General features: G+C 69.9%; 53 protein-coding genes (1 of these 53 running past the window's edge). 27 read left to right on the top strand and 26 right to left on the bottom strand.

What is annotated here, in order from left to right; all coding sequences use genetic code 11:
• Both KLK06_RS15105 and KLK06_RS15100 read right to left on the bottom strand, forming a co-directional pair.
• A protein-coding gene (locus tag KLK06_RS15105) for a tetratricopeptide repeat protein (protein WP_214636043.1) crosses the window boundary here: on the bottom strand, positions 1-790 show its 5' portion. 515 nt of this gene lie to the left of the window's left edge; only the first 790 of its 1,305 coding nucleotides appear in the window; it begins with the start codon at positions 788-790; its stop codon lies off the left edge, out of view.
• A gap of 132 nt (positions 791-922) precedes the next feature.
• Complete coding sequence (locus KLK06_RS15100) at positions 923-1,825, bottom strand: helix-turn-helix transcriptional regulator (protein ID WP_214636042.1); 903 nt, start codon at positions 1,823-1,825, stop codon at positions 923-925.
• Between the two features lie 146 nt (positions 1,826-1,971).
• On the opposite strand from KLK06_RS15100, the gene KLK06_RS15095 reads away from it, so the two are divergent.
• From KLK06_RS15095 to KLK06_RS15080, 4 genes are all read left to right on the top strand, one after another.
• A complete protein-coding gene (locus tag KLK06_RS15095) occupies positions 1,972-2,565 on the top strand; it encodes a short chain dehydrogenase (protein WP_214636041.1) in 594 nt (197 codons plus the stop codon).
• A 156-nt stretch (positions 2,566-2,721) separates the two neighbouring features.
• The gene (locus KLK06_RS15090; RefSeq protein WP_214636040.1) at positions 2,722-4,170 is read left to right on the top strand and encodes a glycoside-pentoside-hexuronide (GPH):cation symporter; all 1,449 of its coding nucleotides are present in this window, start codon (positions 2,722-2,724) and stop codon (positions 4,168-4,170) included.
• An 81-nt stretch (positions 4,171-4,251) separates the two neighbouring features.
• Positions 4,252-4,884 (top strand): PadR family transcriptional regulator, encoded by a 633-nt coding sequence (locus KLK06_RS15085; protein ID WP_214636039.1) that lies wholly within the window; start codon positions 4,252-4,254, stop codon positions 4,882-4,884.
• Positions 4,874-6,334, top strand: a complete 1,461-nt coding sequence (locus KLK06_RS15080; RefSeq protein WP_214636038.1) for a sulfatase — start codon at positions 4,874-4,876, stop codon at positions 6,332-6,334. Before KLK06_RS15085 ends, KLK06_RS15080 begins: the two co-directional genes overlap by 11 nt.
• A gap of 110 nt (positions 6,335-6,444) precedes the next feature.
• Here the strand turns inward: KLK06_RS15080 and KLK06_RS15075 are convergent, their stop codons facing one another.
• Complete coding sequence (locus tag KLK06_RS15075; protein WP_214636037.1) at positions 6,445-7,629, bottom strand: NAD(P)/FAD-dependent oxidoreductase; 1,185 nt, start codon at positions 7,627-7,629, stop codon at positions 6,445-6,447.
• An 81-nt stretch (positions 7,630-7,710) separates the two neighbouring features.
• A complete protein-coding gene (gene sigJ, locus KLK06_RS15070) occupies positions 7,711-8,652 on the bottom strand; it encodes an RNA polymerase sigma factor SigJ (RefSeq protein WP_214636036.1) in 942 nt (313 codons plus the stop codon).
• 115 nt (positions 8,653-8,767) lie between these two features.
• Here sigJ and KLK06_RS15065 point away from each other — a divergent pair, with 115 nt between their 5' ends.
• Positions 8,768-9,448, top strand: coding sequence for a hypothetical protein (locus KLK06_RS15065; RefSeq protein ID WP_308168258.1), 681 nt, complete (start codon positions 8,768-8,770; stop codon positions 9,446-9,448).
• Between the two features lie 371 nt (positions 9,449-9,819).
• Entirely contained in the window at positions 9,820-10,761 is a 942-nt protein-coding gene (locus KLK06_RS15060) for a hypothetical protein (RefSeq protein ID WP_214636034.1), read from the top strand.
• 192 nt (positions 10,762-10,953) lie between these two features.
• Here KLK06_RS15060 and KLK06_RS15055 read toward each other — a convergent pair whose 3' ends face one another.
• Complete coding sequence (locus KLK06_RS15055) at positions 10,954-11,979, bottom strand: LacI family DNA-binding transcriptional regulator (protein WP_214636033.1); 1,026 nt, start codon at positions 11,977-11,979, stop codon at positions 10,954-10,956.
• A gap of 135 nt (positions 11,980-12,114) precedes the next feature.
• Here KLK06_RS15055 and KLK06_RS15050 point away from each other — a divergent pair, with 135 nt between their 5' ends.
• From KLK06_RS15050 to KLK06_RS15025, 6 genes are read left to right on the top strand one after another with little or no spacing between them, the layout of a single operon-like run.
• On the top strand, positions 12,115-12,954 hold the full coding sequence (locus KLK06_RS15050; RefSeq protein ID WP_308168257.1) for an ABC transporter permease: 840 nt from the start codon (positions 12,115-12,117) through the stop codon (positions 12,952-12,954).
• A 7-nt stretch (positions 12,955-12,961) separates the two neighbouring features.
• Positions 12,962-13,984 carry an ABC transporter substrate-binding protein gene (locus tag KLK06_RS15045; RefSeq protein WP_214636032.1) on the top strand — a complete coding sequence of 341 codons (1,023 nt, stop codon included), beginning with the start codon at positions 12,962-12,964 and terminating at the stop codon, positions 13,982-13,984.
• Entirely contained in the window at positions 13,981-14,769 is a 789-nt protein-coding gene (locus tag KLK06_RS15040; RefSeq protein WP_214636031.1) for an ABC transporter ATP-binding protein, read from the top strand. The genes KLK06_RS15045 and KLK06_RS15040 overlap by 4 nt, the downstream gene beginning before the upstream one ends.
• Positions 14,770-14,817: 48 nt before the next feature.
• Positions 14,818-15,564, top strand: coding sequence for a hypothetical protein (locus KLK06_RS15035; RefSeq protein WP_214636030.1), 747 nt, complete (start codon positions 14,818-14,820; stop codon positions 15,562-15,564).
• Between the two features lie 34 nt (positions 15,565-15,598).
• Positions 15,599-17,050, top strand: a complete 1,452-nt coding sequence (locus KLK06_RS15030) for a sorbosone dehydrogenase family protein (protein WP_214636029.1) — start codon at positions 15,599-15,601, stop codon at positions 17,048-17,050.
• The gene (locus KLK06_RS15025) at positions 17,047-17,985 is read left to right on the top strand and encodes a LamG domain-containing protein (protein ID WP_214636028.1); all 939 of its coding nucleotides are present in this window, start codon (positions 17,047-17,049) and stop codon (positions 17,983-17,985) included. The genes KLK06_RS15030 and KLK06_RS15025 overlap by 4 nt, the downstream gene beginning before the upstream one ends.
• 44 nt (positions 17,986-18,029) lie before the next feature.
• Here KLK06_RS15025 and KLK06_RS15020 read toward each other — a convergent pair whose 3' ends face one another.
• The 9 genes from KLK06_RS15020 to KLK06_RS14980 all read right to left on the bottom strand — a co-directional run bounded on the left by KLK06_RS15020 (position 18,030) and on the right by KLK06_RS14980 (position 27,582).
• Positions 18,030-18,494 (bottom strand): hypothetical protein, encoded by a 465-nt coding sequence (locus tag KLK06_RS15020; protein ID WP_214636027.1) that lies wholly within the window; start codon positions 18,492-18,494, stop codon positions 18,030-18,032.
• A 59-nt stretch (positions 18,495-18,553) separates the two neighbouring features.
• Positions 18,554-19,603: a leucine-rich repeat domain-containing protein gene (locus KLK06_RS15015; protein ID WP_250905382.1), complete on the bottom strand. Its 1,050-nt coding sequence runs from the start codon at positions 19,601-19,603 to the stop codon at positions 18,554-18,556.
• On the bottom strand, positions 19,600-21,993 hold the full coding sequence (cutA, locus tag KLK06_RS15010) for an aerobic carbon-monoxide dehydrogenase large subunit (RefSeq protein WP_214636026.1): 2,394 nt from the start codon (positions 21,991-21,993) through the stop codon (positions 19,600-19,602). Before cutA ends, KLK06_RS15015 begins: the two co-directional genes overlap by 4 nt.
• A 2-nt stretch (positions 21,994-21,995) precedes the next feature.
• Positions 21,996-22,472 carry a (2Fe-2S)-binding protein gene (locus KLK06_RS15005; protein WP_214636025.1) on the bottom strand — a complete coding sequence of 159 codons (477 nt, stop codon included), beginning with the start codon at positions 22,470-22,472 and terminating at the stop codon, positions 21,996-21,998.
• A 13-nt stretch (positions 22,473-22,485) separates the two neighbouring features.
• A complete protein-coding gene (locus tag KLK06_RS62315; protein ID WP_214636024.1) occupies positions 22,486-23,367 on the bottom strand; it encodes a xanthine dehydrogenase family protein subunit M in 882 nt (293 codons plus the stop codon).
• On the bottom strand, positions 23,364-24,734 hold the full coding sequence (locus tag KLK06_RS14995; protein ID WP_214636023.1) for a uracil-xanthine permease family protein: 1,371 nt from the start codon (positions 24,732-24,734) through the stop codon (positions 23,364-23,366). The genes KLK06_RS62315 and KLK06_RS14995 overlap by 4 nt, the downstream gene beginning before the upstream one ends.
• Before the next feature lie 195 nt (positions 24,735-24,929).
• Positions 24,930-25,574, bottom strand: coding sequence for an NYN domain-containing protein (locus KLK06_RS14990; RefSeq protein WP_214636022.1), 645 nt, complete (start codon positions 25,572-25,574; stop codon positions 24,930-24,932).
• A gap of 146 nt (positions 25,575-25,720) precedes the next feature.
• Complete coding sequence (locus tag KLK06_RS14985; RefSeq protein ID WP_374197113.1) at positions 25,721-25,924, bottom strand: RNA-binding S4 domain-containing protein; 204 nt, start codon at positions 25,922-25,924, stop codon at positions 25,721-25,723.
• 11 nt (positions 25,925-25,935) lie between these two features.
• Positions 25,936-27,582 carry a PucR family transcriptional regulator gene (locus KLK06_RS14980; RefSeq protein ID WP_214636020.1) on the bottom strand — a complete coding sequence of 549 codons (1,647 nt, stop codon included), beginning with the start codon at positions 27,580-27,582 and terminating at the stop codon, positions 25,936-25,938.
• 131 nt (positions 27,583-27,713) lie between these two features.
• Here KLK06_RS14980 and KLK06_RS62310 point away from each other — a divergent pair, with 131 nt between their 5' ends.
• From KLK06_RS62310 to KLK06_RS14960, 4 genes are all read left to right on the top strand, one after another.
• Positions 27,714-28,610, top strand: coding sequence for a DUF2877 domain-containing protein (locus KLK06_RS62310; RefSeq protein ID WP_214636019.1), 897 nt, complete (start codon positions 27,714-27,716; stop codon positions 28,608-28,610).
• A complete protein-coding gene (locus KLK06_RS14970; RefSeq protein WP_214636018.1) occupies positions 28,607-29,992 on the top strand; it encodes an FdrA family protein in 1,386 nt (461 codons plus the stop codon). Before KLK06_RS62310 ends, KLK06_RS14970 begins: the two co-directional genes overlap by 4 nt.
• Positions 29,989-31,371, top strand: coding sequence for a DUF1116 domain-containing protein (locus KLK06_RS14965; protein WP_214636017.1), 1,383 nt, complete (start codon positions 29,989-29,991; stop codon positions 31,369-31,371). Before KLK06_RS14970 ends, KLK06_RS14965 begins: the two co-directional genes overlap by 4 nt.
• Before the next feature lie 160 nt (positions 31,372-31,531).
• On the top strand, positions 31,532-33,940 hold the full coding sequence (locus KLK06_RS14960) for a protein kinase (protein ID WP_308168255.1): 2,409 nt from the start codon (positions 31,532-31,534) through the stop codon (positions 33,938-33,940).
• Between the two features lie 60 nt (positions 33,941-34,000).
• Here KLK06_RS14960 and KLK06_RS14955 read toward each other — a convergent pair whose 3' ends face one another.
• Complete coding sequence (locus KLK06_RS14955) at positions 34,001-34,783, bottom strand: S9 family peptidase (RefSeq protein WP_214636015.1); 783 nt, start codon at positions 34,781-34,783, stop codon at positions 34,001-34,003.
• Positions 34,784-34,889: 106 nt separating this feature from the next.
• Between KLK06_RS14955 and KLK06_RS14950 the strand changes: the two genes are divergently transcribed.
• Complete coding sequence (locus KLK06_RS14950; RefSeq protein WP_214636014.1) at positions 34,890-35,705, top strand: MOSC domain-containing protein; 816 nt, start codon at positions 34,890-34,892, stop codon at positions 35,703-35,705.
• Positions 35,706-35,845: 140 nt separating this feature from the next.
• Entirely contained in the window at positions 35,846-37,147 is a 1,302-nt protein-coding gene (locus tag KLK06_RS14945) for an MFS transporter (protein ID WP_308168254.1), read from the top strand.
• Positions 37,148-37,179: 32 nt separating this feature from the next.
• Here KLK06_RS14945 and KLK06_RS14940 read toward each other — a convergent pair whose 3' ends face one another.
• Both KLK06_RS14940 and KLK06_RS14935 read right to left on the bottom strand, forming a co-directional pair.
• Complete coding sequence (locus KLK06_RS14940) at positions 37,180-38,745, bottom strand: bifunctional 3'-5' exonuclease/DNA polymerase (RefSeq protein ID WP_214636013.1); 1,566 nt, start codon at positions 38,743-38,745, stop codon at positions 37,180-37,182.
• A gap of 21 nt (positions 38,746-38,766) precedes the next feature.
• Positions 38,767-40,254, bottom strand: coding sequence for a metallophosphoesterase (locus KLK06_RS14935; protein WP_214636012.1), 1,488 nt, complete (start codon positions 40,252-40,254; stop codon positions 38,767-38,769).
• Between the two features lie 149 nt (positions 40,255-40,403).
• Between KLK06_RS14935 and KLK06_RS14930 the strand changes: the two genes are divergently transcribed.
• A complete protein-coding gene (locus KLK06_RS14930; protein ID WP_214636011.1) occupies positions 40,404-40,814 on the top strand; it encodes a hypothetical protein in 411 nt (136 codons plus the stop codon).
• Between the two features lie 15 nt (positions 40,815-40,829).
• Here the strand turns inward: KLK06_RS14930 and KLK06_RS14925 are convergent, their stop codons facing one another.
• Positions 40,830-42,422, bottom strand: a complete 1,593-nt coding sequence (locus KLK06_RS14925) for an FAD-binding oxidoreductase (RefSeq protein ID WP_214636193.1) — start codon at positions 42,420-42,422, stop codon at positions 40,830-40,832.
• Between the two features lie 31 nt (positions 42,423-42,453).
• Here KLK06_RS14925 and KLK06_RS14920 point away from each other — a divergent pair, with 31 nt between their 5' ends.
• From KLK06_RS14920 to KLK06_RS14905, 4 genes are all read left to right on the top strand, one after another.
• Positions 42,454-42,963 carry a TetR/AcrR family transcriptional regulator gene (locus KLK06_RS14920; protein ID WP_214636010.1) on the top strand — a complete coding sequence of 170 codons (510 nt, stop codon included), beginning with the start codon at positions 42,454-42,456 and terminating at the stop codon, positions 42,961-42,963.
• Entirely contained in the window at positions 42,956-44,467 is a 1,512-nt protein-coding gene (locus tag KLK06_RS14915; protein WP_214636009.1) for a glycerol-3-phosphate dehydrogenase/oxidase, read from the top strand. The genes KLK06_RS14920 and KLK06_RS14915 overlap by 8 nt, the downstream gene beginning before the upstream one ends.
• A 61-nt stretch (positions 44,468-44,528) precedes the next feature.
• Positions 44,529-45,443 carry a sucrase ferredoxin gene (locus KLK06_RS14910; RefSeq protein WP_214636008.1) on the top strand — a complete coding sequence of 305 codons (915 nt, stop codon included), beginning with the start codon at positions 44,529-44,531 and terminating at the stop codon, positions 45,441-45,443.
• 101 nt (positions 45,444-45,544) lie between these two features.
• Positions 45,545-45,856 (top strand): WhiB family transcriptional regulator, encoded by a 312-nt coding sequence (locus tag KLK06_RS14905; protein ID WP_080036407.1) that lies wholly within the window; start codon positions 45,545-45,547, stop codon positions 45,854-45,856.
• A gap of 257 nt (positions 45,857-46,113) precedes the next feature.
• On the opposite strand, the gene KLK06_RS14900 is transcribed toward KLK06_RS14905, so the two are convergent.
• Positions 46,114-46,353, bottom strand: coding sequence for a DUF397 domain-containing protein (locus KLK06_RS14900; RefSeq protein ID WP_214636007.1), 240 nt, complete (start codon positions 46,351-46,353; stop codon positions 46,114-46,116).
• A gap of 115 nt (positions 46,354-46,468) precedes the next feature.
• On the bottom strand, positions 46,469-47,356 hold the full coding sequence (locus tag KLK06_RS14895) for a helix-turn-helix transcriptional regulator (protein WP_308168253.1): 888 nt from the start codon (positions 47,354-47,356) through the stop codon (positions 46,469-46,471).
• 130 nt (positions 47,357-47,486) lie between these two features.
• Here KLK06_RS14895 and KLK06_RS14890 point away from each other — a divergent pair, with 130 nt between their 5' ends.
• Positions 47,487-47,963 carry an ATP-binding protein gene (locus KLK06_RS14890; RefSeq protein ID WP_214636006.1) on the top strand — a complete coding sequence of 159 codons (477 nt, stop codon included), beginning with the start codon at positions 47,487-47,489 and terminating at the stop codon, positions 47,961-47,963.
• 117 nt (positions 47,964-48,080) lie between these two features.
• Here the strand turns inward: KLK06_RS14890 and KLK06_RS14885 are convergent, their stop codons facing one another.
• Both KLK06_RS14885 and rsgA read right to left on the bottom strand, forming a co-directional pair.
• Positions 48,081-48,710, bottom strand: a complete 630-nt coding sequence (locus KLK06_RS14885) for a phosphoribosyltransferase (protein ID WP_214636005.1) — start codon at positions 48,708-48,710, stop codon at positions 48,081-48,083.
• A gap of 17 nt (positions 48,711-48,727) precedes the next feature.
• Positions 48,728-49,825 (bottom strand): ribosome small subunit-dependent GTPase A, encoded by a 1,098-nt coding sequence (gene rsgA, locus KLK06_RS14880; protein ID WP_214636004.1) that lies wholly within the window; start codon positions 49,823-49,825, stop codon positions 48,728-48,730.
• A 291-nt stretch (positions 49,826-50,116) separates the two neighbouring features.
• Here rsgA and KLK06_RS14875 point away from each other — a divergent pair, with 291 nt between their 5' ends.
• From KLK06_RS14875 to KLK06_RS14865, 3 genes are all read left to right on the top strand, one after another.
• Positions 50,117-50,665, top strand: a complete 549-nt coding sequence (locus tag KLK06_RS14875) for a sigma-70 family RNA polymerase sigma factor (protein WP_250905380.1) — start codon at positions 50,117-50,119, stop codon at positions 50,663-50,665.
• Positions 50,662-51,381, top strand: a complete 720-nt coding sequence (locus KLK06_RS14870; protein ID WP_214636003.1) for a zf-HC2 domain-containing protein — start codon at positions 50,662-50,664, stop codon at positions 51,379-51,381. Before KLK06_RS14875 ends, KLK06_RS14870 begins: the two co-directional genes overlap by 4 nt.
• Positions 51,382-51,541: 160 nt before the next feature.
• Entirely contained in the window at positions 51,542-52,843 is a 1,302-nt protein-coding gene (locus KLK06_RS14865) for a CHRD domain-containing protein (protein WP_214636002.1), read from the top strand.
• A 630-nt stretch (positions 52,844-53,473) separates the two neighbouring features.
• On the opposite strand, the gene glyA is transcribed toward KLK06_RS14865, so the two are convergent.
• The 4 genes from glyA to KLK06_RS14845 all read right to left on the bottom strand — a co-directional run bounded on the left by glyA (position 53,474) and on the right by KLK06_RS14845 (position 57,180).
• Positions 53,474-54,727 (bottom strand): serine hydroxymethyltransferase, encoded by a 1,254-nt coding sequence (gene glyA / locus KLK06_RS14860; RefSeq protein WP_214636001.1) that lies wholly within the window; start codon positions 54,725-54,727, stop codon positions 53,474-53,476.
• 271 nt (positions 54,728-54,998) lie between these two features.
• Positions 54,999-55,934 (bottom strand): YihY/virulence factor BrkB family protein, encoded by a 936-nt coding sequence (locus KLK06_RS14855; protein ID WP_214636000.1) that lies wholly within the window; start codon positions 55,932-55,934, stop codon positions 54,999-55,001.
• 61 nt (positions 55,935-55,995) lie between these two features.
• Entirely contained in the window at positions 55,996-56,370 is a 375-nt protein-coding gene (locus tag KLK06_RS14850) for a YccF domain-containing protein (protein ID WP_214635999.1), read from the bottom strand.
• A gap of 33 nt (positions 56,371-56,403) precedes the next feature.
• The gene (locus tag KLK06_RS14845; RefSeq protein WP_214636190.1) at positions 56,404-57,180 is read right to left on the bottom strand and encodes a TIGR03084 family metal-binding protein; all 777 of its coding nucleotides are present in this window, start codon (positions 57,178-57,180) and stop codon (positions 56,404-56,406) included.
• Positions 57,181-57,208: the final 28 nt, after the last annotated feature.

The raw sequence follows: 57,208 nt of genomic DNA, 5'->3' as shown, positions 1-57,208 counted from the left end.
ACGCGCCCGCCGCCGTCGACCCGTCGGGCAGGGACGGCCGCTGCGCGTCGCTCCATTGCACCGGAAGGCTGCGGATCTCGATGTTGCCGATCTTGAACGAGTCCAGGACGCCGAGCCAGATGGTGATCGGTTGATTGTTGGCGACCCCTCCCGAGTGGGTGGCCACCGCGCGCAGACCCGCCGCTTCCGCCACCTCGCGCGACAAGTCGAGCGTCGCGTAGGTGTCGAGCCAGAACTTCCCCGGTTTCCCCCCGTTCAGGCTGGCTTCGACGGCAGGCACGGGGTCCAGGGTGACGAAGGGCACGTGCGCGCTCTGCGCCCCGTGAATCTGCCACGGCGTGCCGCTGATGTGGGAGTAGAGGTCGCCGTACGCCCTGTCACGAGGGCGGCCGGTGCCCTGGAGCAGCGGTATCGCGCGGGCGAGCTGATCTTGCCGGACGAAGCACTCGGCCAGCCGCTGCGCCGAGGCGATGTCGCCGGGCCGCAGGGCGACGGCCTTGGACAGGTGCTTCTCCGCGTCGCCGAAGCGATTGGACAGCAGGGCGATGTACCCGGTCTGGGCATAGGCGTGCGCGTTGCGCGGATCCTCGCGCAGGACGCGCCGATAGCCGCGCTCGGCCGCGGCGAACTTGCCCTCCTTGAAGAGCTGATCAGGATCGTCCACGGCGGCGAACGCCGGGCTCGGGCCGGAACCCAGCAGGGGAAGGCTCGCGCCCGCGGCCGCGGCCAGGCCCGCGCGCCGCAGGAACGCGCGCCGGTCGGGCGCCTGGAAATCGGCCGAAGGGGTCATATCAAGGTCCTCACGTCGTGCTCGAAAAGCCGCACCGCCGCGGTGATCGCAGCGATCGTGAGCCCACACAACCCGGAGGCGCGTTTCCCCGGCGTTTCCATGCCTGTGCATACCAACGGCAGCCCGGAGCCCTTAAAGGCGGCGCGCCTTGGTGTCCAATGGCCCGACGAGCGGTGTAGCGGTGGCGGTCAGGTCGGCGAGCATCCGCAGGGCGGCTTCGGAGGGTGAGCCCGGTTCGGCGTTGAACACGGCCACACGCTGCCCCTCATCCTCCGGCAGAACCATGAACTCGGCCATGAGGGCCATGGTGCCCACCACCGGGTGGCAGTAGGTACGGGCCGCGGTGTCGCAGTCACCCACCGCGTGGGCGGCCCAGAGTCTCGCGAACTCGGGACTTCCGAGGGTCAGCTCGCCGATGAGCCTGCTCAGCTCGGGGGCACCGGGGTGGCGTCCGGCGATCAGCCGCAGGTCGGCGACGGTGGACCGGGCCTTACGGGTCCATTCGGGGTAGAGCTCTCGCATGTGGGGATCCAGGAACAGCATGCGAGCGACATTGGGCCGGTCGGCGGGCCGGTTCGGCGCGTCGATGTCAAGATGGCCGGCCAGCAGAGCGTGTGCCATCGGGTTCCACGCGAGGACGTCGAGGAAGCGCCCCATGACCAGGGCGGGCACGTCCCCGAACGACTCGATCATGAGTCGTACACCCTGCCGCACCTGCTCGGGCTTGGCGGCGACCCGGCGGCGGGTCGCCGAACGCCTCGGCCGGGCCAGTGAGTACAGGTGGGCGCGCTCGGCATCGTCCAGACACAGAACGCGGGCGACGGCATCGAGCACGGCATCCGAGGCGTTGGGACTCTGCCCTTGTTCGAGCCGGGTGTAGTACCCGGCGCTCACCCCGGCGAGCTGAGCCAGCTCCTCGCGGCGCAGACCCGGCACCCGCCGCCGCCCCCCGTACGTGGGCAGCCCGGCATCCTCCGGCCGCAGCCGCGCCCGCCTCGACCGCAGAAACTCCCCCAACTCCGCATATATCGCCATACGTACAAGTGTCGCGGAGCCACGGCCGTCGAGCCTGCACCTGTCAGATGTAGTCACCGCAGGTGTACACCCGGCAGATGGCTGGGCCCGGCATGCCAACTGCCGCAGCATGGGCCCCACCAGCCGCCAGACGAAACGGACACGCCATGAAGATTCTTGTGATCGGTGCGACGGGAACCATCGGGAGCACGGTGGCCGATCAGTTGGCGGCGCGCCATGAAGTGGTGCGCGCGTCGCGCCGCGGCCCAGTGCGGGTGGACCTGACGGACGCCGCCTCGATCGACGCCCTGTTCGCGCAGGTCGGCGAGGTGGACGCGGTAGTGTGCTGCGCCGCGAGCGGCGGCCTGACCCCGCTGGACGCGCCGTCGGACCCGGACTTCTGGAGCGGCCTCGACGGCAAACTCATCGGGCAGGTGAACCTGGTACGGCGAGCACTCACCCACGTACGAGACGGCGGATCCGTGACGCTCACCAGCGGCCGGTTCGCCGCCCCCGTCCCGGGAAGCTCACTCGGCTATCTGGTCAACGCCAGCCTGGAGGCGTTCGTACACGCCGCGGCGACGGAGATGCCACGTGGCGTCCGCCTGAACACCGTCAGCCCCGGCTGGGTCCGCGAAAGCCTCCTCAGTCTGGGCATGGACCCGACTCCCGGCACCCCCGTGGCCGAGGTCGCCCGCGTGTACATAGAGGCCGCGGAAGGCGCCGCCCACGGCCGTACGCTCACCGTGGGCACGGGGTGAAACGCCGCAAGCCATCCCAACGGAGGGCTATTCCACAAAATCCTGCCACCCGGGGTTGTGTGCGGCCAAGAGCTGTGTGTAGCGTCACACCACCTACTCAACTTGAGGAATATCGAGTTGTGAGGCCGAGCGTCCTGGGACGACAGGAGTGTCGACGTGAAACCCACAAGCCTCGAGAAGCTGCCGTTCACAACGGTCCTGGGCTACGGAGCCGGTGACTTCGGCTTCAACCTGGCCTTCAGCCTCAGCGCCACATTCCTGCTGTACTACTACACGGATGTCGCGGGCATCTCCGCCGCCGCCGTGGGCACCATGTTCTTCGTCGTGCGACTGTGGGACGGCCTCGCCGACCTGATCGCCGGGCGCGCGGTCGACCGCACGATGACGCGGTGGGGGAAGTTCCGGCCCTACCTCATGTTCGGCGCCGTTCCGCTGCTGCTCCTGAGTTACCTGGTCTTCCACGTGCCCGCCGGCCTGGAGGCCGGCACGAAACTCCTGTACGCCTACATCAGCTACGCCGCGCTCGGCTTCGTCTACTCCCTCGCCAACATCCCCTACGGCTCGCTGGCCTCGGCGGTGACGCAGTCGGTGCATGAGCGGGCCAAGCTGGTGGCGGGCCGCGCCTTCGGAGCGGCGGTCGGCAGCATCATCCTGACCTTCGTCATCGGCGGGATGGTGAACGATCTCAGGGCCCAGAAGGCCGCCGTGGTCACGCCGGCGGATCTCGCCGCCTACCAGGCCGCCATCCAGGACGTCTTCACCAAGGTGACGCTGGCGTTCATCGTGATCGGCACGGCGGCGTTCTGGTTCACCGCGTGGGCCTGCCGCGAGCGCGTCGTCCGGAGGCAGCCGCGCATCACCGTCCGCGAGACGATCGCGACCTTGAAGTCCAACAAGCCGCTGGCCTACTTGTGCGGATCGAGCTTCTTCTACATGACCGGCGTTTTCGCCGTCACCGGTTCCACCGCCTTCTACGCCCAGTACGTTCTGAACGACATCTCCCTCGTCGGGGTCATCACCCTGGTCAACACGGGAATCTCGCTACTGATCACCCCTGCCATCCCGTGGATCATCCGCAAGGTCGGCAAGAAGCGGGTCTTCCAGTACTGCGGCGTGTTCACCGTCGTCGGCGGCGTCGGCCTGTTCCTCGCTCCGGCCGCCATGCTCTGGCTCGTGCTCCTGACGCTCGCCATCAAAGGCGTCGGCGCGACCCTCATCAACACGCTCATGTTCGGACTGGAGGCCGACACGGTCGAGTACGGCGAGTGGCAGACCGGCAATCGCAGCGAGGGCCTCACGTACGCCCTGTTCACCTTCACCCGCAAGCTGTGCCAGTCCATCGGCGGGGCCCTGGGGGCCTGGGCGCTGGCGTTCGGCGGCTACGTCGCCGCGAGCAAGGCCGTGCCGCGCCCGGTACAGCCCGAGAGCGCCATTCTCGCCATCAAGGCCACCATGGGCCTGCTCCCGGCCGCCGCCGCCGTGATCGCCATGCTCATTTTCCTCAAGTACCCCCTGACCGACAGCAGGTTCCGGCAGATCCGCGACGAGACCGAGGCTCGTAAGACCGCCGCGCTCACGGCGCAGCCCGAACCCACGGCGCCATAGCTGTCGACGGCGGTGCTAGGTTAGCCCGCAGGTAGTCCACTTGAGGAATAGCTGTCCCTCTTGGATCGATGGAGCTTTCCCATGATCAAACGGCTCGATGTGATCGTGCTGGGCCTGTTGAGGGCCCGTCCGCGGACGGGCTACGACATCCGCAAGTGGCTGGACACGTACGGCAGGATCATGGGCTACAGCGCTCCGACGTCGCAGATCTACCGCCAGCTGACCAGACTGGCCGAGCGGGACTGGGCCTACACGGTGGTCGACCCGCGCAGCTCGGGTCCCGACGCCAAGCTCTATGTCCTCACCGACCTCGGGCATGAGGTTTTCGAAGAATGGGCCACGTCCCCGTACGAGCCGGCCGAACGACCGATGGACCCCGACTTCCAGGTACGGCTGCGGTTCACCCAGCACCGGGGACCCGCGGCCGCCCTCGACCTGGTGCGGACCGAGCTGCGCTACCGACGGGCACAGCACGAGCGCCAGTTCCCGTACAACCCCACCCTGCTGCCCGAGGAGGCGGCACCCGCGGAGCACGCCTGGGACCTGGAGATGCATCTGATGCTGAACCAGCGGGGCCGTTTGCTGGCCTCGACCCTGATCACCTGGCTCGAGACCACCGAGGCCAGACTCGCGGCGCTGGTGGAGCCACTCGAGCAGCGCGCCGGCTCCGTCCAGCCGCAAGACCTCATGAGGAGAAACGATCTTGACAACTGACGGCGAACGCCGGCCCAACATCGTCATGATCCTTACGGACGACCACGCCGCGCACTCGATCAGCGCCTACGGCTCCGTGGTCAACCGGACGCCGCGGATAGACGAGATCGCCCGCCTCGGCTGGCGGTTCGACAACTGCTTCGTGACGAACTCACTGTGCTCCCCCAGCCGAGCCTCGATCCTGACCGGCACCTACAGCCACGTCAACGGGGTCTCGACCTTGTGGACGCCGATCGACGCGAGCCAGCCGACCTTCATCTCCCAGCTACGAGAGGCCGGCTACAAGACCGCGATGATCGGCAAATGGCACATGGGCGACGGCGAGGGCCACAACCCCCAGAACTTCGACTACTGGAACGTCCTCCTGGGCCAGGGCGAGTACTGGAACCCGCGCTTCCTGTCCGAGGACGGGCTGCGCACGGTCGAGGGCTACGCCACCGATGTCATCACCGACCTGGCCACCAACTGGGTCGACTCCCTCGACGGAGATGACCCGTGGTGCGTGCTGATCTACCACAAGGCGCCGCACCGCTCCTGGGAGCCGAAGGACGAGCACAAGGCGATGTACGCCGACCCCGTCCCCCTCCCCACGACGTTCTGGGACGACTACGACACCCGCAGCAGCTCGGCCCGACGGGTGGCCATGCGGATCGCCGAACAGCTCAGCCGGGCCGACCTCAAGCAGGACCCACCGGAGGGCCTGGGCTACGAGGAGCTGGCGGTGTGGAAGTACCAGCGCTTCATGCAGGACTACCTGGCCTGCGTGGAGTCGGTGGACGAGAACGTCGGCCGGGTCGTCGACTGGCTGCGCGAGCGCGGGGACTTCGCGGACACCCTGCTGATGTACGCCTCCGACCAGGGGTTCTTCCTGGGCGATCACGGCTGGTTCGACAAGCGCCTGATGTACGAGGAGTCACTGCGGATGCCGTTCCTGCTCAGCTACCCGCGCAAGGTCGCGACCGGCAAGGTCTTCGAGGGGATCGTGACCAACGTCGACATGGCGCAGACGATCCTCGACGCCGCCGGGGTGAGGCACCACCCTCGGATGCAGGGCCGCAGCTTCTGGCCGGACCTGCTGGAGCGGCACGACCTGCCTCCGGTGGAGGGAATGTACTACCGCTACTGGGAACACGACGACGCCTTCCACAAGGCGCCCGCGCATTACGGTTACCGCACCGACCGCTACAAGATCATCTATTTCTACAACGACGGACTCGGGCTGAAGGGCAGCGGCTACTACACCTACCCCCCGGAGTGGGAGCTGTACGACCTGCGAACCGACCCCGAGGAACTGCGCAACGTCTACGACGACCCGGCCTACACCGGGATCCGCGAGGAGTTGAAGACCGCCATGTGGCGCGAACAGGCTCGCCTGGGCGACACCCCGCACCCGTCCCAGCCACGCCCGGCAGGTGTCGAGGACGTTCCCACCGCTCCCAGCCGAACCTGAGAGGACACCCACCTCAAGCCACGGCATCGTCAACGGCGCCGGATGACCGTCGGCGTACATCTACGCCCACGCGGCGATCTGCGGGCCGGAAAGGTCGTCCACCACGATGGTCATACAGTCTCCCGCTTTGGCGTCTGCTCACGCGTAACGCGGTGGCGCCGGGTGGGCATCCCGAGTGTCGGGTTGGCGACGCTCCATGCGGCGCTCTTGCAGATCAGTTCCTTGTAGGCGGCGCCCAGCCGGCCGCGCAGGACCATCTGCTTGGCGCGGTCGTCGGCCGTGACGTACTGGATCAGGCCCTCCTTGCGGCCCAGCGAGATGCACTGGTTGGCGTAGCCGATCGTCTTGTTCGGCACCTTCCGGCCGGTCAGGCGCGCCGCGATGACGTCGGCGGCCAGCCAAGCGGTGGGGATTCCCGAGGCGCACGACATCCGTAGCGGCTTGTCTCCGGCGCCCATCGCCATGGCCGCGTCGCCGACGGCGTACACATCGGGGTGTGAAACCGAGCGCATGGTCCGGTCGACCACGATCTGGCCGGTGCCGGAAACCTCCAAGGAAGTCGTCTTCGCGATCGGGTGGACCGCGAAACCGGCGGTCCATACGGTGACCGCGGCGGGGATGACCCTGCCGTCGGCGGTGGTGACGTGGTCGGCTTCGACCCCGGTGATGGCGGTGCGCTCGTACGCGGTGATGCCGAGCTTGCCGAAGACCTTCCGTACATGCTCGCGGCCCTTGGGTGAGAGCCAGTCGCCGAGGCTGCCGCTGGCGGCGAGGGCGACGTCGAGGTCCGGGCGGGCCTCGGCGATCTCGGTCGAGGCCTCCACACCGGTGAGCCCGCCGCCCACCACCACTACGGTCTGCCCGGCATCGAGGCTCGCGAGGCGCTCGCGTAGCCCGAGTGCTCCGGTACGGCCGGCGATCTGGTAGGCGTGCTCGGCGGTCCCGGGTACGGCTTGGCTGTTCCAGCCGCTGCCGAGGGCGTAGACGAGGGTGTCGTACGCCAGCTCTTCCGCACCGTTCGCGCCGGTGATGGCGACGGTCTTGCGGTCGACGTCGACGCCGGTGACCTTCGCGAGCCTCAGTTCGACGCCGGTGCCGGCGTAGATCTCGCCGAGTGGCCGGGGCTTGAGGTCCTGGCCGGTCGCCAGCTGGTGGTTGCGGACGCGTTCGACGAAGTCAGGCTCGGCGTTGACGAGGGTGATGGCGACGTCCTCGCGGCGCAGCCGCTTGGCGAGGCGGCCGGCGGCGCTGGCTCCGGTGTATCCGGCTCCGAGAACGATGATGCGGTGCTGCATTTCGGGCTCCTGTCCGATTCGGATTTGTCACTTGAACCGGATGGCCCGCCGATTCCTGACAGGAGCGCGATGTGAGACACGTCACATCACGAGCAGGGGCTCCCCATGGCTTACCGCCGCCCATTGCTCGGTCGCGCGTTCGAGCTTGTCGGGGTTCGCCTGGGTACGGCAGGCGGTGATGCCCTCGGCGGTGACCTCCAGGCACATGATGGCGACGACCCGGCCTTCCACGACGGCCACAACGGCGGGCTCGCCATTGACGGTCCAGGCGTACACCTCGGGCGAGCCGCCGACGACGGCGCGCTTGGCTTCGGCGGGCTTGAACAGGCCCCACACGAACTTCGCGACCGCGACGGCTCCCTCGACCGCCTTGGTGCGCGCCGGAACCTTCCCTCCGCCGTCGCCGATGGAGACGGCGTCCGCGGTGAGCAGGCGCACGAGCGGTTCGGTCTGGCCGCTGGTGGCGGCAGCCAGGAACTCCTCGACGATCCGCCGGGCGGCGGCATTATCGATCTCGGTGCGGGCTTTGCCGTACGCGACATGCTTCTTGGCGCGGTGAAAGATCTGCTGGCTGGCCGCCTCGGTGATGGCGAGGATCTCGGCGATCTCCCGGTGCGGGTAGTCGAACGCCTCCCGCAGCACGTACACCGCCCGCTCATTGGGGGTCAGGCGCTCCATGAGGGCGAGGACCGCGTACGAGACCGATTCGCGCTGCTCGGCGGTGTCGGCGGGGCCGAGCATCGGGTCCCCGGCGAGCAGCGGCTCGGGAAGCCATTGGCCCACATAGGTCTCGCGGCGCGCCCGCGCGGAGGTGAGCTGGTTGAGGCACAGGTTGGTGAGGACCTTCGTCAGCCAAGCCTCGGGGACCTCGACGCGGTCGACGTCGGCGGCCTGCCAGCGCAGGAACGTCTCCTGCACGACGTCCTCCGCCTCGTCCGCGGAGCCGAGAAGACGGTAGGCGATGGCCTCCAGACGGGGCCTCGACAGCTCGAACCGGTCGACGTCATCCACCGTCAAAGGCATGACCCGATCTTAACGGCGTGTCAGCGCACGCTGCACTGTGTGCCTCTTGCCGAGGACCTCCGCTTCGTTCCGGACATGCGCGGGATTGTCAGCAGCGTCGGCTTTGATGGGGCCCGTGTCTGTCCATGAAGTGATCCGACAACTGCCCCACATCTCGATCGTGCGAGACCGCTCCCGGGCCATGGCCATGTTGGACGCGATCATGAGTCCCGACTGGGAGTCCAGGTACTACTCGTTCAACTGCCGATGGTCGCCGACTGAGGAGATGGCCTCGATGCGCGACGGAAGCGGAAACGAGTACTCGATCGTCTTCTCGTCGGCAGGCGCGTATGCCCGTGGCTTCGATCACGAGTCGCCGATGAGCCCGTATCGCATTGATCCTCCGGAACCGTGGCCCGGTCTGTTCGACTCGATGCCTGAGGCGTTTCGGCCATATGTCACCGAGCCCGCGTTCAGTGATCAGGCGGCGACACCACTGGCGACGGTGTGTTTCTGGCGGGAGCATGGCGACGACGAATGGAGAACCGGCGCGATCCAGAGCCTGCCGAAGGGCATCAGGGACGACGGCAGCGCCGAGTGGCTGTTCGATGTTCTGCTTGATGGCAGGCCGGAGGCGTATCAGGAGTTCGCGGAAGAGTACTACGAGGTCGCGGCGGACCTCGAGGCGATACGGTCCATCTATGCGCTGCGGCCGCTGACGCAAAGCATCGTTTCCGCGCTTGATTCGGAGGCCGACCTAGCCAGTCTCGAGGAGGATCTGGCTGAGATCGGATACCCCATCAGCTGTTGGGAATGATGATCAGGTCGTGCTGGGACAGCGTCTCCCCTCGGTGACCGGCAATGAGGTCATGGCGTTTTCCGGCCGGGTTGCTTCTGGGTCTGGAGGAGTGATCCGTATGTTGTCGACACGACGCCATGGCCACGGTCGGCCCTCGCGCCTGACACCCGAAACGCGCAGCCCGGATCAACCCCGGCAATGCCCTTCACCTCCCCCGGGCGGGGGACGAGTCCCATCGCGGTTCACACCGTGGAGGGATCCTGCCCGATCGACGGCTCCAGAAAGATCGACGGTGTCGAGATCGACCGGCTCAGGGGGTTCGGGTTCAGGTGGCACAGGATTCGGCGGGCTTTCCGGATGCGACGAACGTGGGCGCGCGATGGAGTGGGGTGCGCGGGCTCGCGGGCTATACCGCGGCGCTCGGGATGTCGCTCTATTTGGCCGTCAAGGTGTTCTGGGTCGCTGCGGCTTTGCTGGGGTATGGCCCGGACGACTACAGCACCGCCGACTGGGTGGCGCTCAACGCCGTCACCGTGCTGATGGCGGTGACCGGGATCGGGTTGGGGCTGGCGCTGGCCCAGCCGTGGGGCCGTCGGCTGCCGGCCATACCGGTGATCTTCGTCTCTTGGGTGGGTGCGGGCTTCCTGGTCCCGATGCTGCCCTATGTGGTGATCAGCAATGTCCTCGGCGCACTCGGGATCGACCTGGGTGGCGGTGGAGACGACGCCTCCGCCCAGAGTCCGCGAGGAGAGGAGATCTTCATCACCATCGGCTTCACCGCAATGGCCGTGGGGCTGGCCGTGGCCTTGCCGATCTACCTGAGAGAGAGATGGCCGCACCCCTTCCTCGGCCGGGTCGGGGACGGTACCGCCCGCTCATCGAAGCCCGTCACGGCGGCGATGGCGGTGGCCGTCGGGCTGGGCCTGCTCTGGTGCTACTGGGCGCTGGGCGGGACGTTGGGCCTTGACCCGGCTCATCGCGATCATTGGGATCTGAACGGGCGGCTGCTGAACGCGAGTGCGGGACTGTGGGCCCTGCTCGGAGCCTGGAGCATCTGGACGGTCACGCGCCGCCGGCCCGTCCGGCTTCGACGGTGGATCCCCATGGCGCTGGCCTTCGGGGCGTCAGGCTCGCTGTTCGCTTGGAGTGGTTGGAAGCTCCCTATGGCAGTTCTGCGACCCGGGGGTTTCGTGACCGCGGAATACGTGACGGTGGCAATCGTTCAGCACGCCTTGAGCATCGGTGTGGGCCTGGCTCTCATGGCCGCCATTCTGCGGGTCGCCCGGGGGGACGGTGCCGCACGGCTGGAGAATGCCGCTCCCTCCGAATGAGTAGCGAGGACTTCGACCGCGTCGTCCTCACCGGCGACCCGTTCGGCAATGGCGAACCAGCCGAGGTCCACAGGGAACGGCACCTCCTGCCGTGGGCTTCCGGCCGGGCATCCCGGTCACCTGTCTCGCTCGCGGTCCAACCAGTCAACCCGGCGAAGCGTCCAGGAAGGCGTCCGAGCGTAGCGAGGCCCTTTAGGGCGGGCCGGTGGTGCTGGCACGCAGGACGACCCGCCCCGCGATCCGTTCAATCCGCCGCCGCCCCCGACCCCCATCCCGTAAAGCGAGGGCGATCACCCGCTCCCCCATCTCCTCCAACGGCAGCGCCACCGTAGTCAGCGGCGGCGTCAGGTCACGCACCACGGGAACGTCGTCGAACCCCGCCAGCGACACATCATCCGGCACCCGCAGCCCCCGCTCCCGCAACGCGGCCAGCGCCCCCACCGCCATCACGTCGGTCGCGGCGAACAGGCACGTGGCGTCAAGCCCCCGGTCCAAAAGGGCGGACGCCCCGGCGTAGCCGCCCTCGCGGCTGAACGGTCCCTCCACCACCTGGCCGACCGGCACCCCGGCCGCCGCCAGCGCGTCGCGGAAGCCGCCGACCCGGTCCACCACCGTGCTGAGGCCAGGCGGCCCCGACAGCACGGCGAAGCGCCGGTGTCCGAGCGCCAGCAAGGCCCTGGCCAGGGCAGCGGCGCCCGCGCGGTTCTCCGGCAGTACGGTGTCGACGCGCAGGCTGCGGTGCCGGCTGACCACCGCCACCCGGCCGCCGGCGTTCAGGTAGGGCCGCAGTTCGACGTCCATGGCCCGCTCCCACCGCCGGTCCTCGAAGCCGGAGCCGATCAGCAGGATCGCGCGGGCCCGCTGGGCGCGCAGCATCGAGACGTAGGCCACCTCGCGCGCGCTGTCGCGGAACGTGCTGGCCAGCATCACCAGCAGGTCGCGCTGCGCGGCGGCGCGCATGACGCCCCTGGCGATGCCGGAGAAGTAGGGGTCGCTGACGTCGTGGCAGATCACGCCGACGGTCTCGTTGGAGGCCCGGGCGAGGGCCTGGGCGTGGGCGTTGGGTGTGTACGCGAGCTCGGAGGCGGCGGCCTCGACCCGGTCGCGCAGGTCTTCGCGGACCTTGGCGGTGCCGTTGAGGACGCGTGAGGCGGTGGCGAGGGAGACTCCGGCGGCCGTCGCCACATCCCGCAGGGTGACGTGAACGCGATCGGCCACTCGCCCTCCTGTAACAGGAAGTTCACGACCTTGACCCCTCGACCGTACCGGGTTAGCGTACCGCAGGAAAGCGCTTTCAGATAGCGCTTTCTCGCATATGGCCTGATGGCACGCGGTGAAGGGAGACCTTCGATCGTGGTACAGACCGTTGATGGGATCATGCGGCGCGAGAGCCCGAGCTCGCGCGACCGCGTCGTGGAACTGGCGGACCGCTCCTGGCGGCCCCTCGCCCTGCTCGCCGCCTGCTATGCGATCTGGTGGGCGATCACGAAGTTCGAGATCGTGCCCAGATATCTCGTACCCTCACCCGGGACCACCCTCCAGGTGATGGCCGACAAGGCCGGCTACCTCGGCCACCACACGCTGGTGACCGCCTATGAGACGGTGCTCGGCTTCGCGATCGCCGTCGTCGTCGGCATCGCCGCGGCCGTGCTGATGGTGGCCTCGGCGGAGGTCGAGAAGACCCTTTACCCGCTGCTGCTGTTCGCGCAGGTCGTCCCGAAGATCGCGATCGCCCCGCTGTTCGTGGTCTGGCTGGGGTTCGGGCTGACTCCGAGGATCGTGGTCGCCGTGCTGATCGCGTTCTTCCCCGTCGTCATCTCCATGGTCACCGGCCTGAAGTCGGTGGATCCGGAGATGCTCCAACTGGCTTCGACCATGGGCGCGAGCCCGGCGAAGACCTTCGCCAAGATCAGATTTCCCGCCTCTCTGCCGTTCCTGTTCTCCGGGTTGAAGGTCGCCGTGACACTCGCGGTCACCGGGGCGGTCGTGGGCGAGTTCGTCGGCGGCAACGACGGGCTCGGCTCGGTCATCCTGCAGGCCAACGGCAACATCGACACGCCCATGCTGTTCGCGGGACTCCTTGTCATGTCATTCCTCGGCGTCGTGCTCTTCGTCGCCGTCGAGTTCGCCGAGCGGCTGCTACTGCCCTGGCACGCCAGCCGCCGCGGTGACGCCGTAACCGTGACCTACTGAGGACGCCATGAAGACACGCACGCTGATCGCCGCCTTAGCCCCGGCCCTGCTCCTGTTCGCCACCGCGTGCGGCTCCGGTGGCGGCGAGAAGACCACCAGCTCGTCGGGCAAGCAGCTCGACAAGGTCACGCTCACGCTCAACTGGTATCCGTACGGCGAGCACGCGCCGTTCTACTACGGCAAGTCGAAGGGCATCTTCGAGAAGCACGGCATCGACCTGACGATCCAGGCCGGGCAGGGCTCCCAGAAGACCGTGCAGGCCACCGGCGCCGGCCAGACGGACTTCGGCTGGGCCGACACCCCCGCGCTGCTCGGCGGGGTGAGCCAGGGCGTGCCGGTGAAGAGCCTGGGCGTCTTCCTGCAGACGACCCCGGCCTCGGTGCAGTTCTTCCAGGAGAAGAACATCACCAAGCCGGCCGACCTGAAGGGCAAGACGATCGCCTCGACGGCCGGTGACGCGCTGACCAAGACGTTCCCGGTGTTCCTCAAGGCCAACGGGATGACCGACGCCGACGTCAAGATGCAGAACACCGACCCGGCCGGCAAGATCGCGGCGGTCATGTCGGGGCAGACGGACGCGCTGCTCGGCTACGCCTCCGACCAGGGGCCGACCATGCAGAACAAGGCCGGCAAGCCGGTGGCGTACCTGCGCTTCTCGGAGTTCGGCCTGAACTACTACAGCAACGGCCTGCTCACCTCATCGAGCTTCCTGCAGAGCAAGGCCGACCTGGCCAAGCGGATGGTCGCGGCCACCAGCGAGGCGTGGGCGACGGCGGAGAAGGACCAGCAGGCCGCGGTGGACGCCATGAAGGGCGCCTCGGAGCAGTTGCCCCCGGCGCAGGTGCTGCTCGACCAGTTCAAGACCACGACCACGCTGCTGCACACCGACGCCACCCAGGGCCAGGCGCCGGGTGTCAACACCGAGGCCGACTGGCAGAAGACGATCGACACCTTCGCCAAGGCCGGCCTGGTCGCCAACCCGCAGGCGCCCAGCGCCTACTGGGACTCCAGCGTGGCGCCGAAGGGATGACCGTGACGCAACAGGCCCCCGCCGTCGAGATCGACAGGGTGGCGGTGCGGTTCCGGGCGAAGAAGCGCGACGTGCTCGCGCTGGAGAACGTGTCGATGGACGTCCGCCCCGGCGAGTTCGTGTCCATCGTGGGCCCGTCGGGGTGCGGCAAGTCGACGCTGCTCAAGCTGGTGTCCGGGCTGCTCAAGCCGTCGGCGGGCGCGGTGCGGCTGCTCGGCGGCACCGTCGGCGGCCCACGTCATGACGTCGGGTACGTCTTCCAGCGCGCCGCCCTGCTGGAGTGGCGTACGGCGCGCAAGAACATCCTGCTGCAGGCCGAGATGCGCGGCATGGCGCAGAAGGAGGCCGCCGCCCGGGCCGACGAGCTGATCGCCATGACCGGGCTGACGGGCTTCGAGGACTCCTTGCCGCACGAGCTGTCCGGCGGGATGCAGCAGCGGGTGGCGCTCTGCCGCGCGCTGCTGCACCGGCCGCCGGTGCTGCTCATGGACGAGCCGTTCGGCGCGCTCGACGCGCTGACCAGGGAGCAGATGAATGTCGAGCTGCACCGCATCTGGCACGAGACCGAGACCACGGTCCTGCTGGTCACGCACTCCATCGCCGAGGCGGTCTACCTCGGCAACCGGGTGGTCGTCATGACGCCGCGGCCCGGCACGATCGCCGAGGTCATCGACGTGGCGCTGCCGCGGGTGCGTGACTACGCGGCGACCATGTCCCAGCCCGCGTTCGCCGCCGCGACCAGCCACATCCGCGATCTGCTGGGGGCCGCCAGGCACAGCGACTGACCGCCTCGGCCGCTCGGATCCGCCCCTCCCCCCACTGAGAGGATTCCGATGCCCACGTTCATCCGCCTATGCGCGCTCGGCCTGGTGCTGATCCTGGCCCAGTTCGTCGCGCCCACCGCCCACGCGACCGGCCGCACCGCCGCGGACCAGCCGGCCACCGGCCAGGCCCAGGCCGCGGCCGAGTGCGGCAGGGGCCGTACGGTCGTCCGCAACACCAACGCGGCCGCCAGTTGGGCGCCGGTGACCCCGGCGAAGTGGCAGTTCCCCGGCGACCAGGTGATCCTGGCCCAGGCCGGCGAGGAGCGTCCGGGCCCGCGCCGTCCCTTCGAGTACGCCGTGCTCGAGAAGGGCCCGGCCTTCGGCTCGGTGCAGATCGACGCCGAAGTACGCCTCGACACCCCGACCAGCGTCAGCAACCGTGACGTGATCATCGTGTTCGGCTACCGCTCGGACACGGAGTTCTATTACGCCCACCTCTCCCAGGACAACACCATCTACCCGCACAACGGCATCTTCGTGGTGAACAACGCCGACCGGCTGCGCATAGACGACCAGTGGAACGGGCAGGTCGGCGCGCCTCCCGCGGTCACCGACGAGCAGTGGCACAAGGTCCGCGTCCGGTTCTGCACGGACACCGGCCGTATCTCGGTCTTCGTCGACGGCTCGACCACGCCGCTGATGACGGCCACGGACCACACCTTCGCCTCGGGCCGGGTCGGCTTCGGCTCGTTCGACAACATCGGCAGGGTGCGCGGCCTGACCGTCACGGGCACCCCGGCCTGCAAGACCAGCTGAACAACTCCCAACAACCCTCAGGTGGTGGACAGGAATGCCGAAATCCCTCCGGTATCTTCTCGCCGCGGTGCTGGCGACCGCGTTATGGGCTTCGCCGGCAGCCGCGTTGGACTCGACCCCGATCGACGATCCCATCCCGGAGAATCCCACCGCGTCCGCTCTCACGCTGACGCTGACCGAGTACGCCGCCTTCCCCAAGACCGAGCCGACCCCCGCGCCCACCGACGCGCGGCTGATGCGCTGGGCCCGGATCAACAACATCGGCGAGATCCCCGACGGGTCGCACCGCCAGTTCGTCAACGACCTCAACGGCAAGCTGTATCTGCTGAAGAACGGCCAGCCGCAGGAGTACCTCGACGTCGGCGCCACGTTCGCGCCGGACTTCCTCTCCGGCCGCGGCCTGGGCTCCGGGTTCGGGTACGTCGCCTTCCACCCGGACTTCGCCCGTAACGGGAAGTTCTACACCGTACACACCGAATGGGGAGCGGCGCTCACCACCAAGACGCCGGACCTGACCCCGCAGCCCGACACCCGCTTCCACGGCGTGCTCACCGAGTGGACGGCCACCAACCCGAAGGCCGACACCTTCAGCGGCACCCGCAGAGAGGTGCTCAGGCTCGGCTTCAACGGCCAGGTCCACGGCATCCAGCAGATCGACTTCAACCCGTTCGCGCGGCGCAGGGACGCCGACTACGGCCAGCTCTACATCGCGGCGGGCGACGGCGGCCGGGGCGTGTCGAGCGACGACCCGCAGAACCTGGCCATCCCGCAGGGCAAGCTGCTGCGCATCGACCCGCTGGGCACGAACGCGGCCAACGGCAAGTACGGCATCCCGGCGAACAACCCGTTCGTCAGCCAGGCGGGCGCGATCGGCGAGATCTACGCGTACGGCATGCGCGACCCGCACCGCTTCAGCTGGGACCCGCAGGGCAACAGGCTGTTCCTCGGCCACATCGGCGAGCACGCCATCGAGGCGATCTACGAGGTCAAGGCCGGTAACAACCTGGGCTGGAGCGAGCGCGAGGGGTCCTTCGTGTTCAACAAGGCCGACCGCTGCCACCTCTACACGCTGCCCGACGACGACGCGACGTTCGGCTACACCTACCCGGTCGCGGCCTATGACCACGACCCGCCGCCCGGGCACTCCTGCACGGCCGACAGCGGTCACGCGGTGGCCGGCGGGTTCGTCTACCGCGGCTCGCGGCTGCCCCTGCTCTACGGCAAGTACCTGTTCGGCGACATCGTCGACGGCCGTGTCTTCTTCACGATCGCCGGTCAGATGAAGCAGGGCGCCGCGCGCGCCACGATCTACCAGCCCAAGCTGGTGAACGCGAGCGGCACCGCGGTCACCATGCGCGACCTGGCCGGGGACACCCGGGTGGACCTGCGCCTGAGCCGGGACGCCGCGGGCGAGCTCTACCTGCTGTCCAAGGCCAACGGCAAGATCTGGAAGGTCACCGGCGCCTGCTTGACGGCGACGCCATGAGACACCGGTATCTGGCCCCTGTGCTGGCTCTCGTGCTGACGGCGACGGTCGCCACCCCGGCCGCCGCCCACGACCGGCCCGGCGTGCTGCCCACGCTGCGCCACAACCTCGTCGCCGCGTACGACTTCGACCACCCGGCCCCCGGAGACCCCGCGCAGGAGCGCGACCAGGGCAGGTCGGGTACGAACATCACGCTGATCAACGGCGGCGCCGCCATGCGCGTGGCCGACAACGCCCACCGGGGCAGCGGGCACGCCATCCAGCTCCAGCAGGTGAACCCCGCCACGACGGGCAACGACGACTGGAAGGCCGGGATCTACTCCGAGACCGGAGTGCCCACCCTGCACGCCTTCAACGCCGTCAAGGGCGCCACCGTCATGGGCTGGTTCAAGATGACCGGCCAGAACCCGAGCCCCAATTCCAACACCGAGGACCCGGCCGACCAGTACGGAGCGATCGGGCTGGCCGGAGTGCTCAGCGGCAACTCCCAGGGCCACGACGTGCGGGCCCTGCTCGAACTCATCACGGTGAACGGGGAGCTGCGCGTGGTCGCGCTGGGCAGGCGCGTCGACGGCGGCAGCTCCCAGACGTTCGCCGCGAGCGAGCCCTGGCAGAGCGTGCTCCCGCTGAACGAATGGGTCTTCCTCGCGGCCACGTTCGACTACGACAACACCACGATGAAGCTGTACAAGAACGGCCACCCGCTCGACGGCTTCTACACGCTCACCGGCGACCCGTGGGCCGTGGAGGGGGCGCCCGAACCCGATCTGACCTCGGCCACCGACCCCCGAGGCATCAAGATCGGCGGAAGCTACCCGCAGAACACCAGAGAGAACAACCCTTGTAACTGCCGGATGGACGACCTGATGTTCCTCGACAGGGTCGCCGCGCCCATCGAGATCTGGGCCCAGTACAAGCTGGCGACCCGAGGCTGAACGGCTGGGGCTGGGAGGACTCCCACCGCCTTCCCAGCCCTCCGTCAGCCGGTGGTGCCGCCAGTCTGCATCTGTTTGGTCCTGTGGTCCTTGAGATGGAGCTCACCGTGGAGACGCTCCTTCAACAGGTCGAGCACCTTGCGGCTGGACAGCACGGTCCATCGGTTTCCGACCAGGTGCGGGTTGTATTCGGGCGCGGTGTCCATCCAGACGTCTTTACCGGCCTGGGTGGCGAACGTGTTCACGAAGAACTCGCCGTCCTGGGTCTTGCAGTAGCCCGTACGAAGGTCCGTGGCATTCACCTGGATCTTCGGCTTGCAGCCCACCTTCTCCGCCAATTGCTCGACGGTGTAAACGTTGTTGTCGACCACAGCGGGCTTCTGCACGATGGCTTCGCCCCCAGCGTTCGCAGCGCTCTCGCCCGCTCCTACGGCGCCGCTGGCGTTCGTACAGCCGGCGGCGAGCCCGACCAGCAGTACAGAAGCAGCCAGACGTGGAAATGTCGTCATGTGCCGAGATACGCAACCCTCATAGGGCCGGTTCACTTCGGTTGAGATAAAACCGAGATTCACCGCAGGACGACGCAGCCGCGCTCGGCCAGGCGGCGCAGCGCGTCAGGCTCGCCGTCGAGTTTGTTCCAGCGCAGGTCGAGCTTCTCCAGCGCGGGCAGCTCGCCGAGGCTCTCGGGCAGCGTCCTGAGCCGGTTGTTGCGGAGGTCCAGGTGCGTGAGCCGGGCCAGCCCCGCGACCGCGCCGGTGAGCGAGCGCAACTGGTTGTTGCGCAGGTCGAGCACGCGTAGCTCGCCGAGCTCGCCGATCGAGTCAGGCAGCGCGGCCAGCCGGTTGCCCTGCAGGTGCAGCTCGCGCAGCCGGCCCAGACCGCCGATGGAGCCGGGCAGCGCCGCCAGGCGGTTGTTGTAGAGCCGCAGCTCGACCAGCGACGCCATGCCGCCGAGCGCCTCGGGCAGGCCGGTCAGCCGGTTGTCGGTCACGTTGAGGTAGGCGAGCCGGTCGAGCCGGCCGATCGCGGCGGGCACCTCGGTGAACCGGTTGTCGCTCAGGTAGAGGTAGTCGGTCAGGCCCAGGTCGCCGATCTCCGGCGGGATCGCGGTGAGCTGGTTGTGCCCGAGGTCGAGCATGCGCAGCCGGGTCAGCCCGCCGATCGCCGCGGGCACCTCGGTGAGCGCGTTCTCGGCCAGGTTGAGCGATTCGAGCCGGGCCAGCTTCCACAGCGCGTCGGGGACGCCGGTCAGCCGGTTGCCGCCCGCCGCCAGGTGCCGCAGCCCGCCGGCGAGCCGCACGGGCAGCGTCTCGATGGCGTTGCCGTACAGGGAGAGTGTCTCGAGGGACGGCGGGCAGCCGGGCACCTCGGTCAGCCGGTTGCCGTCGAGGTGCAGCGCCCGCAGCCCGGTGAGTCCGGCCAGGCTCGGCAGCGAGCTCAGGCGGTTGCCGTCGAGCCGGAGTTCGGCCAGCGACCTCAGGCCGCCCAGCCACGCGGGAACCTCGGCGAGCTCGTTCCAGGCCAGGTCGATCAGCCGCACCTCGCCGAGTTCGGCGGCCGAGCCGGGGAACGTGGTCAGACCCGCGCCGGGTGCGCGCAGTTCGTCCGGGATCGTCATGGCTCCCGATCATCGCACGGGGTTTGAGCGTCCTGTCCGGCGAGGTTCCTGAGGTCGAACAGCTCGGACGGCGAGATCGGCATGCGGTCGATCTCGATGCCCTCCGCGTCCTCGATCGCCCCCGCGATCACCGCCGAGACCGGGATCACCCCGGCCTCCCCCGCCCCCTTGATGCCGAGCGGGTTGAGCGGCGACGGCGTCTCCAGGTGGGCGGTCTCGATGTGCGGGATCTCGGTGACGTACGGCATGAGGAAGTCCATGAACGAGGCGTTGAGCAGTTGCCCGTGCCCGTCGTACACCATCCGCTCGTACAGGGCGCCGCCGATGCCCTGGGCCACTCCCCCGTGGATCTGTCCCTCCACGATCATCGGGTTGATCAGCCGGCCGCAGTCGTGCACGACGGCGTACCGCAGGACCTTGATCTCGGCGGTCAGCGGGTCGGTCTCGACGATGGCGGCGTGCATCCCGGCCGCGAACGTGGACCTGATCGGCGAATAGTAGTCACGCCCCTCCAGCCCCGGCTCGTCGCCCTCGGCCACCGGCGGTTTGTCGGGCGAGGCGGTGCCGGAGAACTGGGTCGCCTTGGCCGTCTCCTCGTCGAAGGCGTACCGCAGGGGGTTGGCCAGGACCGCGACCGTGGACAGCGGGATCGAGGCGGAGGGGGTGCCCACGACGTGCACCAGGCCGTCGGCGATCTCCAGGTCGCCCGGGTCGGCCTCCAGCGCCTCGGCGGCGATGCGCAGCGCCTTCTCGCGCACCTTGCGGCAGGCCAGCGCGATGGCGTTGCCGCTCATCACCGCCGCGCGGGAGGCGAACGTGCCCACCGCGTACCCGAACCTGCGCGTGTCGCCCGTGACGACCGAGATCCGCTCGATGGGCACACCCAGCTCGGTGGCGGCGATCTGGGCGAACACGGTCTCGTGGCCCTGCCCCTGCGAGGTGAGCCCGGTGGAGACGTGTACGCGGCCGTCTGAGGTGATCTGGACGTGACCGCCCTCGTACGGGCCGACGCCGGTGCCCTCGACGTAACAGCCGATGCCGATGCCCCGGTGCTCGGCGGGCTCGAAGTCGTCCCAGCCGATGAGCTCCTTGATCATGCGGAGCATCGTGGGATAGTCGCCGCTGTCGTAGATCAGCGGGCGCCCGTCCTGGAACGTCATGCCCTGGTCGTAGGGGAACTCGTCGGGCCCGATGAAGTTCGCCGCGCGCACCTCGGTGCGATCCTTGCCCAGGTAGCGAGCGATCTTGTCCATCGTCCGCTCCATGCAGAACACGGCCTGCGGCCGTCCCGCTCCCCGGTATGGAGTGACCTGCACGGTGTTGGTGTAGACGGCGGAGAACTCGACCCGATAGGCCCCGATCCGGTACGGCCCGAGCAACTGCGTCGAGGTGATGATCGGGACAATGATCCCGTACGGCGTGTAGGCGCCGTGATCGTGCAGGATCGTCACGTCCAGCCCGTTGACCACCCCGTCGTCGTCGAACCCGACCCTGACGTGCTGCACCTGGCCCCGCTCGTGCGCCGAGGAGATGAAGTGCTCGCGCCGGTCCTCGGTCCACTTGACCTCCTGGCCGAGGCGCATCGCCGCCCACGGCACCAGGATCTCCTCCGGCCACGGGTGCACGATCTTCACCCCGAACCCGCCGCCCACGTCGGGCGCGATCACCTCGACGTGCGGCAGGGGCAGGCCCAGGGCGGCGGCGACGGCCATGCGAACACTGGTCGAGGTCTGGGTGCTGGTGTAGACGCGCAGGTCGGAGCCGTCCCACCGGGCGTACACGCCGCGGCCCTCCAGCGGCATACTCGCGCTGCGCTCGATGTCGAGCCGGAAGGCCAGCGTGTGCGGCGACGCCTCGATGGCCTCACGGGCGCTCCGGCCCGTCCGGCTCGGCACCTCCTGCACCAGGTGAGCGCCCACGTTGCCCGGTACGTCCTCGTGCACGAGCTGCGCGCCCTGGACCGCCTCCTCCAGGCCCACCACCGGCTTGAGCGGCTCGTAGTCGACCTCGATCAGCCCGCACGCGTCCTCGGCCAGGTAGCGGTCCCTCGCCACGACCATCACCACCGGCTCGCCCACGTGCCGGACGACGTCCCTGGCCAGCGGGTAGGCGGTACGGCCGTGGGTGAGCGCGGGATGCGGGATCAGCAGGGGCAGGGGGCGGCCCACCCGTTCGGGCAGGTCCTCCCAGGTGTAGATCGCGACCAGGCCGTCGACGTCGAGCGCGGCGCTCACGTCGATGTCGCGGATGCGGGCGTGGGCGTGCGGCGACCGCACGAACGCCGCCTCCAGCGCGCCGGAGCCCAGGTCGTCGAGGTACCGGCCGCCGCCGGTGAGCAGCCTGGGGTCCTCCCGGCGCTGGACCGCCTCCCCAAACAGCCTGGTGGTCATCCCTAGGTCTCCTCGGCGATGAGTTCCGCCGCCCGGTGGACGGCCTTGACGATGTTCTGGTAGCCGGTGCAGCGGCACAGGTTGCCGGAGATGCCTTCGACCACCTCCTCGTCGGTGGGCGCCGGGTTGTCCCGCAGCAGCGCGGTCACCGTACAGAGGAAGCCGGGTGTGCAGAAGCCGCACTGCAGCCCGTGGCACTCCGCGAACGCCCGCTGCACCGCCGACATCCCATCCGGCCCGGCCAGCCCCTCCACCGTGGTGATCTCGTGCCCGTCGACGGTCACCGCGAACGTCAGGCACGACCGCACCGGCTCGCCGTCCAGCAGCACCGTGCAGCACCCGCACACGCCGTGCTCGCAGCCCACGTGGGTGCCGGTCAGCCCGAGGTCGTGGCGCAGGCAGTCGGACAGCAGCCGCCGCCCGGGCACCCGCACCCGCCGCGCGGCGCCGTTCACCACCAGCGTGATCTCGTGCTCCAAACCGGCCTCCCCTTTACGTCCCTACTGGGTCGCTACCCCACGGTCCCGCCGCCTCACGGGCCGCGTCCTTCAGCGCCTGCTCGGCGAGGACGCCGACCAGCTGCAGGCGGTAAGCGGCGCTCGCGTGGATGTCGCCTTCCGGCTCGGTCTCTTCCCGTACGGCCCGCGCCACCGCCGCCCAGTCGACGGTCGAGGCGGGACGGCGCTCGCACAGCCCGCCCACGTCCACGACGACCGGCACCGGGCCGACGCTGACGCAGGCCACCCGGGCGGCGGTGATGTGCAGGTCGTCGTCCAGCGTGACCACCGCGCACACCCCGGCCAGGGCGTAGTCACCGTGCCTCCTGGCCACCTCGCGGAACGCCGTGCCGGACCTCGGCGGAAGTGACGGGAAATATGCGGAGACGGCCAGCTCGCCCGGCTGGACGGCCGACTCCATCGGCCCGACGAAGAACTCCGCCGCCCCCACCTCGCGCAGACCCTCCAGGCGGGCCAGCCGCACCGACCCGCCGAGCAGGGCCAGCACGGCCGGCAGCTCGGCGGCCGGGTCGGCGTGCACCAGGCTGCCCACCACCGTGCCCCGGTTGCGGATCACCGGGTGGGCGACCAGCCGGAGCGCCTGCCGCAGCAGTGGATGCCCGGCCAGCCGCTCCACCTGGGAGTGCCTGGCCAGCGCGCCCACGGTGACGCCTTCCGTGGACGGCTCGACGGTGGCCAGCGATGCGATGCGGTTGATGTCGACCAGATGCTCGGGCGCCGCCAGCCGCATGTTGAGCATGGGGATCAGACTCTGGCCGCCCGCCAGCACCTTGCCGCGCGGGCCCACCTCGGCGAGGACGTCGAGGGCCTCGCCGAGCTCGCGCGGCGCGTGGTGTTCGAACGGCGGCGGCTTCACCCGGCGTCGCTCCCGAGGGGGGCCGGGCCGGCGTCCGGGGCCCGCCCGGCGATGGCGCGCAGCAGGTGGTAGCCGCCCACGACGACGATGGTGCCCAACGCGATGCCCTCCAGCCGGAAGTCGCCGCTGATCAGTTGCTTCACCGGTCCGATCGCCAGGATGATGCCCGCGCCGATGGGGACCATGTTGACCGGGTCGGCGAAGTTCACCCGGTTCTCGATCCAGATCTTGGCGCCGAGAAGGCCGATCATGCCGTACAGGATGACGGTCACACCGCCCAGTACGCCAGAGGGAGTGGCGGAGACCAGCGCGCCGAACTTCGGGCTGAGCCCGAACAGGATGGCGATGATGCCGGCGATGTAGTAGGCGGCGGTGGAGTAGACCTTGGTGGCGGCCATGACGCCGATGTTCTCGGCGTAGGTGGTGGTGGGCGAGCCGCCGACGGCGCTGGTCACCACGGTGGCGAGGCCGTCGGCGGCGATGGCGCGGCCGACGTACGGATCGACGTCGGTCTGCGTCATCTCTCCCACGGCCTTGACGTGACCGATGTTCTCCGCGATCAGCGCGATCACCGCGGGCAGCACGAGCAGCACGGCCGAGAACTTGAAGTCTGGCAGATGAAACGACGGCAGGCCCACCCATGGCGCGTCACCGAGCTTGGAGAAATCGACGCGCAGGTGCGGGGCGATCTTGATCGCGCCGTCGGTGTAGGCCGGCACCTGGCCGAAGAGCTGGTCGGCGACCCAGGACAGCGCGTACCCGGCGATCAGGCCGATGAGGATGCCGATCCGCCCGATGAAGCCCTTGAACGCCACCACGACCACGAACGTCACCAGCATCGTGATCAGCGCCATCCACTGGTCCTGCGGCCAGTAGACGTCCGCCACCACGTACGCCAGCCCGAACCCGATCAGCATGACCACCGCGCCGGTGACGATCGGCGGGAAGATCCGGTGGATGATCTGCACCCCGAGGAAGTGCACGGCCACCCCGGCCAGCGCGAGCACCAACCCGACGACCAGGATCGCGCCGGTCACGATGGCGTCGGCGCCCGCGGTGTCGCCGCCGAAGATCGCCCTGATGGCGAACACCCCGCCCACGAACGAGGCGCTGGTGCCGAGGTAGCTGGGTATCCGGCCCTTCACGATCAGCAGGAACAGGATCGTGGCCACACCCGACATCATGATCGCGACGTTCGGGTCCAGCCCCATCACCAGCGGGAACACGAACGTCGCGCCGAACATCGCGATCACGTGCTGCGCGCCGAACCCGATCATGCGCGGCCAGGTCAGCCGCTCGTCGGGCCGGACGATCTCACCGGGAGCCAGGTGCTTGCCGTCGCCGTGTTTGGTCCAACCGAAAACCATGTGAGCCCCTCTTCACCCGGGCCGCCGCTTCCAGTGCCGCCCCGCAGGCTCCTTCTGCATCCCGCCTGAGATTCGTGCTGCCGTTGCGGGCACATTAGGCCCGTGGGCGTGCTCGTACACGGGCATGATCTGCCAAATTCGCTTTCCTGACCAGAGGTGTGGTTGCGCACTACCTTCGGGGGGTTCGGTGAACGGTCAGTTCCAGTGCGGGGGACGGTGGTAGACGGCACCGTCGCGGCCATGCACCACGTCGGGGAACTGGGAACGCCGCACGACGGCTGCGTCGATGGGGAAGCACGCGTCGCTGCACTTGCGCAAATCCTCCGCGCTCTTACCCGGCGGGAAGACGGTGACGACCCTCGTTTTGGTGCCACGCAGACCGTCGATCTTGCGGATCCTCTCGACCGGCGCGCAGAAATCCGAATCGGCCGACACGAGCATGACGACATCGACCTCATCGAGTGCCACGTCAATGATCATGGCGCTCGCGAGGGCGACATGGGCCTCCTTCACCGCGTAGGACAACCAGGTTGCGCCGCACTCTCGGCATCCCTTCGACTGCTTCTGGAACCTGCCGAGCACCACGTCGGCGCCGTGGGCCTTCAGAGCGGCCAGGTAGGCTCTCTGCCGTTCGACGGCGGGCGGGTCGGCTCGGACCAACGCGGTGAAATAGGTGACTCGCTCCAACCTCTGCCCAGGCCCGAGCAGTTCCCGGGCCATTGTCACCAGGTCGAGCCAGAGGTCACGGCAACCACTCAGGTGCCGCAGGCCGCAATCGAGGTTGAAGCTGTCGACATAGACCCTGACGCGCGCTGTTTCACTGTTCAGCTTGTCACCCACGGCGACCTTCCCTAACATGGAGTCATGCAACGCCCGGGGCTACGTTCCCGGGCTCTACGGCCCCCGGCGACGGGGGCCGTTTCTTTTTCACTCTCATGTTCGAGGATAGTAAACAGCGAGTAATCTCGCGGTGACTTCCCGTGACTTCAGTGCACCTGGATGGAGAACCCGTCCCCCGTCACCACCTGCCCCGCCCGGATCTTGCACGTCTTGCGGAGCTCCACCTCTCCATCCACCGACACGAACCCTTCGGCGATCAGGTGTTTGGCCATGCCGCCCGTCTCCGTGACCCCGCAGTACTTCAGCAGGTCACACAGCGGGATGTAGTCAGAGCGCAGTTCGAAGTCCACGACCACTCAGCCTAGATGCCCCGCATGCGCAGCACGTGCAGGGCCAGTGTCAGGTTGAGGCGCAGGTGCGGGTCGTCGGTGAAGTTGCCGAGCAGGCGCTCCAGCTTGCCGATGCGGTAGCGCAGCGTGTTGTAGTGGAAGTGCAGCCGCCTGGCCGTCTCCGCCACGTTGAGGTTCGTCTCCAGGAGCACCTGCAGGGTGCGGCGCAGGTCGGAGTTCTCGGCGTCATTGTCGAGGGCCAGCGGTCCCAGCGTCTCGCGGACGAACGCGTGCAGCTCCTCCGTGTCGTTCACCAGCGACAGCAGCCGATAGACGCCCAACTGGTCGAAGTGGGCCACCGCGCCGGGGCCGTGGAGCTGGCGGCCGACGCGGGCCGCCTTCAGGGCCTGCGAGTACGCCTCGGGCAGCAGTTCGGCGCCGGGCGACGGGCGGGAGGTGCCGGTCGAGAACGTGGCGGGCGGCACGTCGGCGAACGCGGAGGCGGCGTCCTTGGCCACCCTGGCGGCGTCCACCGTGGCGTCCAGCACGGCCACCACCTCGTGCGAGAAGCCCGCGACCGCGCCCTGGGGGTCGTGGCGGCGCATCGCCGCGACCCAGCACGCGACCAGGCGGTCCTGGGTGGCGCGCTCGTCGCCGTCCGGGTCGAGCTCGGCGACGAGCACGGTGACCGGACGTTCCAGGTCCCAGCCGAACGCCCTGGCCCGCGCCGTGACGCGCTCGGCCGTGCCCGCCCGGCCGGTGAGGACGTCGCGCAGGAAGTCCGCCCGGTACTTGCTCTCGACGGCGTTGACCGCCTCCTGCCTGGTCACGACGAGCGCGGCGACGGTCGCGGCGCGTTCAAGGATGCCGACGTCGCTGTCCCGGATCGTCCCGGCCGGGCTGTAGGCGACGATGCGGCCGTGGTGGTGCCCGCCCGCGACGACGGGCACGGAGGCGAAGGCCCGCGTGCGGCCGGCCGTACCGGAAGCGGGTGTGCCGGAAGGGGTCCGGCCCGAGGCGGGGGCGGGGATGAGCGGCGGTCCCTCGTGCGCGATCGACTCCCACAGGAGGGTCACGTGGTCGGCCGGCCCGGCCGTGGCGAGCACCCGCCCACCGCCGTCCACCGCCGCCACCGCGACGTCGAGCAGCGCGGCCACCTCGGCGGTCACCTCGTCGAGCCCGCCACCGGCCAGCACCACCTGTACCAGCGCCCGGTGCGCCTCTTCGGCGCGGGCCAGCACGGCGGCCTGCCGGTTGAGGATGTCGGTCAGCACCTGGTTCAGGATGTCGTCGAAGCCGACGTCGTTCGGCAGGATGATGAGCGGGAACCCGAGCCGGTCGGCCTGCTCGACCATCTCGTCGGGCAGTTTGTCCACGTACCTGCCGAGTTTGATGGCCAGCGCCGCCAGTTTGCGCTCGTCGAGGTCGGCCACCAGGCGGCCGAGCGACTGCGGGGTGTTGCGCAGCGGGTAGCCGGTGGTCAGCAGCAACTCGTGCGGCTTCACCCAGGCCAGGATGTCCGGCACCTCCATGACGTTGAGGCGCTGCACGATGCGGCCCAGCCCGCTCTCCCCCGCGATCAGGCGGGCGTCCGCGAGGGTCGAAACGCCGAGCACCTCGCCCACGGACACTCCGTGGGTGATCGTGCCCGTGCTGGCGAGTCGGACGGGGGGCTCCATGTGGAGATTGTGACCCCAGAAGCGGTCTGTCAGGAAGAGCCAACCTTCCCGCTGACTGTTGGCAAATTTCTCCGTACGGAGGGTTGTCCGAGACGTTCTACGGTCAGGTCCAGGTTCGGTAGGGAGGTTCGGTGACCGTCGGTACTCATGCGCGGCGCCCGCGTACTCATGTCACAGGGGCGGCGAGCGCGGCGGTACGCCCTGTGCTGGAGGCGCCGCGAAGCCCCGCCCGGGTGCTGGCCGTCTTCCCCGCCGGGGTGTACGTGGAGGTCAGGACCGATCTTGAGCCGTCCGTGCTCGCCGTCATCACGGGCACGGCGACGCGGCTGCCCAACTCCGTGCTGCTGGCCGCCGAACTGCCGCACGTCACCGTGGGTGACGAGGCCGCCGTCGGTGACGGTTCCATCGAACTGGGACGGCTGAGCCTGCGGGCGCGCCGCTGGTGGGATCCCGCGCCGCCGCTCGGTCCTGTCGACCTGGTACGGCTCAGACAGGCCGCCCCTCACCTGGCCCCCGGCGAGCCGGGATTGGCGGGCAACGGCGCCATCGAACTCCTGGCCACAAGCTGCGCGAGCGGCCGGTTGCTGGGCATGGTGACGGCGGCCGAGCAGCTGGTCGGCCTCGGTCCGGGGCTGACGCCGAGCGGGGACGACGTGCTCGCCGGGCTGCTGGTGACGCTCAGGCACCTCGGCGCGGCGGCCGGGGCGGACCGGGCGGTGTGGCTGGCGGACTGGCTGGCCGCGACCGTGACGTACGACGCCCGCGCCCGTACGACGCCGATCTCGGCGACGCTCCTGCACTGCGCGGCCAGGGGCGAGGCGAGCCCCGAGGTGATCGCCGTGCTGCGCGGCATCGCCGGGCGGCAGGAGCTCGAACCGGCGCAGCAGCGGCTGCGGCGGCTCGGCCACACCTCCGGATCCGACCTGCTCCAGGGCATCTCCATCGGCCTGAACGCCGTCCTTGCCATGACCGAATCCCCGAGTCCGACCGAAAACGGGATCGGAACCCCGGTGAGCGTGCTCGGATGACCCGCGACGCGGTGCTGCTCCGCAAGGGCGTCTACCACGACTCGGTCACCCTCATGCGGGTGAGCCGCTCGCTGTCGGACCTGCCCGGCATGCAGGTGGCCATCGTCGCCATGGCCACGGAACTGAACCTCGGCCTAGCCCGCGACCTGGGCTTCGACCTGCCCCCCGCCGACCCCGGCGACCTGCTGGTCGCCCTGCGCGGCGACGGCGTGGACACCGCCGCCGGCGAGCTCGACCAGGCCCTGGCCCGGCTGTCCGCCTCCCGGACCCAGGCGGCCGACCAGCCCCCGCTCACCACCCGCTCGGCCGCCAAGGCCCCGGCCGATCTGGTGCTGGTGTCGGTCCCCGGCGAGCACGCCTTCTGCGAGGCGCTCGACGCGATCCACGCGGGCCTGCCCGTGATGATCTTCAGCGACGGCGTCCCGGTCGCCCAGGAACGGCGGCTCAAGCTGCTGGCCGAGGAGCGCGACGTGCTGGTCATGGGCCCCGACTGCGGCACCGCCGTGATCGCCGGCGCCGGGCTGGGCTTCGCCAACGTGCTCAGGCCGGGCCCGGTCGGCCTCGTCGCGGCCTCCGGCACCGGCGCCCAGCAGGTGACGTCCCTGCTCGACCAGGCGGGGGCCGGGGTGAGCCACGTGCTCGGCGTGGGCGGCAGGGACCTGTCGGCCGAGGTGGGCGGCCTGTCGACGATGCGGGCGCTGCGCATGCTGGACGACGACCCGGCCACCGAGCTGATCGTGCTCGTCTCCAAGCCGCCCGACCCGGCGGTGGCGCGGGCCGTACGGGACGTGGTGGAGACGCTGCGTACGCCGGTCGTCTCCGCGCTGCTCGGGGAGCGCGACCTGACGGCGGCGGCGGAGGAGGCGCTGCGCGCCCTCGGCAGGCCGGTCCCCGCATGGGAGTCGTGGCCCGGCTGGTCGCCCACGTCGACGTACACGAAGCTCAAGGGCATCTACTCGGGCGGCACGCTCTGCGCCGAGGCGAGGCTGATCGCCGGGTCGGGCGAGTTCACCGACTACGGCGACGACGCCTACACGCGGGGGCGGGCCCATCCGATGATCGACCCGACGCTGCGCCTGGAGGCCCTGGCCCAGGTGGAGCCGGGTGACGTGGTCCTGATGGACGTCGTGCTCGGCCACGGTGCCGACCCCGATCCGGCGGCCTCGCTCGCCTCGGCCATCGCCCACGTCACCGCCCGCACCGCCCACCACGCCCCCAGCCATGCGACCGGCCACGGGGCGGCCACCGTCATCGTCGCGCTCATCGGCACCGAGGGCGACCCGCAGGGCCTGCACCGGCAGGCCGCCGCATTCCGCGAGGCGGGCGCGACCGTCTTCACGTCCAACGCCCAAGCCGCCCGGCACGCCAGGAACCTCCTATGACCCTGCTCTCCGGCCCGCCCCACGTGATCACCGTCGGCGCCGGCCTCCTCCAGGAGTCGCTCGACGCGCAGGCCGTGCCCACGACCGCCGTCGCGTGGCGCCCGCCCCTGCCCGGCACCGCGGACGCGCTCGCCCGGGTGCTCGCCGACCCGCGCCTGCCCGCGGCCAACGAGCGCGCCGTCGGCCGCCTGACCTCGGCCCGCCCCCAGCTCGTCGGCGTACGGCGGGCGTCGGAGGTGCTCGCCCTGCCGGAGCTGATGTTCCTGCACGCGGGCCCGCCCATCGACTGGGAACGCGCGTCGGGCCCGATGCGCGGGGCCCTGATCGGCGCGATGCTGCTCGAGGAGTACGCCCACGACGTGCCGGCGGCCGAGCACCTGCTCGCCTCCGGGCGGGTGCGCCTGGAGCCCTGCCATCGGCACGCGACGGTCGGCCCGATGGCGGGCGTGGTGAGCCCGTCGATGTGGATGCTGGAGGTGCTCGACACCGAGCACGGCGGCACGGCGTACTGCTCGCTCAACGAGGGCCTGGGCAAGGTGCTGCGTTACGGCGCGTACGGGCCGGAGGTGCTCGACCGGCTGCACTGGATGGACCGGGTGCTCGGGCCCGTCCTTTCGGCGGCGATCGAGCTGAGCGGGCCGATCGACCTGCGCGCGCTGATCGCGCAGGCGCTGCAGATGGGCGACGAGCTGCACAACCGCAACCGCGCGGCCACCTCGCTGCTCCTGCGCGAGCTGGCCCCCTGGGTGGTCGAGGCCGCGGCCGGCAGCGCCGCCGAGGTGCTGCGCTTCGTCAACGGCAACGACCACTTCTTCCTGAACGCCGCCATGGCCGCGGGCAAGGTGAGCACCGACGCGGCCAGGGACGTGCCGGGCTCCTCGATGGTCGTCGCCATGGCCCGCAACGGCACCGATTTCGGGGTGCAGGTCTCGGGCCTGGGCGATCGGTGGTTCACCGGTCCGGCGGGCGTACCGGACGGGCTCTACCTCGGCGCGTACGGCCCGGCGGACGCCAACCCGGACATCGGCGACTCCACGATCACCGAGACGTCCGGCCTGGGCGGGTTCGCGATGGCGGCGTCCCCGGCCATCGTCCGCTTCGTCGGCGGCGAGGTGGCGGACGCGGTGGCGGCGACCCGATCCATGTACGAGATCACGCTGGCCGAGCACCCCGCCTATCAGATCCCGGGGCTCGGCTTCCGCGGCACGCCGGTCGGCATCGACCTCACGCTGGTGGCAAGGACCGGTGTGCTGCCCGTCGTCAACACGGGTATCGCGGGCCGCGTGGCGGGCACCGGTCAGGTCGGAGCGGGCCTGGTGAAACCGCCCGTAGAGGCATTCACCAGCGCATTGATGGCACTGGCCGACTGCGCTGATTGATCCATTTGATGGATGACATTTCCGCACGTCAAGGTATTAGTAAGAAGCGAGTTGGGTTCCCCTTGGCAATGACCTGCCTATATCGTGGCCAACGCTCATAATCTGGAAGTATGGCGGCGCGACGCTTGTGACCGATGAGGCTGGAGATTGGGGCGGGAACATGGCAGCCGACCGCTTGCTCAGCGGCCCCGGTGCGGAGGGAAACGCTTCACAGAGCCAAGGTCGTCTGATCGGCAGGCGTTACCGGTTGATGTCACCGGTCGGCCGAGGCGGCATGGGGATGGTGTGGCACGCGCATGACGTGCTGCTCGCCCGCGACGTGGCTGTCAAGGAGCTGATCCTGCCGTACGGGCTCGACCACGCGGGCCGGCAAGTGGCCCACCGGCGCATGCTGCGGGAGGCCAGGTCCGCCGCACGGCTGACCCACCCGGGCATCGTGACCGTGCACGACGTGGTCGAGGAGGACGGCCGGCCGTGGATCGTCATGGAGCTGGTCCGGGCCTGGTCCCTCGAACAGGCGGTCCGGCAGAGCGGACCGCTCCCGGTGATCCAGGCCGCGGAGATCGGCATCCGGGTGCTCGACGCGGTCAGGCACGCGCACGCGGCCGGGATCCTGCACCGTGACATCAAGCCGGGCAACGTCCTGCTCACCGCGGACCGCGTGGTCCTGACGGACTTCGGCATCGCCGCGATCGAGGGCGACGTCACGATCACGCAGACCGGGCTGCTCATGGGGTCGCCCGCCTACATCCCGCCGGAACGGCTGTCCGGGCAGTCGATCACCCAGGCGGCCGACCTGTGGTCGTTCGGGGCGACGATGTACGCCGCGGTCGAGGGGCGCCCGCCGTACGAGGGGCCGGACCCGATCGCCGTGCTGGGCGCGGTCCTCACGCAGGAACCGGTCACGCCGCAGCGGGCGGGCGCGCTGGCGCCGGTGATCGAGGGCCTGCTGCGCAAGAACCCGGCCGAACGCCTCACCGCCGAACAGGTCAGCGACATGCTGGAACGGGTCCTGCACGCGCACGGCTCGGTCCGCCCCCGCCCCGCCGAGTCCGCGCGGTCCCTGCCGACGCAGACGGACTCGACGCCGGCCGAGTTGCTGCCGCCGCTGGACGCGCCGTCCGGGCCGATGCCGTCGCGGATCGTGGAGACGCCCTCGGGGCCGGTACGAGTGCCGTACGACCCGCTGAACAGCCCGTCGGGCGGGTACTCCATGCCGTACGACAGCATGTCCAGCCCGTCCGGCAGCCACCGCACGGACGCGCTGCCCCCGGCGGCCGGGTTCGACGCGTTCACCAGCCCGTCGGGCTCGCACCGGATACCGGAGGCCGGCCCCGGGCAGAGTGGCCCGGCCGGGCCGTCAGTGGTACGCCCGTTCACCGGCGGCCAGTCAGGACCGCCGAGCGGGCACCCGTCGCGGGACTTCCCGTCCCAGGGCTTCCCGTCGCAGGACTTCGCCTCCCAGGACTACGCGTCCCAAGGCTTCGCCTCGCAGGACTACGCGTCGCAGGGCTTCCCGTCACAGGACTACGCGTCAGGCGGGCAACCGTCGTCGCCGGGCTTTCCGCCAGGGGGGCCACCGTCGTCGCCTGGCTTCGCGTCCGGCGGGCCGCTCGGTGCACCGCCTTCGTCGCCGTCCGGTGCGCCGCCTTCGTTCGGCAGCCCATCGGGATCGCACCGGGTGCCCGACAGCACACCGTTCGGCGGCCCGTCGGGCCCGCGCCGCGCCTCGGAGTCCCGGGAATCGCGTGACCTCGGCCCGTCAGGACCGCAGCCGATCCTGCCCTTGACCAGCGACAGCCGCGCCGCCCCCTGGCCCCTGGCCTCGTCCGACCACCTGCGCGACCAGTCCATCGACCTGTCGCGCGACCTGACCCACAACCGCCTGGCCAACCTGCCCACCGCCTCACAACGCCTGACCAAGAGCAGGCGCAGAGTCGAGGACGAGGAGGGCGGCTGGCTCCGCGACGGCCGCCCCACCCCACGCCTGATCGTCACCGCCATCGCGGCACTCGGCGTGATCGTGGCCGTCGTCCTGTTCGTCCGCCCGGGTGACACGCCCGCACCGGTGGCGAGCACGGCGACCGCCATCGCGTCGCCGCCCGCCGCCACCGACGACCCCCTGACGGCGACCGTGCCCGACGGTTTCGGCGAGCAGACCCCACCCGGCTTCTCCGCCGCCGTGCCCAACGGCTGGAAGCTGACCGCGTCAGGCGGCGACGCCACGTTCACCGGTCCCAAGGACTCGGGCATGACGACCCGAGTCGAGCAGGCGACCCCGCAGCCGGACGGCGGCCTGTCGGAACTGACCCGCGAGGAGGCGGACGGCCGCGTCGACGGTTACATCCAGGTCCAGCTCCAGGCGACGCGGTATCGCGACTGGAAGGCGGCCGACTGGGAGTACACCTACACGCTGGCCAACGGCGTCCCCATGCACGCCCTGACCCGGTACGTCACGATGGACGACACCAACGCCTTCAAGATCATATTCACCATGCCCGAGCTCAAGTGGGACGACCAGGCCGAAACCCGCAAGGTCTTCTTCGACACCTTCCGCCAGACCACCTGACGACCCACCCACCGCGCCATGAGCGCGGGCGGGTGGGTCGTGCGGCCGAGATCCGAACGGTCAGCGCACGCCGAGGGCGCGGTCGAGGAAGTCGCGGACCGTCGTGGCCAGTTCGGCGCGGTGGTCGGACAGGGCGTGGTCGGTGGCCCATTCATGGTGTTCGAGCGCCGCCCCCGCGTACGCGGGCACCAGCGGCCGGTGGTGCACTTCGGCGGGCGTCACGGGGTCGAGTCCGGTCCCGATGAGCATCACCGGGCGTCCGGCGAACGCGGGTGCCAGCGAGGCCAGGCTCCACCGCTCCCCCGCGGCCTCCATCTCGGCCACCAGCGCCGCACCACTGGTGCCGGTGAGCGGGAGCAGCTCGCCGTCGAACGCCTCGACGTACTCCCGCCGCCCCTCGGCGTCGAGCCCGCGGGAGACCGTACCGAAGTCGAAGGCGGACACCGACACGGTGGCCGCGATGCCCGGATCGGCGGCGGCCGTCATCAGCGCGACGAACCCCCCGAAACTATGTCCGACCACGGCGACCCGCTCCGGGTCGAGCCGGTGCTCCGCCGCGAACGGCTTCTCCCGCACGGCCGCCACCACCCGCGCCGCGTCCGCCAGGCCGTTCCCCCACGACCAGTCCCCGCCGACTCCCCAGGAGCCCCGGTAGTGGAAGACCAGGCTGGCGTACCCGGCCCGGCGCAGCGCCTGGGCGAGATCGAAGTTGCGCTCATTGCCGGGAAAACCGTGCAGCAGCACCGCCACCGGATGCGGCCCCTCGCCCGCCGGCAGGTGCAGCACCCCCAGCAGCGGCACCCCGTCACTGTCGAACGTCACCCCAGGTGTGGCAGCTCTCATAAGGCTCTCCTCTCTCGGAACGATCAGTACGCTAACAGCCGCCCGACGACCCACCCCCAGAACCACCTCATTCCACCGCAGGTGAGCGTCGGGTACCGTCGGCCGCATGAAGCTGGCGAGCATCCACTTTTATCCCGTCAAGTCGACGAGTGGACATGCCGTACGAGAGGCCGAGGTCCAGCCTTGGGGCCTGGCCGGTGACCGGCGCTACCTCATCCTCGACGAGCACGGCGAGATACTGACCGCCCGTGAGATCCCCCGGTTGCTGATGTGCCTGCCGGAGTTGGACGGCGAGACGCTCACGCTCACCGGCCCGCACGCCGCGCCGCTGCGGGTCACCCCCACCTCCACGCGTTCCTTGATCAACATGCGGAACACGCCGCTGGAGCTGACCGACTGCGGTGACGACGCCGCCGCGTGGCTGACCGCGCTGATCGACCGCCCCGCCCGGCTGGCCTGGCAGGACGACCCGACCCGCCGTCCTGTCGATCCCGAGTACGGCCGGCCGGACGACCGGGTCAGCCTGGCCGACGCGTACCCGCTGCTGCTCACGTCCACGGCCTCGCTGGCACAGCTCAACGACTGGATCGCGGAGACGGCGGTCGAGCGCGGCGAGGAGCTGCCCGCGCCGCTGCCCATGAGCAGGTTCCGGCCGAACGTGGTCGTGGACGGCGCGGAGACCGCCTTCGCCGAGGACGGATGGAAGCGGATCCGCATCGGCGACACGGAGTTCCGGGCGGTCAAGAGCTGCGACCGATGCGTGCTGACCACCGTCGACACCCGCACCTACACCAAGGGCAAGGAGCCCATCCGCACCCTGGCCAAGCACCGCCGGTGGGACGGCAAGGTCTGGTTCGGCATGAACCTCATCCCGGAGGCTCCGGGACGGATCACCCAGGGCGATCCGGTATCGGTCCTTTGAACCTGGCGTCTCCGAAACGGGCGGCACCTCAGGCGACGGGCGATCGAGCACCCGAAAGCATCCTGCAAATGGTTGAATACCGCTACGTGGGGTGATTTGGGCCTTTGGGGGGATCTCGGGGGCTATGCGAGACTTCACAAGTGACCAGCGCCCCTATTAAGCCCTATATTTCGTCCCCTGACCGGATCCGGGTCGTCCAGCGGCGCACTCTCGCGATCCTGTCCGCCGCGCAAATAGTGGGTGGTGTAGGCGTCGCCGTCGGCCTGGCCCTGAGTTCGGTCGTCGTCGACGAGCTCTCCGGCTCCACCGTGATCAGCGGCTTCGCGGGCACCGCGACCGTCCTCGGCGCGGCCCTGCTGGCGCTGCCGACCGCCAAGGCGTCCGGCCGGGGCGGCCGGCGGGTGGGCCTGACGCTGGCGTACGTGGCCGCGCTGGCGGGCTGCGCGTTATCGGTCGGCGCCATCAGCCTCCGCAACTGGCCGCTGCTGCTGGCCGGGCTGGTCCTGGTGGGCGGCGGCAGCGCGGGCAACCTGGCGGCCCGCTACTCGGCGACCGACCTGTCACCGTCGGGGCACGCCGCCAGGCACCTGTCCCTGGTCGTCTGGGCCGCCACCATCGGCTCCGTCGCCGGCCCGAACCTGGCCAAGCCCGCCGACCAGATCGGCATGTCCGCGGGCCTGGTGGAGAAGGCCGGGCCGTTCGCGTTCGCGGCGCTGGCGTTCGCGCTGGCGATGCTCATCATCCTGGTGGGCCTGCGCCCGGACCCGCTCAAACTGGCCCGCGAGCTGAACGGCACGCAGCCCCCCGCCCCCGGCCGGAACCGGACGATCAGGAACGCCTGGACGACCCTGCGCACCACCCCCATGGCCCGCAAGGCCCTGGTCATGATCGCGATCAGCCACACCGCGATGGTGTCGGTCATGTCGATGACCCCGGTCAAACTCCACCACGACGGCTCGAACCTGGACGTCATCGGCCTGGTGATCAGCCTGCACATCGCCGGGATGTACGTCATGTCGCCGGTGGTGGGCTGGCTGGCCGACAAAGCGGGCAAGGTGCCGGTGCTGCTGCTCGGCATGGCGCTGCTGCTCAGCGCCGCCGTTCTGGCGGGTACGGCCGGGCACCGCGTCTGGCAGGTGACAACCGCGCTGGTCCTGCTCGGCCTCGGCTGGTCGTGCGGCCTGGTGGCGGGGTCGGCGCTGGTCTCCGAGTCGGTGCCGGTCGGGAGCCGTCCCGCCGTGCAGGGATTGTCCGACCTGCTGATGAACGTGTGCGGCGCCACCGGCACGATCGTCGCGGGCGCGATCGTGGGCGGGCTGTCGTACGGGGTGCTCGGGCTGGTGGTGGGCGTGATGGTGACGCTGGCCGGAGTCTGGCTGGCGATCACCTGGCACCGCGCGAGCGGCGGCCCGCTGACGGCCTCGGAGACAGCCGCCACCTGACATCCGGGGAAGTCACCGTCCGGAGAACCACCTCACTTCGCGTCGGCGTAGCAGGCGACCGCGACCGCCTCCATCGGGAACCGCACCGGCGTCTGCCCGAACAGCAGCCGGCTGGCCTCGGCGGCCGACTCCGACACCGCGGCGATGACCTCTTCGGCCTGGCCGAGCGGGCAGTGCACCATGATCTCGTCGTGCTGGAAGAACACCAGCCGGGCCGGCCCGGACAGCCGCCCCCGCAGCACCGCCATCAGCACCAGCGCCCACTCGGCGGCGGTGGCCTGCACGACGAAGTTGCGGGTGAACCGCCCCCGATCGCGCGCCGCCCTGTTTCCCTCGGGCCCCGACACCAGCGACTTCCACCGGTCGGACGGCGGCGGGCTGGTGCGGCCGAGCCAGGAGCGCACCAGCCGCCCCTCCTCCCCCGCCTTGGCCGCGTCCTCGACGAACTGGTAGGCCTTGGGGAAGCGCTGCCGCATGACCGCCAGCAGCTTGGGCGCGTCACCGCTGGTGCCTCCGTACATGGCGGACAGCATCGCGATCTTGGCGTGGTCGCGCTCGCCCCCGAACGACTTGGCCAGCGCCGAGTAGAGATCGATCTCCCCCGCCGCCCGCGCCAGCCCGTTGTCTCCGGCCATCGCGGCCAGCACTCGTGGCTCGAGCTGGGCGGCGTCGGCGACGATCAGGGTCCAGCCGTCGTCGGCGACCACCACGCGGCGCATCACCTTGGGGATCTGCAGCGCGCCACCGCCGCTGGTGGCCCACCGCCCCGACACCACACCGGCCACCACGTACTCGGCACGGAAGCGCCCGTCGCGCACCCATTGGTCGGCCCACACCCACCCGTGGAAGCTGTAGAGCCTGGCCAGCTCCTTGTAGGCGAGCAGCGGCGCGACAGCCGGATGATCGAGCTGCTTGAGCTCCTCCGACCGGGTGGTCTTGAGCGCGACGCCCGCGCCCTTGAACGCCTTGACCAGTTGCTGCACCGAGTCGGGATTGACCGGATGGCCGAACGCCGCGGCCACCTCGTCGGCCAGCGCCTGGAGCTTGGCCGGGCGCATGCCGTGCACCGGGCGCGGCCCGAGCAGGTCGGTGAGCAGGGCGTCGTGCACGTCCTGGCGCCACGGCATGCCGTCGTGGCCCATCTCGGCGGCGATCAGCGCGCCCGCCGACTCGGCCGCCACCAGCAGCCGGAACCGCCCCGGGTCCGGCAGCGCCTCGATCCGGCGCAACTGGTCGGCCAGCACCTCCGCCACCGCCTCCGCGCCGAGCGGCTCGGGCGCGAACAGGGTGTCGGGCATGTTGGGCTGCTCGTCGGGCACCGGCAGGCCGTGCAGCCTGGCGTGGGCGGCCTTGGCCGAGCGCGGTTGCCCGTAGCGTCCCTCATGAGCGAGCAGCAGGCCCTCGGTGAGGGCCAGGTCGTGACAGCGTGACACCCGCACGCCGCCGCGCAGCAGGGGCGGATAGGCCTCGTGCGTGTCCGCCCAGACCCAGCGCGGCCGCTCGGCTTCGAGCTCTCGTACGGCCCGCTCCAGGTCGTCGACCTGACGAGCCGGTCCGCCGATCGGGAGGATCGTCCGGTCTGTCACCACTACGTGCACGCCGTCCAGCCTGCCAGGCGGCTACGACAAACTGATGTGCACCTCGTCCTCCATCGGCGGGTCCACCTCCTGCGGCAGGCAGCCGGTGGCGGCGAAGCAGCGCACCTTGAGCAGGTCGGGCGTGACCGAAAGGTGCAGGAACTGCTTGAAGAACGGTGGTGTGTCCCAGTCGGAGAGCTCGGAGAGGTACCGGTGGAAGACCGTGCCCACGGGCAGCCGGAAGGGCATCGGCCAGGCCCCGAGCAGCCGGGCCGCCCACCTCATCCGGCGGGTGATCGTGACGAGCCCCGCGACGGGCCGGACCGGGGTGTTGTTGATCTGCTCCGCCATGATGCAGGCGGCCTCGGCCGGGGTGAGGTAGATCCACTTCATCCGGAGCCGCTTCGCGTACAGCTGGCTGTAGAACGACAGCGAGTCGCCACGCAGTGGATAGCACTTGAAGTCGTCCTCGTGCACGCCCGCCACGTCCACCCGGCGGGTGGTGTGGGTGGCGTGCATGAACGCGCCCCCGCCGCCGGAGACGATGTACTGGATCACCCGGTCGCCCACTCTGACGGGGTAGCGCTGGTAGTTGTGCACGTCGCCGCCGATGGCGGCCACGTAGCGGTGTTCGGGGGCGCGGATGATGTCGTCGATCGTGCCGCCGCCCTCCAGCGGGGACGGCTTGTAGTCGTTGCGCGTGTAGATCGGCTTGCCGGTGACGAGGATCTTCGGGCGCGGGTCCAGGGAGACGCGGCGCAGCCACTCGGTCTGCTGCCGATCGATCCCCCCTTGGATGCCGGTGTCGACGCCCACGATGAGCAGGCTGGGGGTCTCGATCACCCAGTACGGTCCCGGCTGCGCGGCCTGCTGCGACGGCCGCTCCCTGAACCGGCGGGCCTCGGCCAGGCGCCGCTCGTCGATCGAGTCCGACTTGCGCCAGAGCAGGGCGCGTAGCCCGAACTCCCGCTTGGGCTTGAGCTGCGGGGCGTCGCAGAACACACGCATGAAGCCGCCGAGCCCGTCGTACCAGTCGTGGTTGCCAGGGATCGCGTAGATCGGAGCGTCATAGTCCTTGTACGGGCGGAAGAACTTGTTCTCGTACTCGTTGCCGGACCCGGCTGGATACAGCACGTCGCTGGCGATGACGGCGAAGGAGGTGCCTTCGCCCACCTTGAGCAGGCCGGGCACGACCGCGTACTGGGAGGCGTCGCCCTCACCCGTGTCGCCGAGCAGCAGGAAGCTGAAGCTCTCCCCCACCTCGGGCCGGACGCGGAAGTCCGGGTCGGCGCCCCGGGCCTCCTGCTCGGCCACCCATCTGCGGCGCACCTGCCCCGACGGGTCGCCTAAGAGCCCGGCGACGATCTGGTTGCGCGAGTGCCACAGCGTGCGCGGGCTGAACCAGGTGAACCCCTTCGTGTCCGGTCTCAGCTCGTTGAACGTACCGATCCGCCGGCACGCCCACCCCGCGCCTTCCTCCGACACCCGGGAGGAGAGCTGCTTTCCACGCTCAGCCGCGACTTCCACCATGACCACATCTTTACCGCGATCTTCCCCATGTCGCACGCTCTTCCCCAAGCACATCCGGAACGCAGCGTGCCGTCGGGAACACAATCGGTTCGTGATGGTGTAACCTCACGCCCCAAGCAAGCGGTTCGTCGCCGCCGAGGGGGGCTGCCATGGCCCGGAACGGTTCGGACGACGCCACCCGGAAAGGCACCACGGGGGTGGCCGCCGTCGAGGGACTGCTGGCGTACGCCGGCAGACGGTCACGCTGGGGCGGGGGCGCGCTCAGCAGGGTCCATGAGGCGATCGGGCTCAGCCGGGAGCTGGTCGCCGCGGACCCCGGCGAGCACTCCGTGCTCCTCGCCCGCTGCCTGCAGGCCGCCACCAAGCTGCTGCTGCTGCGCGGCCGGGGCCCGGAGGCGCTGCCTCTCGCCCAGGAGGCCGTCGAGCTCTGCCGTCTGTCGGGTGGCGCGCCGCTGATCGTCGCGCTGGCCTGCCTGTCGGACGTCTACGAGGCCCTCCAGCAGTACGGCGACGCGGCGGCGGCCATGACGGAGGCCGCGGCGGTCGACCCACCCGACTGACCCCCGCCCGGAGGCTCAGGGGATCAGGATGCCCGGGTTCAGGATGCCCGCGGGGTCGAGCCGGGACTTGACCGCCCGCAGGATGTCCACGCCCACCGGTCCCAGCTCCGCCGCGTACGCCTCGCGGTGGTCGCGGCCGACGCCGTGGTGGTGCGAGATCGTGCCGCCCGCCGCCACGATGGCCGCGTTGACCGCCTCCTTGGCCCGCTCCCACTGCTCCACCGGGTCCCCCTTCTGGGCGGTGACGACGGTGAAGTACAGCGAGGCCCCGGTCTCGTACACGTGCGAGATGTGGCACATGACCAGCGGCGACTCCAGCGCCCCGAGCAGCGCCAGCCGTACCGCGTCGTACAGGCGCGGCAGCGCGGACCAGAACCCGGCCGTCTCCACGGTCTCCACCGTCGCGCCGACGGCCAGCAGCGAGTCGCGCAGGTACGGCGCCGAGAACCGGCCGTGCTCCCACGCCTGTCCTGGCTCGATCCCGAGCGGCACCCCGCCCATCCGCGCCAGCACCGCCCCCGCCCCGGCCCCGCGCCCCTCGACCGACGTCGCGGACGAAGCTGGCGAACCCTCCGATGCCGCCGCTCCCTCGTAGCCCGCGATCACCAGGCAGCCGGAGTCACCGCCCCCGATGGCGTCCGGCCGGGCCAGCCCGATCATGGTCTCCGTCTCGTCCGAGAGCCGCAGCACCGTCGGCAGCGGCCCTTCCTGCGCCAGTACCCGCAGCGCGGCCGTCCCCTCCCGGAACGACCCGAAGCGCCACCCTTCGTACACCCGCCGCTGGGGCACCCGCCGCACCCGCAGCCGCAGTGCCGTGATCACGCCGAACGCCCCCTCCGACCCCAGCAGGAGCTGCCGCAGATCGGGCCCGGCCGCCGACTTCGGCGCGCGCCCCAGGGACAGGTCGCCGGAGGGCGTGGCGACGGTCAGCCCTACCACCATGTCGTCGAACCGCCCGTACCCCGCCGAAGCCTGCCCGCTGGACCGGGCCGCCGCGAACCCGCCCAGCGTGGCGTACTCGAACGACTGCGGGAAATGCCCCAGGGTCAGCCCGTGCCGTTCGAGCAGCCGCTCGGCCTCGGGCGCCCGGAGCCCGGGCTCGACGGTGACGACCATCGACTCGGCGTCGACCGAGACGAGCCGGTCGAGCCGGGCCAGGTCCAGCGCCACCACCCCGGCGAAGCCGGACCGGGCCGCCGCCAGGCCGCCCACCACGGACGTGCCGCCGCCGAAGGGCACCACCGCGATCCGCTCGGCGGTGCACAGCCGCAGCAGCGCGGCCACCTCGTCGTGCGACCCGGGCAGCACCACGGCGTCGGGCGCGTCCGAGCCGTCTCCCGCGCGCATCCGCAGCAGGTCGGGCGTCGACTTGCCGCGCGTGTGCCCGATCCGGGCCGCGCGCGAGGTCAGCACGTGCTCGTGGCCCACCACCTCGGCCACGGCGGCCAGGCGCGCGGGCGAGAGCGCGACCGGGGCCAGCCGTACGGACGCGAATGAGGCGGCGGGCGCGGCCGGCTCGCGCACGCCCAGCAGGTCGTGGAGCAGCTCGCGGAGTTGCGGGGGCAGCTCACGGGCTTTGGCGGGGTCGCCCCAGCCCGACCAGAGCATGGGTTCGTTCAGCACGTCTACACTGTGACATATGACGTCGATTCGTCACAATGACGGCGTGCTGGACGCGGCCCGCGACTGCGTGCTCGCCTATGGGGTGCGGCGCACCACGCTCACCGACGTGGCGCGCCGGGCGGGGGTGTCCCGGATGACGCTCTATCGCCGCTGGCCCGACGTGCGGAGCCTGGTCGCCGACGTGATGACGCGGGAGTGGGTGCTGGCGGTCACGGATCTCGACATGTCGGACCCGGTGGCGGCGGTCGTCGAAGGGGTACGACGGCTGCGTGGGCATCCGCTCTGGCGCAAGATCGTGGAAGCGGACCCGGAGCTGCTCCTGCCGTACCTGCTGGATCGGCGCGGCGCCACCCACGAGGCGGTGCTGGCCGTGCTCGAAGACGTCGTCGGCGACCGCCGCAAGGCCAGGGCGGTGCTGCTCGTGGCGCAGTCGTTCCTGCTGTCGGCGCCCACCATGCTCGACCCCGTGACGCTCGACGAACTCGACGCCGAACTCGCCACCCTGCTGGAGGCCTACCTTGGATAGCTCGCTCAACGCGCCGCGAAGGGCCCGCGAGCTGGCCGTGATCGCGGAGGAAACCGTCGACGTGCTGGTCGTGGGTCTGGGCGCGACAGGTGCGGGCGCGGCGCTCGACGCCGCTTCGCGTGGTCTCAGCGTAGCGGCGATCGACGCGCACGACCTGGCTTTCGGCACGTCGCGATGGAGTTCCAAGCTCATTCACGGCGGACTGCGCTACCTCGCCAAAGGCCAGGTGGGCATCGCCCGCGAAAGCGCCGTCGAGCGCGGCATCCTGCTGCGGCGTACGGCTCCGCACCTGGTCAAGGCGCACCCGTACGTGCTGCCGCTGACGCCGGAGGTCTCCAGGCCCCGGGCGAAGCTGCTGATGACCGGCTACCGGCTCGGCGACGCGCTGCGCGCCACCGCCCTCACACCGCGCCGGCTGCTGCCCGGCCCATCCCGGCTGACGGCCGCCCGGGCGCACACGCTCGCGCCCATGCTGAGCGAGCGCGGCCTGCGGGGCGGGCTGCTGTCCTGGGACGGCCGCGTGCTCGACGACGCCCGGCTGGTCGTCGCCTTGGCCAGGACGGCGGCGGCGCACGGGGCGCGGATCCTGACCCGTTGCCGCGCCCTGGAGCTGACCGGCGAGGGCGCCAAGGTCCGTGACGAGCTGACCGGCGCGGAGTTCGGGATCCGGGCCAGGACGGTGATCAACGCGGCGGGCGTGTGGGCGGGCCTGCTGGATCCGCAGGTGGAACTGCGCCCGTCACGCGGCACGCACCTCGTGCTCCGCCCCGGGACCCTGCCGGGCCTCCTGTCCGGGCTGCACATCCCGATACCCGGAGAGAGCAACCGATTCGCGCTCGTTCTCCCCCAAGCCGACGGCCGCGTGTACGTGGGCCTGACCGACGAACCCCTCGACGGCCCCGTCCCCGACGTGCCCGAGGCGCCCGAGGAGGACATCAGGGCGCTCCTGAGCGTGCTCAACACGGTTCTGGCGGCACCGGTGGCCCGCGAGGCCGTCGCGGGCGCCTACGCGGGGCTCAGGCCGCTCCTGGCGGCGGACGGGCGGACGTCCGACGTCTCCCGGAAGCACGCCGTGTTCGCGGATGGAGGACTCATCACGGTCGTGGGCGGCAAGCTCACGACATACCGGCGGATGGCGGAGGACGCGGTGGATCGAGCGATCTCGGCGCGGAACCTCCAGGCGGGCCCCAGCCGCACCACCTCGATCCCGCTCGTCGGGGCTGTCCAGAATCATGCCTTCGTGAAGCCGCGCGCCGGGGCGGACCGCACGCCCGAGCGGCTGGTCGCCCGCTACGGCTTCGAGGCGGCGGCCGTGCACGAGCTCGTCAAGGCGCACCCCGAAGAGGTCTGTCTCGGCATCACCATGGGCGAGCTGCGGTGGTCCGTCGCCCACGAGGGCGCTCTCGACGCGGACGACCTGCTCGACCGCAGGACCAGGATCGGGCTCGTCCCCGAGGACAGGACGGCGGCGCTGCCGGCCGCCCGGGCGGCGTTTGCCGGATAACACGTTTACCCCCTCACCGTTAGGTTAGTCTTACCTAATTCGCGAATGAGGGAGGAAGGCGTTGACCAGGGCCTGCGAGCATCCGGACGGCTCCCACACCGGCGCTGTGCCGAATCTGGCCAGCGCCACCGTGGGAGCCCGGCTGTGGCTACTCGTCGAGCACGACGGGCCGTGGCCGTCGCATCTGGAAAGCTTCGAGCTTCCTGAGAGAATCTCGAAACTCGTGCAGCGCGCCATGGAACGTGGCATCCGGCCCCAGCTCATCCGCCGCCCCGGCCGGCGAGCCCGCCCGCAGGAGCAGGACCTGCGTGTGCTAGTGGGCTACGCCATAGGCCCTAACCCCTGGCTGGCCAGCGGAGTCATCGCAGGTCCCGAAGATCTTGACCTCGACGCGCTGGTGGCCGGAGTGGTCCCGGAGTCCTGCATACTTGAAGACGAGCCGGTATTTCTGGTCTGCACGCACGCCAAGCGCAATGCGTGTTGTGCCCGCATTGGACTACCCCTCGCTCGGACACTGGCCGAAAACTGGCCGGAGAGAGTGTGGGAAACGTCACACGTTGGCGGCGATCGTTACGCCGCCAACCTCGTGTGCTTGCCACACGGAATTTTCTACGGCAGCATGTCTCAGGCTGCTGCGATCGCAGCGGCTAACGCGTACCGGTCGGGCGAGATCATTCTCGACCGTTACCGGGGACGCGCAGGCATCCCTGAGCCATTGCAAGCCGTCGAGCACTTCGCCCGAGCCCATACGGGAGAGCGTTCTGTCGGCGCAGTGGCCGTGGAATCCTCCAGGTCGGACGGCGACGTCACCGAAGCCATCGTGCGCTGCGGCGACGTCCGGTTCCAGGTTGTGGTTGAGCCATCGGTGCTCCAAGCGCCGTGTGGTACGGCTTGCGCCGAGAAGATCACCTCCTACCGGCTGGTTTCGCTGGACAGGCTCACGCCTGTGCGGTACGCCACGCCCGCGCTTACCTGATCACGGGAACATCACGGCCTACCTTTGCGTTGGAACAGTGACGCCGAAAGCGTCCAATGCGGCTCAATTACTGAAATACCTCTCACGAAGGTGGTTTTCTCATGTCTCAGGTACGTCGGCAGCTCGCCCGCCCGCGCCCCAGCTGGGGTTGGCAGGATGATGCCGCGTGCCGGGGTGAGGACCTCGTGCTCTTCTTCGGCCCCGATGGGGAGCGGCAGCCCGAGCGTGACGTGCGCGAGCGGAAGGCCAAGGCGATCTGCGCCCAGTGCCCTGTCCGCAACGAGTGCCTGGACTACGCGCTGTCCCGTCCGGAGAAGTACGGCACGTGGGGTGGCCTGAACGAGGACGAGCGCGCTTCCGAGCGTCGCCGTCGCATGCGCCGCGCGGCCAGCGCCGGCATCTCCGCCGCCTGACTCCACCCGGCAGCGTCCGTGATCACCGCGTGATCACGCAGTTGTCCCGATGAGCCGGAGCCTGGCCCGCCACGTCCAGGCTCCGGTGAACCCGGTCGGGGCAACTGCTTGATCAAGCACCAGCTCAACCCCGAGCACGCGCTTCAGCCCGGCGTCATCCGTGACGCCGGGCTGAAGTGGTTTCCGGATCTGTGTCCCCCAGGATCGGCGCCTTCCGGGACAGGTGCCGCTGGATCATTACATCTGGGTCGGCGCTTCTAGCTCAGACCGATCAGGTCGTCGAACTCGCCGTCCTTGGCCCCGAGCACGAACGCGGTGATTTCGGCCCGCGTATAAACCAGGGCGGGCCCCTCGGGGAAGCGCGAGTTGCGCATCGCCACCTCCCCCGTGGGCAGATCGGCCACCTCGACGCAGTTGCCGTTCGGGTTGCTCCGCCTGCTCTTGCGCCAGACGGCGGAAAGGCGACCGGCGGGCGTTCCGTTCCGGAACTCATGCATGGGGAAGCTCCCTCGCGCGCTTACGGATGCACGTGCAGCCGTGGTTGCGAGATCACGATACGGTAGCGCCAAGATCGCCATATAGGGGATGACCAAAATCCTCTTATGGTGTGGATCACACCGACAGCAGCCGCTCCAGGAAGCGTTTGGTCTGCTCAGGGGAGTCGGCCTGGACGCTCAATCGGTCCATGACCTGCATGTAATGCTCGGACTCCGTCGGCTTGTCGAGATAGAGGGCGCTGGTGAGCTGCTCCAGGTAGACGACGTCGGGCAGGTCACGCTCGGGGAAGCGCAGGATGCTGAACGGCCCGCCGGCGGCCGCGTGCCCGCCGCGTTCGAACGGAACGACCTGAACGGTGACGTTGGACCGTGCCGTCATCTCCAGCAGATGCTCGACCTGCTTGCGCATCACCTCGCGGCCGCCCAGCGCGCGCCGCACCACGGCCTCGTCGATGACCGCCCACAGCTTGAGCGCCCGGTCGCCGGTCAGGCGGTCCTGGCGCCTGGTGCGCAGCGCGACGCGCCGGTCGAGCTCCGCGTCGGGAGTCGTCTCGTGCGCCAGCTTGATCACCGCCCTGGCGTACTCGGGCGTCTGGAGCAGGCCGGGCACGAACTGGTTCTCGTAGGTCCGGATGACCGAGGCCGCGCCCTCCAGCCCGATGTACACCTCGAACCAGCCGGGCAGCAGGTCACCGTACTTGTGCCACCAGCCGGGGGCGTTGGCCTGCCGGGCCAGGTCCAGCAGCGGCGCCCGCTCGGCGGGGTCGGTGACGCCGTAGAGCGTGAGCAGATCGGCCACGTCGCGTTCCTTGAAGCTGACCTGGCCGAGCTCCAGGCGGCTGATCTTCGCGTGAGAAGCGCGAATCGCGTACCCCGCGTCCTCCCGCGAGATACGCTGCTCCGTGCGGAGCCTGCGCAGCTGCGTACCCAGCAAAATCCGCAGCACCGTCGGGCTTCCCGGCGAGTAGCCGACGACGTTCCCTTCCGCACTCAGTGCGCTCACACTACCGCTCCCAGATCATCTGCACGTGCAGATGCGATTTGCATCTGTAAAACACGAAAAGTCTTGCATCGGTCAGCACACGCCGTAAAGATGGGCATTGGATCACCTAGACCGCGCTTCGGGGGCCAGGATGACGACTTTCGACGCTCGGCCGCAAGCCGCCACCGGCGCTCAAGCGCCGGGTTGGCTGCTGCCCATTCTGCTCGAAGGGCGACGCGGTCCGTGTGACGCGGTCTTCCCGTTTCATGAACTCAGTACGTTCGAGCCCGAGTGTGTGGCCACTGCCAGGCGGTTCGTCGACCGGACGCTCACCTCGTGGGGCTCCGACGGCATCGTGTTCGACGCCCAGTTGGTGGTCTCCGAGCTCGTCACCAACGCGATGCGGCACGGCGGCGGCGCCATCCAGCTCCGGCTGCTGAGCCGGCTGCGCGAGGTGGCGTGCGTGGTGAGCGACTACAGCCGGCACGCGCCGACCGCCGCCCCCGCCACCGACATCTTCGCCGAATACGGTCGCGGCCTGCGGCTGGTCGAGGCGCTCACCACGGGCTGGGGCTGGCTCACCCCCGGCGGCCAGGGCAAGCTCGTCTGGGCCGTCCTGTCCGCCTGACTCGTGCCACGCCCGGTCTGGAGCGCGCCCTGACTCGTGCCACGCCCAGTCTGAGCGCGCCCTGACTCGCCTCGCGCCCTGTCTGAGTGCGGCCGCCCGGTCTGAGCGCCTCTCCTGCTAAACGTCCGTCAGCAGGTCGAGCACGTCGGCGTCGCTGAGCTGGTCGAAGCGCTCGTACCACTGCCCGACCGCCCGGAAGTCCACCGGCACCCGCAGCACCACCACCTCGTCGGCCTCCTCGCGCATGGCCTCGACGGTGTCGCGGGCGCCCACCGGGACGGCCAGCGTCACCCGGTGCGGCTTGGCCGCGCGGACCGCCCGGAGCGCGGCCCGCGCGGTCGCGCCGGTGGCCAGGCCGTCGTCGACCACGATCACCTCGCGACCGGCGAGGTCGGGCAACGGGCGGTCACCCCGGTAGACCTTGACCCGGCGGGCCAGCTCGCGCCGCTCCTCCGCGACCACCTCCGCCACCGACTCGGGCGTCATCCCGAGCCTGCGCAGCAGCGCCAGGTCGAACACCGGCTCGCCGCCCTCGGCTATCGCGCCGACGCCCAGCTCGGGCGTCGGCGGATAGCCGATCTTGCGGGTGACGAGCACGTCGAGCCGGCCGCCGATGCCGCGGACGATGGGCACGGCCACCGCCACGCCGCCGCGCGGGAGCGCCAGCACCAAGGGGTCCTGCGCGCCGCGCAGGCGGTCCGCGAGCATCGTCCCCGCTTGCGCACGGTCCGCGAACAGCAGGTCCATGCAGTGGTATTACCCGATCAGGGCCGGTTTCTGCCCGCCCGGCGCATCTCCTTGTGAATGATCTTCCACTTGTCCCGCTCCTCCTTGCGGAGCCGCGCGTCGGTGCGCGAGGCCATCCAGGTGGCCTCGCGCTGGAGCTTGCGCCAGCTCAGCAGCCGCCGCTCGGGCAGCTCGCCGCTCTCCAGCGCGATGAGCACCGCGCAGCCGGGCTCGCTCTCGTGGCCGCAGTCGTCGAACCGGCAGCCGGCCGCCAGCTCCTCGATGTCGGAGAAGACGAGTTCGACGCCCTCGCTCATCTCGTAGAGGCCGACCCGGCGGATGCCCGGCGTGTCGATGACGAGCCCGCCGCCCGGCAGCGGGATGAGCTCCCTGTGCACGGTGGTGTGGCGGCCCCGCCCGTCGGCGGCGCGCACCTGCTGGGTGTCCATCACCCCGCCACCTGCCATGGCGTTGACGAGCGTGGACTTGCCCGCGCCCGACGGGCCGAGCACGACGGCCGTGCGTGAGCCTTCGAGGTAGCCGCGCGCGAGCTCGACGCCGTCGCCGAGCACCGAGGAGACGGCGTGCACGTCGACGCCCGGCGCCGCGGTGCGCACGTCGGCGAGCAGCTCGTCCAGGCCCCGTTCGAACAGGTCGGACTTGGTGACGAGCACGACCGGCGTGCCGCCGGACTCCCAGGCCAGGGCGACGAGCCGCTCGATGCGGCCCAGGTCGGCGAAGTCCGTGGCGTGCATGGACGGCTCGGCGACGAAGACGATGTCGACGTTGGCCGCGAGCACCTGGCCCTGGCCGTCGCCCGACAGCCCGCCGCGCGAGTCGCGGCTGACGCCGCCCCTGACGAAGGCGCTGGTTCGCGGCAGGACCGCGTCGAGCTCGTACCGGCCCTCTGGGAGCTCTCTGAGCGCGACCCAGTCTCCGACACAGGGCAGCGCCACGGGGTCGTCAGCGGACGCCCTGCGGACGCGCGCGCCGTATTTGACGTGATGCTGCCCGTCGGCGGCGATCGCCTCGGCGGCGCCGCGATCGACCCGGGACACCCGGGCCGGGACGGTCAGCGGTGGTAGCTCGGCGGCGCGGGATTCGGCCCAGCCGAGCGAGAACAGATCGGAGAACAACGGAGTGACACCTTTGCGGTCGAGAAGGACCCGGGTCTCTACGCGTGTTTACGCGGGCACCCGGAGGTTGACGGACGGCAGACGGAACAGAACAGCCCGCATAGTCCTCACCTCCTCGCTCCAGTTGCGATCAGACTCTACGCATCCCTCCAGCGGGTTCGCAACGAGTTTCTTCCCGATCTATTGAACCTGGGGCCACATTCTGTCCGTACTTCCTGCCGACTGCACTTTGAAAGGGGAATGATGCGAGTCAGCACGTGTCCCCCGCCCTCGGCCGAGGGAGCCGCCCCCATGGGCAAGCCACGCTCACGCCACCGGATCAGACGAGTACGTCCGGATGACGAAGTGGTCGTCTCCACGCTCTACCGGGAGTACCACCGGCCGCTGCTGGCATTCGTGATCCGGCTGACGGCGGGCGATCGGCAATGGGCCGAGGACGTCGTGCAGGAGACCATGATCCGCGCCTGGCGCAGTTCCGAGCAGCTCGATCCGAACTCGGCTTCTCTCATGCCCTGGCTAGCGACGGTCGCTCGCCGTATCGTGATCGATGACCGGCGGCGCAAGGAAGCCCGCCCGCCGGAATCAGGCGATGGCCCGCTGGAGAGCATGCCCGTGCCGGACGAGATGGAGGGACTGCTGCACCAGGTGGTCGTATCCGAGGCGCTGATGGCGTTATCACCGGCCCACCGCGAGATCCTCAACGAGACGATCTTGCGAGACCGGTCGGTCAACGACGCCGCCTTGGCGCTCGGCATCCCCGTTGGAACAGTGAAGTCCCGGGTTTATTACGCGGTCCGCGCGTTGCGCGTCGCACTGCAGGAGAGAGGGGTGACGGCGTGAACAGAGTCGAGCATACGGACGTGGGCGCCTACGCCCTCGGTCTGCTGGACGACGACGACAGACTGGCCTTCGAAGCGCACCTCTCCCTCTGCCCGTCGTGTACGGCGGAACTGTCCGAGCTGGCCGGGGTGGCCAGCGTGCTGACGGGGATCGGGCCGGTGCGAGCAGACCCCCCTCCTGATTACGGGCAGGCCGATGTCATCGACCTGCTCCGGCGTAAGAAGGCGGAGGACCGGCGGTCCAGGAGGGGCACATTCGTGATCGGGCTGGCGGCCTCGGTCACGCTGGTGGCCGGCGGACTCGCGGTCGGCACACAGCTCGGGGGCAATGACGCGGCTCCGGTCGTGGCCTCGGACCAGCACGCCCAGCATCTGGGTCCCGCGGAGCAGTTCTACGCCGACGGCACACCGATCGCGGGCGTCGGCGCGGACGGGGTGACCGGCGGGCTGGTGCTGGAGTCCAAGGGCTGGGGCACGCATGCCGCGCTCAAGCTCTCGGGGGTGAAGGGCCCGCTCGAATGCGAGCTGATCTCGGTGTCCAAGTCCGGCCAGAAGCGGATCATGACGGGCTGGTCGGTGCCGCCCGCCGGATATGGCGTGCCCGGTTCGCCCGATCCCCTCTACATGCACGGCGGCAGTCCGTGGAAGCTTGAGGAAATCGATCATTTCGAAGTGGTCACCACCACAGGTAAGACTTTACTTACCGTCAGAGCCTGAACGAGCATTTCAGGAGCCCTTCCACCGCAGGTGGGAGGGCTTTTTTGTGCCCCTCTCCCTATGTGTACTTTTACCGATAACTCGATTGAACCTCTTCGAGGCCGGGTCGCGTACTGCTTGCCGTACCAACCCGAATAACAATCCTTTAAGAGGTTTCATCATGTCGATTCGCACGCTCGCCCTGTCCGGGGCACTGCTCGCCACCGGCCTCCTCGCCCCCGTCACCGCAGCTCAGGCGAGTGTCGCGGCCTCCGGTGACGACGTGTACCTCGCCGCCGGCCTGCGCGGCGCCAACGAGGTGGGCGTCAAGGGTGACGCCGATGGTCGTTCGACCGTCGTCATCAAGATCAGTGGCAACGAGGTCACGTTCGCGGCTCGCTGGAACAAGATCGACTCACCTACCGCCGGGCACATCCACCTGGGCGCCAAGGGCGCCAACGGCGACGTCAAGCTCGAGTTCTTCACCAAGCCGCTGCCCAAGTCCGCGCTCGGCGTGACCGGCACCGTCACGGCCGACCAGGCGCTGGTCAAGGCGCTGATCGACGACCCGGCCGGCTTCTACGCCAACCTGCACGACGCCGCCCACCCCAAGGGCGCGGTCCGCGGCCAGTTCCACCGGCTGAACAAGCCGATCGACCTCAACGGCGTCCTGCAGGGCAGCAACCAGGCCACGCTCTCCTCGAGCGCCGACGGCACCAAGGAAGTGCCGGCCCAGGACGGCAAGAAGCGCGGTGACCAGGACGGCAAGGCCACCTGGTGGCTGCGCCCGAACGGCTCGGTCATCGGCTACACGGCCTTCTGGACCGGGCTCGCCCCGGTGACCAACGGCCACATCCACAAGGGCGTGAACGGCAAGAACGGCGACGTGGTCGCCGACCTGTTCGCCGACACCGCGGGCCTGCCGCCGAACCTGACGGGCATCGCGGGCGAGACCAAGGTCGCCGCGCCGATCGTCAAGCGCATCGCCGCCAACCCCGGCCGCTACTACACGAACCTGCACACCACGGAGTTCAACGGCGGCGCGGTGCGCGGCCAGCTCTCCGGCGACCCGTTCGACCACCCCCGCGCGGTCACCGCCGAGGTCCTGAAGGGCGCCCAGATCTACGCCTGCACCCAGCAGCCCGGCGCGGCCCCCGCCTTCACCCAGTTCGGCGTGTCCGCCAAGCTGCGGCGCGGCATCGACCACTCCTTCGTGACCCCCGCCGCGGGACCGCCACAGTGGATCGCTCCAGACGGCAGCGCGGTGCGCGGAACACTCGTCACCAAGACCCCGAACGGCGACGGCAACATCCCCGAACTGGTCCTGGACGCCACCCAGTCCGGCAAGAACACCGGCCTGCTGGCCCACGCCACCACGATCCTGCGCCTCAACACCGAGGGCGGCGTGGCCCCCGCTGGCACCTGCACCGTGGGCGCCAAGACCCAGGTGGACTACAAGGCCGACTATCTGTTCCTGGGCTGACCGACCAGACCTGTGCCGGGGCTGATGACCGGCCAGAAGACCGAAAGACCAACTGAAGACCAGGTCCGCGCGGACGATTCGGTCCCGCCCGCACGGACCGCCCCGGCCGATGGCGGCGACTTTCCCCCGCCCGCCACCGGCCACCGCCTCCGGGGGTAAACCGGCCCACCCCCGAAGGCACCCGACGCCCCGCCGTAACCCTCCGTACGGCGGGGCGTCCGTGTGTCTCCTCTTGGTGATTTGTCACGCCGCCTGCATCGAACCCGCCGACCAGGGCTTCTTAAGGGCAGATCTGTTACGGCCAGCCGCCCCCACCCCACCCACCGACCGGGGCTGAGGACTGTCCAGGGGCACGCTCCTCCGGTTTACGGGGTTGGGCGCCGTTACGTGCGCATTGTTGACCATGGGAGCGGTCCATGGCTCGCGTCAGTGCTCATCCGGCTCAGGCCGCCGGACAGCGCGACTCCCCGCAGTTGGCTCAGCCACGCGCGGCCGGGGCGGCTGTGTCGTAACGGATGAACGCGGTTCACCCGAAGAGGCCAGCCGGGGTCAGCGGGCTTTTCCCAGAGGCCGGCCCTCAGCCGCGTGCGGCCTAACGGGTGAGAGCGATTTACCCGAAACAGTCAATAGTTAGGCGAGGCCGGGCGCTGGGAACTGGGCGGTGAGCTCGCTGACCTCGTGGTGGACGCGGCTGATGACGTGCTCGGCGTCGCCCTTGGCCAGGGCGGTGACGACCTCGTCCATCCATGCGCCGATCTGTCGCATCTCGGCCGGCCCCATGCCCCGCGAAGTGACCGACGGGGTGCCGATGCGGATGCCGCTCGGGTCGAAGGGCTTGCGGGTGTCGAAGGGGACCGTGTTGTAGTTGGTCTCCAGGCCCGCGCGGTCGAGCGCCTGCGCGGCCGGCTTGCCGCCGATGCCCTTGGGCGTGAGGTCGAGCAGGATGAGGTGGTTGTCGGTGCCGCCGGAGACCAGGTCGAAGCCGCGGCTCGACAGCTCTTCGGCCAGCGCCTTCGCGTTGGTCACCACCTGGTGCGCGTAGGTCTTGAAGTCGTCGGTGGACGCCTCGTGCAGGGCCACGGCGATGGCGGCGGTGGTGTGGTTGTGCGGGCCGCCCTGCAGGCCGGGGAAGACGGCCTTGTTGAGCGCGGTCGCGTGCTCGTCGGTGGTGGCCATGAGCATGGCGCCGCGCGGGCCGCGCAGCGTCTTGTGCGTGGTCGTGGAGATCACGTCGGCGTGGCCCACCGGAGACGGGTGCGCGCCGCCCGCGACGAGGCCGGCGATGTGCGCGATGTCGGCGGCGAGTACGGCGCCCACCTCGCGGGCGATCGACGCGAAGCCCTCGAAGTCGATCGTGCGCGGGATCGCGGTGCCGCCGCAGAAGATCAGCTTCGGCCGGTGCTCCAGCGCCAGCGCCCTGACCTCGTCGAGGTCGATGCGGCCGGTGTCCTGGCGCACGCCGTAGCGGACCGGGTTGAACCACTTGCCGGTGGCCGAGACCGACCAGCCGTGCGTGAGGTGGCCGCCGAACGGCAGGCCCATGCCCATCACGGTGTCGCCCGGCTGCAGGAAGGCCATGTAGATGGCCAGGTTGGCGGGCGAGCCCGAGTAGGGCTGGACGTTGGCGTGGTTGACGCCGAACAGTGCCTTGGCCCGCTCGTTGGCGAGGGTCTCGACCTGGTCGATGACCTGCTGGCCCTCGTAGTAGCGCTTGCCGGGGTAGCCCTCGGAGTATTTGTTGGTCAGGACGGTGCCCGTGGCCTCGAGCACGGCCTTGGACACGTAGTTCTCCGACGCGATGAGCTTGACAGTGTCGGCCTGACGGCGCTCTTCCGCCTTGATGAGCTCGGCGATCTGCGGGTCTACGGTAGCGAGAGAACTCATGACTCTCCTGTCATCGTTGACAATGCGCGAAGACCCAGGCGCACGGCCTTCGCCCCTCCGCTCCCCGGTGGTTCGCCCCACCTAACGCGCCAGTCGCTACGTTCTAGACGATAGCGGATGTGGCCGGGGCTCATTCCTCGTTGATCTGGACGTTCCTCGTGACACCGAGCTTGACCAGGTCCACGTCGACGCGATCCACGTCCTCGCCCAGCTAGCGGACGAGGGTGTACGGCCCGACCCGCTGCTGTCCGTCCATCGGGGGGATCATTTCCTATTTGGGACGGCCAGCGCCCGGCCAAAGCCGATCGATCTCGGCGTTCAGAATGGCCCCGATCAACACGGCGAGCGCGGTGATGTAGAGCCAGAGCAGCAGCGCGATGGGCGCGGCCAGGGAGCCGTAGACGGACACCGGTGAGAACCACGCGGCCAGTACGGCCCGCAGCACGGCGGCGCACACGATCCACAGGAACAGCGCCAGGATCGCCCCCGGCAGCTCCCGGTACCACTTCGTCCGGATCGGCACGCTCACGTGGTAGAGCACGGTCAGGAAGAGCACCGAGCCGATGATCACCACCGGCCAGTACAGCAGGTCGACGAGGATGCCGTACTCCCCCGGCAGCGCGTCCTTGAGCAGCGTCGGCCCGATGACCAGCACGGGCATCACGATGATCCCGATGACCAGCCCGATCACATACAGGCCGAACGACATCAGCCTGGTCCTGATGATGCCGCGCGCCTCGCCGAGCCCGTAGGAGACGGAGATGAGGTCGACGTACACGTACAGCGCCCGCGAGCCCGACCAGAGCGACAGCAGGAAGCCCACCGAGATGATCGACACCTTGCTCGCGTCGTCGCTGAGGACGTCGGTGATGAGCGGGTTGACCACCTTGTGCACGGCGTCGTCGGTGAACAGCAGCCCGGCCTGCTCGATGACCCAGGTTTTGACCTGCACGACCACCTGGGGCCCCAGCCAACTGCCGAGCTTGGCCAGGACGCCGATGAGGCCCAGCACGAACGGCGGGAGGGACAGCAGCGCGAAGAAGGCCGCCTCGCCCGCCAGGCCCGACACGCGGTAGGTGACGCCCGCGTTCGTGGTCGCGCGGACGGTCGCCCACGACTTCGTGTCGCGCACCCAGCTCAGCCTGGCACGGGCGTTGGAGGCGAGCCGCCTCCGCTTCGACCGGCTAGGCGCATCGGTGGACGTCATGGCACCCAACGGTTGTGTGGCAGTGACTCTTCGGGACAGCTTACGTCCCCCGAGTACTGCCCTAGTCGACGTCGACGATGCGTGCGCCCAGCGGTAGGAGTGAGACGGGGATGAGCTTCAGATTGGCCACGCCCAGCGGGATGCCGATGACCGACAGGAACAGCGGGATCGAGGTGACCACGTGCCCGATCGCCAGCCAGATGCCGGCGAAGATGAGCCAGATGACGTTGCCGATCGTGGAGAGCGCCCCCGCGTCCGGGTCCCGGACGACGGTCCTGCCGAACGGCCACAGCGCGTAGGCCGCGATCCGGAACGAGGCGATGCCGAAGGGAATCGTGACGATCAGGATGCAGCAGATGATCCCGGCGATCGTGTAGCCGATGGCCAGCCAGACCCCCGCGAAGATCAGCCAGATGATGTTCAGGATTGTCCGCATACCACCAGCATGACACCGTGAGCGCCGCTCAGATCATCGGGAATGCCCCTGGCCTTTCCCTGATCGACCCTTACCCGGCGGCCCGGCGAAGGCCTGCGCTATCTCCATCCAGGCGCGGGCCGTCTCGCCGGTGATCTCCAGGGTGGTGTCGTCCCGGTGGACGCGCTGAGTGACGAGCAGGCAGAAGTCCAGCATCGGCCCGCGCACCGCGTCGGCGGCGTCCTCGGGCCCCGCCGACCACGGCGTCCCGTCGGGCATCGTCAGCTCCACGCGGACCGGCCGCTCCGGGAGGGGCAGGTTCCGTACGGCGAAACCGTACGGCAGGGCCCTGACCCCGATCATCGCCACGTGCCGCAGCCGGCGGGTGGGCTCTCTGGTGACGCCGAGCGCGTCGGCCACGTCCTGGCCGTGCGCCCAGGTCTCCATCAGCCGGGCGGTGACGAAGGAGGCGGCCGACATGTCGGGCCCGTACCACGGCAGCCGGTCGCGGGCCGACAGCCCCGCGAACACCTCGATGCTGCGGGCGCGGGCCGTACGGAACCAGTGGAACAGTTCGCCGGGGGCGAGCCCGCGGAACTCCGCGGCGAGGTCGTCGGTGGAGGTGAAGTGAGCCGCCGCCGCGCGGAACACGTCGGGGTCGGTCACGGCGGTGCGCGCCGCCTCGTCGAACCAGGCCAGATGGCTCACCTGGTCGCGCACGGCCCACCCTTCGGCGGGCGTGGCGAGATCCCAGTCTCCGGGTTCGAGGGTCAGTAACAGATCGTCGAGTGACGCGGTCTCCGCGCGCAGGTCGGCCAGCAACTCGCCCATCAGGTCCACGCGAGCCAGCCTAACCGAA

The sequence above is a fragment of the Nonomuraea sp. NEAU-A123 genome (genome assembly GCF_018603905.1).
Lineage (GTDB): Bacteria > Actinomycetota > Actinomycetes > Streptosporangiales > Streptosporangiaceae > Nonomuraea.
Note: the sequence above shows the minus strand (reverse complement) of the source record. Positions and strands in the feature narration are given on the sequence as shown.

Coding starts and splice junctions, on each gene's coding strand:
- KLK06_RS14850 (WP_214635999.1), bottom strand. CDS start 56,370: ATGCGGACAATCCTGAACATCATCTGGCTGATCTTCGCGGGGGTCTGG.
- KLK06_RS14935 (WP_214636012.1), bottom strand. CDS start 40,254: ATGGTGGAAGTCGCGGCTGAGCGTGGAAAGCAGCTCTCCTCCCGGGTG.
- KLK06_RS15015 (WP_250905382.1), bottom strand. CDS start 19,603: ATGACGATCCCGGACGAACTGCGCGCACCCGGCGCGGGTCTGACCACG.
- sigJ (WP_214636036.1), bottom strand. CDS start 8,652: ATGCCTTTGACGGTGGATGACGTCGACCGGTTCGAGCTGTCGAGGCCC.
- KLK06_RS15030 (WP_214636029.1), top strand. CDS start 15,599: ATGCCGAAATCCCTCCGGTATCTTCTCGCCGCGGTGCTGGCGACCGCG.
- KLK06_RS15100 (WP_214636042.1), bottom strand. CDS start 1,825: ATGGCGATATATGCGGAGTTGGGGGAGTTTCTGCGGTCGAGGCGGGCG.
- KLK06_RS14845 (WP_214636190.1), bottom strand. CDS start 57,180: ATGGGCGAGTTGCTGGCCGACCTGCGCGCGGAGACCGCGTCACTCGAC.
- KLK06_RS14920 (WP_214636010.1), top strand. CDS start 42,454: ATGACGTCGATTCGTCACAATGACGGCGTGCTGGACGCGGCCCGCGAC.
- KLK06_RS14960 (WP_308168255.1), top strand. CDS start 31,532: ATGGCAGCCGACCGCTTGCTCAGCGGCCCCGGTGCGGAGGGAAACGCT.
- KLK06_RS15025 (WP_214636028.1), top strand. CDS start 17,047: ATGAGACACCGGTATCTGGCCCCTGTGCTGGCTCTCGTGCTGACGGCG.
- KLK06_RS14875 (WP_250905380.1), top strand. CDS start 50,117: ATGGGCAAGCCACGCTCACGCCACCGGATCAGACGAGTACGTCCGGAT.
- KLK06_RS15040 (WP_214636031.1), top strand. CDS start 13,981: ATGACCGTGACGCAACAGGCCCCCGCCGTCGAGATCGACAGGGTGGCG.
- KLK06_RS15085 (WP_214636039.1), top strand. CDS start 4,252: ATGATCAAACGGCTCGATGTGATCGTGCTGGGCCTGTTGAGGGCCCGT.
- KLK06_RS14970 (WP_214636018.1), top strand. CDS start 28,607: ATGACCCGCGACGCGGTGCTGCTCCGCAAGGGCGTCTACCACGACTCG.
- glyA (WP_214636001.1), bottom strand. CDS start 54,727: ATGAGTTCTCTCGCTACCGTAGACCCGCAGATCGCCGAGCTCATCAAG.
- KLK06_RS14925 (WP_214636193.1), bottom strand. CDS start 42,422: ATGCTCTGGTCGGGCTGGGGCGACCCCGCCAAAGCCCGTGAGCTGCCC.
- KLK06_RS15045 (WP_214636032.1), top strand. CDS start 12,962: ATGAAGACACGCACGCTGATCGCCGCCTTAGCCCCGGCCCTGCTCCTG.
- KLK06_RS14930 (WP_214636011.1), top strand. CDS start 40,404: ATGGCCCGGAACGGTTCGGACGACGCCACCCGGAAAGGCACCACGGGG.
- KLK06_RS14865 (WP_214636002.1), top strand. CDS start 51,542: ATGTCGATTCGCACGCTCGCCCTGTCCGGGGCACTGCTCGCCACCGGC.
- KLK06_RS14950 (WP_214636014.1), top strand. CDS start 34,890: ATGAAGCTGGCGAGCATCCACTTTTATCCCGTCAAGTCGACGAGTGGA.
- KLK06_RS15035 (WP_214636030.1), top strand. CDS start 14,818: ATGCCCACGTTCATCCGCCTATGCGCGCTCGGCCTGGTGCTGATCCTG.
- KLK06_RS14905 (WP_080036407.1), top strand. CDS start 45,545: ATGTCTCAGGTACGTCGGCAGCTCGCCCGCCCGCGCCCCAGCTGGGGT.
- KLK06_RS14900 (WP_214636007.1), bottom strand. CDS start 46,353: ATGCATGAGTTCCGGAACGGAACGCCCGCCGGTCGCCTTTCCGCCGTC.
- KLK06_RS15095 (WP_214636041.1), top strand. CDS start 1,972: ATGAAGATTCTTGTGATCGGTGCGACGGGAACCATCGGGAGCACGGTG.
- KLK06_RS14995 (WP_214636023.1), bottom strand. CDS start 24,734: ATGGTTTTCGGTTGGACCAAACACGGCGACGGCAAGCACCTGGCTCCC.
- KLK06_RS15020 (WP_214636027.1), bottom strand. CDS start 18,494: ATGACGACATTTCCACGTCTGGCTGCTTCTGTACTGCTGGTCGGGCTC.
- KLK06_RS14890 (WP_214636006.1), top strand. CDS start 47,487: ATGACGACTTTCGACGCTCGGCCGCAAGCCGCCACCGGCGCTCAAGCG.
- KLK06_RS14965 (WP_214636017.1), top strand. CDS start 29,989: ATGACCCTGCTCTCCGGCCCGCCCCACGTGATCACCGTCGGCGCCGGC.
- KLK06_RS14955 (WP_214636015.1), bottom strand. CDS start 34,783: ATGAGAGCTGCCACACCTGGGGTGACGTTCGACAGTGACGGGGTGCCG.
- KLK06_RS14885 (WP_214636005.1), bottom strand. CDS start 48,710: ATGGACCTGCTGTTCGCGGACCGTGCGCAAGCGGGGACGATGCTCGCG.
- KLK06_RS14855 (WP_214636000.1), bottom strand. CDS start 55,934: ATGACGTCCACCGATGCGCCTAGCCGGTCGAAGCGGAGGCGGCTCGCC.
- KLK06_RS15075 (WP_214636037.1), bottom strand. CDS start 7,629: ATGCAGCACCGCATCATCGTTCTCGGAGCCGGATACACCGGAGCCAGC.
- cutA (WP_214636026.1), bottom strand. CDS start 21,993: ATGACCACCAGGCTGTTTGGGGAGGCGGTCCAGCGCCGGGAGGACCCC.
- KLK06_RS14980 (WP_214636020.1), bottom strand. CDS start 27,582: ATGGAGCCCCCCGTCCGACTCGCCAGCACGGGCACGATCACCCACGGA.